Consider the following 50,447-nt stretch of genomic DNA (forward strand, 5'->3'; position numbering starts at 1 on the left):
CGGTTACATTCCGAACCCGGAAGCTAAGCCTTTCAGCGCCGATGGTACTGCAGGGGGGACCCTGTGGGAGAGTAGGACGCCGCCGAACAATCTTTGTGGGAGAGCCCCGCACCATTTTGGTGCGGGGCTTTTCTGCGTTCAGGGGGCGGTCCTACCCCCCCTGTGCATCGGCCGGCAGTGGCTGAGGGTAAGGTCAGGAGGCATCGTTGGCCCGTTCCACACAGGAGGCCCCCGGGTGGAGGTCCAGGAGACCCGCGTTCAGACGGACCGGGTACTCACCATCCCCAACATCCTCAGCATGGCGCGCCTCGCCGGTGTGCCGCTCTTCCTGTGGCTGATTCTTCGCCCCGAGTTCGGGGGCCCCAAGAGTGATGGCTGGGCATTGCTGGTGCTGATGCTGAGCGGCGTCAGCGACTATCTCGACGGCAAGCTTGCCCGGCGATGGAACCAGATCAGCCGCCTGGGGCGACTTCTCGACCCGGCCGCTGACCGTCTGTACATCCTGTCCACCCTGGTGGGGCTGACCTGGCGCGAGATTCTGCCCATCTGGCTCACCGCAGCGCTATTGGCGCGGGAACTGATGCTGCTGGTGATGGTGGGAATCCTCCGTCGGCACGGCTATCCGCCGCCCCAGGTGAACTTCCTGGGCAAGGCGGCCACGTTCAACCTCATGTATGCCTTCCCCCTGCTGCTTCTCAGTGACGGAAGCGGGTGGCTTGCGTCACTGGCTGCAATTTTCGGATGGGCGTTCGCGGGATGGGGTACAACTCTGTATTGGTGGGCAGGGATGCTCTATGTGGTCCAGGTCCGCCGTCTCGTCAAGGCGGACGCAGTGGCCGATTGACCTCGTCGATGCGGTGCCGTGCAGTGTTGCCGGCCGCGCATGATGCCAGAGCGCCTTTTGGACGGGTGAAGTCGGCCAGACCGTCGTCTCTTCAAGGAGGACGCTTCCGACATGAAGGCCGTCGTGATGGCCGGTGGCGAAGGAACCCGACTTCGCCCTATGACCTCGAGCATGCCCAAGCCGCTCCTGCCGGTGGCCAATCGGCCGATCATGGAGCATGTGCTGCGATTGCTCAAGCGGCATGGACTCAATGAGACCGTCGTAACCGTGCAGTTTCTCGCCTCACTCGTCAAGAACTACTTCGGTGACGGCGAAGAGCTCGGGATGGAGCTCACCTATGCCAATGAGGAGAAGCCACTCGGCACCGCGGGGAGCGTGAAGAACGCCGAGGAAGCACTCAAGGACGATACGTTCCTTGTCATCTCCGGTGATGCGCTCACAGACTTCGATCTCACTGATCTGATCTCCTTCCACAAGGAGAAGGGCGCACTGGTAACAGTGTGTCTGACGCGCGTGCCGAATCCGCTGGAATTCGGCATCACCATCGTGGACGAAGAGGGAAAGGTCGAGCGTTTCCTGGAGAAGCCGACCTGGGGACAGGTTTTCTCGGACACCGTGAACACGGGCATCTATGTCATGGAGCCCGAAGTATTCGACTACGTCGAGGCAGACGTTTCGGTCGACTGGTCCGGCGATGTGTTCCCGCAGCTCATGAAGGAAGGCAAGCCGATCTACGGCTATATCGCCGAGGGCTACTGGGAGGACGTGGGCACGCACGAGAGCTATGTGAAGGCCCAGGCCGACGTCCTCGAAGGCAAGGTGGACGTGGAGCTCGACGGGTTCGAGATCTCTCCCGGTGTGTGGGTGGCGGAAGGCGCGGAAGTGCATCCGGACGCCGTGCTGCGCGGTCCGCTGTATATCGGGGACTACGCCAAGGTCGAAGCCGGTGCGGAGATCCGCGAGCACACGGTCGTCGGGTCCAACGTGGTCGTCAAGAGCGGCGCCTTCCTCCATAGGGCCGTGATCCACGACAACGTGTACATCGGGGAGCATTGCAACCTTCGGGGCTGCGTGATTGGCAAGAACACCGACATCATGCGTGCCGCCCGTATCGAGGACGGCGCCGTGATCGGTGATGAGTGCCTCGTGGGCGAAGAATCGATCATCCAGGGCAATGTGCGGGTCTACCCGTTCAAGACGATCGAGGCGGGCGCGTTTGTCAACACCTCGGTCATCTGGGAGTCGCGGGGCCAGGCGCATCTCTTCGGAGCTCGTGGAGTCACCGGGATCCTCAATGTGGAAATCACGCCCGAGCTGGCGGTGCGGCTGGCGGGTGCGTACGCCACCACCCTCAAGAAGGGGGCGACGGTCACCACGGCGCGTGACCACTCCAGGGGCGCCCGCGCGCTGAAGCGGGCCGTGATCTCGGCGCTGCAGACCAGCGCCATCGATGTACGGGATCTCGAGAACGTACCGCTGCCGGTCGCGCGACAGCAGACGGCGCGCGGCAGCGCCGGCGGCATCATGATCCGTACGTCGCCGGGTGTGGCGGACTCCGTGGACATCATGTTCTTCGACGAGCGCGGGGCGGACCTCTCGCAGGCCGGGCAGCGGAAGCTGGACCGGGTGTACGCGCGTCAGGAGTATCGGCGTGCCTTCCCGGGCGAGATCGGGGATCTGCACTTCCCGTCCAGCGTCTTCGACTCGTACACCGGCTCGCTGCTGCGCAATGTCGACACGTCGGGCATCGCCGAATCGGGACTCAAGGTCGTCATCGACGCGTCCAACGGCAGCGCCGGGCTTGTGCTGCCCAACCTGCTCGGACGGCTCGGTGTGGACGCGCTGACGATTAACCCGGGGCTCGACGAGTCCCGGCCCACCGAATCGGCGGACACCCGCCGGTCCGGGCTGGTGCGGCTGGGCGAGATCGTGGCCTCCGCACGGGCGGCCTTCGGAGTCCGTTTCGACCCCGTCGGCGAGCGGCTGTCCTTCGTTGACGAACGCGGGCGGATCGTCGAGGACGATCGCGCACTGCTGGTGCTGCTCGACCTGATCGCGGCCGAACGGCGCAGCGGGCGGGTGGCACTGCCGGTGACGACCACCAGGATCGCCGAGCAGGTGGCGGCATACCACGGCACACAGGTGGAGTGGACGACCACATCGCCCGACGATCTGACGCGTGTGGGCCGGGAGGAAACCACCATCTTCGGCGGAGACGGCCGTGGTGGCTTCATCGTTCCGGAGTTCAGCAGTGTCTTCGACGGCTTCGCGGCCTTCGTACGGCTGGTCGGCCTGGTGGCTCGTACGCAGCTCACGCTGAGCCAGATCGATGCCCGGATTCCGCGGGCGCATGTGCTGCGGCGTGATCTGGCGACGCCGTGGGCGGTCAAGGGACTGGTGATGCGACGCGTCGTCGAGGCGGCCGGCGACCGGGACGTCGATACAACCGACGGGGTGCGGGTCGTCGAGCCCGACGGCCGCTGGGTCATGGTGCTTCCCGACCCCGCGGAGGCCGTCACCCATTTGTGGGCCGAGGGCCCGGACGACGCCTCGGCGCAGGCGCTGCTCGACGAGTGGTCGGCCGTCGTGGACAGCGCAGGTCACTGAGGTGGGACGGGTGTGCCGGAAGTTGTCTTCCGACGGCTTCCGGCACACCGGTGGGGCCATTCGGCGGTAGCGCCTGCGACGTGCGACGATGTGCGGCATGTCGCAGCAGCCCCCCGTTCGGAGCACCGGCTCTCCACCCGTACGTCCCGATGCGTCCATGTCGCTGCTGACGAACGTTATGGAGCACAGCCTCGACGACGGGTACGCGGAGGCGGCGGCCCGCAGGGAGGCCGAGGGCGGGGGACTGCCCCGTACGCTGCGTGCGAAGCTCGGACTCGCCGCCGGTCTTGTGCTGGCGGCTCTGGTGGTCACCGTCGGGGCCGCGCAGGCACGGATATCGGCACCGGTCGTGGCGAAGGAGCGCGAGGAGCTCATCGACCGGATCGGCGCCGAGACGTCCGACGCCGACGTGCTGGAGCAGAGCGTCGAAGAACTCCGGGACGAGGTGGGGGACCGGCAGCGCAAGGCCCTCAAGACACAGGGCGGGGGCCAGGGGGAACTCGTCGCACTGCTCTCCGGCGCCACTGAGGTGGAGGGGCCGGGTGTGAAGCTCGTCGTCGACGACGCGAAGGACACCGAGCAGGGCGGCGACGGGCCGCGGGAGAGCAGTGGCTTCAGCGACACAGGCCGGGTCCGCGACCGCGATATGCAGCGGATCGTCAACGGGCTCTGGGAGTCGGGTGCGGAAGCCGTCGCGATCAACGGGCAGCGGCTGACCGCCCTGTCCGCGATCCGCGCGGCGGGCGACGCCATACTGGTCGACAACAGGCCGCTGGTGCCGCCGTACACGGTGCTAGCGGTGGGGGACGGCAAGAAGTTGAGCACTGCCTTCCAGGACAGTGCCGACGGGCAGTATCTGCACGTGCTGCAGGAGAACTTCGGTATCCGCACCAGCATCTCCAGCGAGGAGAAGGTGCGTCTGCCGGCGGCGCCGAGCTTGATCGTACGTACAGCAGAGCCGAAGACCGCCGACGCCGGGAAGGGCAACGGGCAGGGCACGGCTGACACAGGGAAGGGCACATCGTGATCGCCGTACTGGGCCTCGTCGTGGGAGTAGTGGTCGGACTGTTGGTCCGACCCGAGGTACCGGTGGTGGTCGAGCCCTATCTGCCAATTGCTGTCGTCGCGGCTCTCGACGCGGTCTTCGGCGGTCTGCGGGCCATGCTCGACGGGATCTTCGTGGACAAGGTCTTCGTCGTCTCCTTCCTGTCGAACGTGGTGGTGGCAGCGCTGATCGTGTTCCTGGGCGACAAGTTGGGCGTCGGCGCCCAACTGTCCACGGGTGTGGTGGTCGTGCTCGGCATCCGGATCTTCTCCAACGCTGCCGCGATTCGCCGGCATGTGTTCCGGGCGTGAGGCCGATGAACAGCGGAGAGAACCCGAAGGGCGAGGAGCCGGAGGCGGTTGCGCCGTCGGCGGACCAGACCGACCGGCCTGAGCGGCCCAAGGCTGAGCGGCCCAAGGCTGAGCAGCCCAGGCCTGATCAGGCCGAGCCCGAGCGGCCCGGGCCGGACCAGGCTGAGCCGGACCAGCCCCTGGCCGAGCAGCAGACCGGCCGCCAGCGGCTCGTCGCGGTGTTGTGGCCGCCGCGGGTCAGCCGCGCTCAACTCATCGTCGCCGTGCTGCTGTTCGTCCTCGGTCTGGGGCTCGCCATCCAGGTCCGCTCGACCAGCGACAACAGCGCGCTGCGTGGCGCCCGCCAGGAGGACCTGGTGCGCATCCTCGACGAACTCGACAATCGCACCCAGCGTCTCGAGGACGAGAAGCAGCGTCTCGAGGACCAGCGCACCGAACTGGAGAACAGCTCGGACCAGGCGGAAGAGGCGCGCAAGCAGACGCGCCAGAAGGAGCAGCAACTCGGCATCCTGGCCGGCACGGTTGCGGCACAGGGCCCCGGCATCACGCTGACCGTCGAGGACCCGTCCGGCGCGGTGGAGTCGGACATGCTGCTCGACGTGATCCAGGAACTGCGCGCCGCCGGTGCGGAAGCGATCCAGGTCAACGACATCCGGGTCGTCGCTGACACGCATTTCACAGGTACGGGTGGTGAGATCGAGGTGGACGGCAAGAAGATCGCCGCGCCGTACCGCTTCAAGGTCATCGGCAAGCCGCAGGACCTGGAGCCCGCCCTCAACATCCCCGGTGGTGTGGTGCAGACGCTGGAGAAGGAGCAGGCCACCGCCACGGTGGAGCGCTCGCAGAAGATCATCGTGGATGCCTTGCGACCTGCGAAGCGGCCTGACTACGCTCGGTCGTCGGCGCCGTGAGGCTCGGGTGCATGGGGTCGGGCGGACCAGGGCATGACGTTGCGGGGGGTCGGTACTTCACAAGCGTGCCGTGTGGTGGAAACTGTCTGGTGGTCACGGACGTTGTGAAGATGTCCGGGTCGGCAGGTGTGATCATTGAGGGTTCGTCCTGCCCCACGGGCGGGTCTATTTCGGTCAAGGGGAATCGCCCGTGAAGTTGTTTCGGAAGTTGTTCGGCAAGAGCGCACGCGAGGACGGCGGCAACGCCAGGCATCGCGCACCGCGCCATGGTCAGGGTGAGGAGCAGGGCGCTGAGCGGCCGCTCTTCCGGGACGAGGTCGCTGGTCCGGGTGGTGACATTTCGGGCGGTCAGGGCGCGTCGTCTGTTGACCCTGCCGGTCCCGGCCGCATAGGTTTCGGGGAACCATCAACCTCAAGTACGGGTGGAGGGTTTTCCTCCGACCCGTATGCGACCAATCCCCACGCGGGGCATCCGCGGCAGGAGGGTCCGTCCATGTCGGCCTTGGTTTGTACGAGGTGCGGGCACCGCAATGCCGAGGCCAGCCGGTTCTGCTCCAACTGTGGCGCGCCGCTGCGCGCCGGGGCGCCGGCGGAGCGTCCTTCGGAGACGACATCGACGATCTCCATCTCCGGCCTCGAGGCGTACGACTCGGAAGTGACGGGCCAGACGCAGGTTCCGTCGCTCTCTCCCGAAGCCCAGGCGGCCGTCGACGCGCTGCCGCTCGGCTCGGCGCTCCTGGTGGTGCGCCGTGGGCCGAATTCCGGCAGCCGCTTCCTGCTGGACGGCGAGCTGACCACGGCCGGCCGTCACCCGCAGAGCGACATCTTCCTCGACGACGTCACCGTCTCGCGGCGCCATGTGGAGTTCCGCAGGGCCCCGGACGGCAGCTTCAGCGTCGCCGACGTCGGCAGTCTCAATGGCACCTACGTCAACCGGGAGCGGATCGACTCGGTCCTCCTGTCGAACGGTGACGAGGTCCAGATCGGCAAGTACCGGCTGGTCTTCTACGCGAGCCAGCGGGGCATGTGACCCTCCCCAGACTCCGTCCGGGCGGACCCCCAGGGAAGGTGTACGTGCTGCGAACAGCGACGGGCGGTGCCGGTCACGGCACCGCCACAGCGGGCGAGAGGCTGATGAGCATCGGCACGGTGCTCAGCCAGTTGCGCGACGAATTTCCCGAAGTGACCATCTCCAAGATCCGTTTTCTGGAGGCCGAGGGGCTGGTCGAGCCGCGGCGCACCCCGTCCGGGTACCGCAAATTCAGTCCCGAGGACGTGGAGCGGCTGGCCCAGGTGTTGCGGATGCAGCGGGATCACTATCTTCCGCTGAAGGTCATCCGCGAGCATCTCGACGCCCTCGGCCGCGGCGAGCAGGTGCAGCTGCCCGCGCAGGGGCCGCAGCGGGAGCTGCTCGAGGGCGCTTGGGAAGTCGACTCGGAGTGTGTGACCGCGGCCCGGGTGGGCCGTACGGAGCTCCTCGCCGCCGCCGAGGTGAGTGAGGCGGAGCTGGCCGAGTGGGAGTCGTACGGCCTGCTCGCGCAGGATGAGGACGGCGGTTACGAGGCCGAATCGGTGACCGTTGCACGGCTGGTCGCGGATCTTGGGAGATTCGGTCTCGAACCCCGGCATCTGCGGGCGATGAAAGCTGCCGCAGACCGTGAGGCGGGACTGGTCGAGCAGGTGGTCGCACCCTTGCGGCGGCACCGAAATCCGCAGACCAGGGCGCATGCCGAGGCCACCACGAAAGAGCTGGCGGCCCTGTCTGTGCGGCTTCACGCGGCCCTCGTGCAGACGGCACTCGGAGTACGGCTGCACTGATCTTGGGGGAGCCCGACTACCCAAACCGGTCGGGCAAGTCCTAGGGTTACTGTGTGAACGAGCTCGACGTTGTGGGTGTCCGGGTCGAAATGCCCTCGAACCAACCGATCGTGCTCCTGCGTGAAGTGGGAGGCGACCGGTACCTCCCCATTTGGATTGGTCCTGGGGAGGCTACCGCCATTGCCTTCGCCCAGCAGGGCATGGCACCGGCCAGGCCGCTGACGCATGACCTCTTCAAAGACGTGCTGGAGGCGGTGGGTCAGGAGCTCACCGAGGTCCGCATCACTGACCTGCGCGAAGGGGTTTTCTATGCGGAGCTGGTCTTTGCCAGCGGAGTCGAGGTGAGCGCCAGACCGTCCGACGCCATAGCGCTGGCCCTGCGCACCGGTACGCCGATCTACGGCAGTGACGGGGTGCTCGACGACGCGGGAATCGCCATTCCGGACGAGCAGGAGGACGAGGTGGAGAAGTTCCGCGAGTTCCTCGATCAGATCTCGCCCGAGGACTTCGGCACCAACAGCCAGTGACCGCCGCGACAGGCGGCGTCGGCACATTCGACCAGCATTTCCCCGAATAGGGGCACGAGAAACCACTCTCAGGGTGATTATCACTCGGCGTGCCGAGTGTGGCGATCGTTGACGCACCCCGGGTGACTGCCTACCGTCGAGATGGCAGGTCAAGGACGGAGGTCGGCGTGAGAAGCAGCGGCGACGGTGCGGCAGGGGGCGCCCCCGGACGGAGTCTGGGGGAGGGCGGGCCGTATCCGCTTCACGAGAGTGCGGCCGACCCATCGAGGGAGACGATCGGCTACCGGGGGCCGACCGCGTGTGCGGCGGCGGGCATCACCTATCGGCAACTTGACTACTGGGCGCGCACCGGGCTGGTCGAGCCCAGCGTGCGGCCGGCGTACGGATCGGGCACCCAGCGGCTCTACAGCTTCCGCGATGTGGTCGTCCTCAAGATCGTCAAGCGTTTTCTCGACACCGGTGTGGCGCTGCAGAACATCCGCACCGCGGTGCAGCATCTGCGGGCGCGCGGCTTCACGGACCTCGATCGCATGACGCTCATGAGCGACGGCGCCACGGTCTACGAGTGCTCGTCGCCCGACGAGGTGGTTGACCTGCTCCAGGGCGGCCAGGGAGTCTTCGGGATCGCCGTCGGCGTGGTGTGGCGGGATGTCGAGGCGGCGCTGTCTCAGCTGCACGGCGAGCGGATCGACACCGGCGAGACCCTCGTCGGGAGCAACCCTGCGGACGAGCTGGCCAGACGCAGGCGCGACCGGGCCGTCTGAGCGCCGACGCCGGTGGACGTTACCGTCGCCACTGGCAGACGGCGCTGTCTGTCGGCGCCATTGTCAGTGGCGTAGGGCAGCATCGAACATGTGAGAACCGCGCCGACGATTCTGCATCTGGACATGGATGCCTTCTTCGCCGCCGCCGAACAGGCGGCGAAGCCGAGTCTGCGCGGAAAGCCGGTGGTCGTCGGGGGGCTCGGGCCGCGCGGGGTCGTCGCCACCGCTTCGTACGAGGCAAGGCGCTTCGGCGTGCACTCGGCGATGCCGATGGCGCAGGCAAGGCGGCTGGCGCCGAACGCCGCGTATCTCGTGCCTCGCTTTTCGCTCTACCGCGCGGTCAGCGAGCAGGTGATGGAGCTGCTCGGCGGGCTCTCGCCGCTGGTGGAGCCGCTGAGCCTGGACGAGGCCTTCGTCGACTTGGAGGCGGGAGGCTCTGCCGATGACTCGGCTTCCGCGCGGGCGGCCGGTGAGCGGCTGCGCCGCGACATCCTCGCCGTCACCGGGCTGACGGGGTCCGTCGGGCTCGCGGGATCCAAGATGCTCGCCAAGATCGCCTCCGAGCAGGCGAAACCGGACGGTCTGCTGCTCATAGAGCCCGGTACGGAGCGTGAGCTGCTCGGGCCGATGTCCGTGCGGACGCTGCCGGGGGTGGGGCCGGCCACCGGGGAGCATCTGCGGCGGGCCGGGATGACGACCGTCGCCGAGCTCGCGGAGGCGGGTGAGGACGAGCTCGTACGGCTGCTGGGCAAGGCCCACGGGACCTCGCTGTTCCGCATGGCCATGGGGTACGACGACCGGCCGGTGGTGGCCGAGCGGGACGCGAAGTCGGTGTCGGTGGAGGACACGTTCGATGTTGATCTGCACGATCGGGTGCGCGTACGGATCGAGGTGGAGCGACTGGCCGACCGGTGTGTGCAGCGGCTGCGGGCGTCCGGGCACTCGGGGCGGACCATCGTGCTGAAGGTGCGGCGGTACGACTTCTCGACGCTGACGCGCTCGGAGACGCTGCGCGGACCGACGGACGACCCGGCGGTGGTGCGGGAGGCGGCCGGGCGGCTGCTGGAGGCGGTGGACACCACGGGCGGGGTACGGCTGCTGGGGGTGGGCGTGACGGGGCTCGCGGATTACACGCAGGAGGATCTCTTCGCCCAGGCCGCGGCCGATGAGCCGGACGAGCACGCAGCACACGAGGAGGCGGCCGAGGGTGAGCGGGAGACGCACGAGGCCGACGACGCGGCGGAGGCCGGGGCGGGGACGGGAGCCGCAGCCGGGGCAGGAGCCCGGGCGGGAGCAGGTGTCGGGGCGGGCGCGGCGGAGCACGAGGCGCTCGCGGCGCGGCGCTGGGCGGCCGGGCATGACGTGCGGCATGCCGAGTACGGGGCGGGGTGGGTGCAGGGCAGCGGGCTCGGCCGGGTCACGGTGCGGTTCGAGGAGCCGGGGTCGCCGCCGGGGCGCGTACGCACCTTCCGGGTCGACGACCCCGATCTGGAGCCCTCCGATCCGCTGCCGCTCGTCGAGCTGCCCCACGGCGGCGGAGAGTGCGGGTCAGTCCTCCTGGCCGGCGACGCGGCCGAAGGACCGGTCCCCTGAGGAGGGAGCGGGCCTCTCGGGGGCCTCGGAGAGTTCGAGGCCGTAGTGGTGATAAAGCTGAAGCTCCTGCTCCGGGGAGAGATGGCGGCCGACTCCGAAGTCCGGGGCATCCTTGATCAGCGAGCGCTCGTACGGGACATGCAGGGTGTCGTCGACGAGCTTGCTCGGCTCCAGCGGGACGAACGCGTCCCGGCTGAACAGGCCGGTCCGCACCGCTGCCCACTCGGGCACTCCCGTGGCATCGTCCAGGTACACCTCGTCCACAGTCCCGATCTTGTGGCCGTTGCGGTCGAACGCCTTGCGGCCGATCAGGCTGCGCGGATCGATATCGGTCTGCACGGTCCCTCCAATAGGTCGCAACTGCTGTGTAAATACTACAAAAGTGCACATCGGGGGTGTCGGCCACTTGAGCGATCGGCGAGGGGGCGCGCTGGTAGGCTGGCAAACGGCTGCTGACCCTGTGCGGGAGAGTCCACCGGTGAACGTGCCGGCGGCGCCGAAGGAGCAAATCCTCCCCGGAATCTCTCAGGCCCCTGTACCGCACGGACGAGGTCACTCTGGAAAGCAGGGCGGGCGTCGGACGGCATCCGCTCTCACCGACGGTGAAAGCCGGAGCGTGGCATGCGCGCGCCCTGGTGAAACTCTCAGGTTGAGATGACAGAGGGGGAGGCCGTCCGGGCATCCGCGCCGTGGTGCCCCTCGCAGGTCGTGTCAGACCAGGAGGCCTCCTAAATGACCGCCAACCGCATTCCGCTCTCCCACCTGGAGCGAGGCACCCCCTTCGAGCAGCGCCACATCGGGCCCGACGCCGAGGCCCAGGCGAAGATGCTGGCGCAGGTGGGCTACGGCTCGCTCGACGAGCTGACCGCCGCCGCGGTGCCTGATGTGATCAAGAGCGCGGAGGCGCTGGACCTCCCGGGCGCGCGTACCGAGGCGGATGTCCTCGCCGAACTGCGCACTCTTGCCGACCGCAATCAGGTACTCGCGCCCATGATCGGCCTTGGCTACTACGGCACCTTCACACCGCCGGTGATCCTGCGCAATGTCATGGAGAACCCGGCCTGGTACACCGCGTACACGCCGTACCAGCCGGAGATCTCCCAGGGCCGGCTCGAGGCGCTGCTCAACTTCCAGACGATGGTCGCCGACCTGACCGGTCTGCCCACCTCCGGAGCCTCGCTGCTCGACGAGAGCACGGCCGCCGCCGAGGCCATGTCGCTGGCCCGCCGGGTCGGCAAGGTCAAGAACGGCGTCTTCCTGGTCGACGCCGACACCCTGCCGCAGACCCTCGCAGTGATCGAGACCCGCGCCGAGCCCACTGGCGTCGAGGTCGTCACCGCCGACCTCAGCGAAGGCATCCCGGCCGAGATCGCGGAGCGCGGCGTCTTCGGCGTGCTGTTGCAGTACCCGGGCGCCTCCGGTGCCGTACGCGACCTCAAGCCCGTCATCGAGCAGGCGCACGAGCTCGGCGCGATCGTCACCGTCGCCGCCGATCTGCTGGCGCTCACCCTGCTCACCGCGCCCGGCGAGCTGGGCGCCGACATCGCGGTGGGCACCACGCAGCGCCTCGGCGTCCCGATGGGCTTCGGCGGCCCGCACGCCGGTTACATGGCCGTACGCGAGAAGTTCGCGCGCAGCCTGCCCGGCCGGCTCGTCGGCGTCTCCGTGGACGCGGACGGCAACAAGGCCTACCGGCTCGCGCTGCAGACCCGTGAGCAGCACATCCGCCGCGAGAAGGCCACCAGCAACATCTGTACCGCCCAGGTCCTCCTCGCTGTGATGGCGGGGATGTACGCCGTCTACCACGGCCCGGACGGGCTCAGGGGGATCGCGCGGCGCACTCACCGGTACGCCGCGATCCTCGCCGAGGGGCTACGGGCCGGTGGCGTCGAGGTCGTGTACGGGTCGTACTTCGACACGCTGACCGCACGGGTGCCGGGCAAGGCCGCCGCCGTCGTGGCCGCCGCACGTGAGGGCGGGGTCAACCTCCACCTCGTCGACGCCGACCACCTCTCCATCGCGTGTGACGAGACCACGACCCGTAACCAGCTGGCCGCGGTCTGGGCCGCCTTCGGTGTCGAGGCCGACGTCGAGGAGCTGGACGCCGCAACCGACGACGCCCTGCCTGCCACCCTGCTGCGCACGGACGACTACCTCACCCACCCCGTCTTCCACCAGCACCGTTCCGAGACGGCGATGCTGCGCTACCTGCGCAAGCTCGCCGACCGCGACTACGCGCTGGACCGCGGCATGATCCCGCTCGGCTCCTGCACCATGAAGCTGAACGCGACCACCGAGATGGAGCCGGTCACCTGGCCGGAGTTCGGGCAGATCCACCCCTTCGCGCCGGTCGAGCAGGCCGCCGGATACCTCACGCTCATCCGCGAGCTGGAGGAGCGCCTCGCCGAGGTCACCGGGTACGACGCGGTCTCCATCCAGCCCAACGCCGGTTCGCAGGGCGAGCTCGCGGGTCTGCTCGCCGTGCGCGCGTACCACCGTGCCAACGGTGACGACCAGCGCACCATCTGCCTCATCCCGTCCTCCGCGCACGGCACCAATGCCGCCAGCGCCGTGATGGCGGGCATGAAGGTCGTCGTGGTGAAGACCGCCGACGACGGTGAGGTGGACATCGAGGACCTGCGTGCCAAGATCGAGCAGTACCGCGACGAGCTCTCGGTCCTGATGATCACCTACCCGTCCACGCATGGCGTGTTCGAGGAGCATGTCGCCGACATCTGCGCGCAGGTACACGAGGCCGGTGGCCAGGTGTACGTCGACGGCGCCAACCTCAACGCGCTGGTGGGCCTCGCCAAGCCGGGCAAGTTCGGCGGCGACGTCTCGCACCTCAATCTGCACAAGACCTTCTGCATCCCGCACGGCGGCGGCGGTCCGGGCGTCGGCCCGGTGGGCGTACGGGCGCACCTCGCCCCGTACCTCCCGAACCACCCGCTCCAGCCCACCGCGGGTCCGCAGACGGGCGTGGGGCCGATCTCGGCCGCCCCGTGGGGTTCTGCGGGCATCCTGCCGATCTCCTGGGCGTACGTACGGCTCATGGGCGGCGAGGGCCTCAAGCGGGCCACGCAGGTCGCCGTGCTCGCGGCCAACTACATCGCCAAGCGCCTGGAGCCGCATTACCCGGTGCTCTACACCGGCCCGGCCGGTCTGGTCGCGCACGAGTGCATCGTGGACCTGCGGCCGCTGTCGAAGGCGACCGGCGTCAGCGTCGACGACATCGCCAAGCGCCTGATCGACTACGGCTTCCACGCGCCGACGATGTCTTTCCCGGTGGCCGGCACGCTGATGATCGAGCCCACCGAGAGCGAGGACCTGACCGAGATCGACCGCTTCTGCGACACGATGATCGCGATCCGCGGCGAGATCGAGAAGGTCGCTGCGGGCGAGTGGCCGGCGGAGGACAACCCGCTGCGCAACGCTCCGCACACCGCGGTGGCGCTGGGCGGGGAGTGGGAGCACCCGTACAGCCGCGAGGACGCGGTCTTCCCGGCCGGGGTGAGCGCCTCGGACAAGTACTGGCCGCCGGTGCGCCGGATCGACGGTGCGTTCGGCGACCGTAACCTCGTCTGCTCCTGCCCGCCGCTGGACGAGTACGACAACTGACGGGCGCGGCGGCGCACATGCGTCGGGGCCGGTGCGGAGATCAGTCTCCGGGCCGGCCCCTTGTCGTACGGACGGCCCTAGGCGGCCGTCATCACCTGCCCGCTCTCGCGCGGCCGGTGCGGCGCGATGATCTGGCCGTCCGGCAGCAGCTCACCGGTGTCCTCGAAGAGCAGGACGCCGTTGCACAGCAGGCTCCAGCCCTGCTCCGGGTGGTGCGCCATGAGACGGGCGGCTTCCCGGTCGGCTGAGTCGGATGTCGGGCAGGCTGGCTGGTGCTGGCACATGAGTGGGTTCTCTCGCTGCGTTGTAGTGACTGTGACTGTCCTGCGGCTCGATGTGGTGTTCATGGCCGCCCCCCCCGTATCTGTCGGTCCGATCCCAGTGTTGCCCCACGGGCGTGAATCCGCAGGGATTTCGCGGCAGCTCGTCTTACTGGTTAATGACGTATCACTCGGGCGGACGGTTCAGCTCAACTCCATTGTCCTTTCGGGTGGTTCGCGGGGGTCGGTATGGGCTAGTCCGGATGGAGCAGCAGTGCGCCCCGCGACCGGGTGGTCACGGGGCGCGAAGGGCGCGTGAGCTGGGCTCGAGCAGCGCGCGAGCGAGGGCTGACGGTCAGGCAGGGGAGCCGAGCAGCGGAGCCGGTGTGAGCCGCAGGGTCATCACCGGCAGCAGATCGGCGACCCGGTGCGGCCGGTGTGCCGCGATGCCGGGAGGCGCGGGGCGCAGTGGCACCAGGACGTCCGTCGGAAGGGGTGTGCCGGCCGAGGCGTCGGCGTCCGTGTCGCCGTGCAGCCAGAGAGTGAGCATGTAGAGCTCGGGGATGGAGAGCAGCCGTGGCTGGAAGTGAGTCTTCATCGACTCGGCCTGGCGCAGCGCCCGTTCGGTGGAGCTGAGGTAGGGGCCTTCGAAGAAGTGGGAGAAGGCCCAGCCGTCGGGGGTGAGCCTCGTCTCCGCCGCGGCCACGGCTCGTTCGCCGCTGCGGATCAGAAAACGCCAGCCCGTGAGGCGGGTGTAGGGGGCACTGTTGCTCGGCACGATCTGATCCAGTACATGGACGGGCAGCGGCAATTCGGGGCTCAGAGGTCCCTGGACGGACCTGAGGGCGGGTGTGCGGGCCTCGCGGACGGCTGTCGGGGAACCGAGTGCCGCGAGGACGCTGCGCAGGGCAGGCGCGGGAGCTGGAGGGACATGCAGCGGCATGATGGGTCGCCTCTCACTTCGGAGACACGTTGGTGCAAGGGTTGGATCGAAGGGCAGGTGCGGACGGCGCTGTCAGCGTGCGGGGCCAGAGGGGGCCGGAAAGGCCACCGGGCGCCAACTCTCTGCCTCGTTCACGGAGTTTATACGACACGTGTTCTCAGAGTGTTTCTGCTAGCGCTCGTGCGTATTTCCGGCAAGGCGGTATCAGGTCTTTCTGTTGCGGTCTTTCTGCCGATTTTTCGTGAGGGCAGGTCCGCGGCCTGGGATTTTATCGGCCGAGCGGTAGGCCGAAACCTGTCGGTGTTTTTCACCAGGTATCGGGCAGTGGTAACTGCCTAGTGCATCATGCCAATGGAATGTGCCGCTCGCTCACTCAGTACACACTACCGACAGCGGACCGTTCGCGACGCGTTATAGATCAGTCAGTCTGGGCATTATCGTCCGTGACGCGAGCGGCTGATGCTGCGTGGTGCCCACTCGAGGAGGGACGCTTCGATGGGGGAGAAGGTCGTGGCAGGAGGGATGGACCTGTCCGATCGGCAAAGGTTCCGGCGAAAGTTGCAGCAGTGCCTCGCGGGACTGGGGAGGCTCCTGGCGGAGAAGAGGTTCGACCGGCCCAGGAATCTCATGGGCCTCGAGATCGAGCTGAATCTCGCGGGTGCCGACGGGCTGCCGCGAATGATGAATGCGGAAGTGCTCGAGCGCATCGCGAGCCACGATTTCCAGACCGAGCTCGGAATGTTCAACCTGGAAGTAAATATCGTTCCGCACCGGCTGAGCGGGCGTGTTCTGGATCAGCTGGCAGAGGAGTTGCGTACAGGTCTCGGATATGCACACCGAAAAGCGGCCGAGGTCGGCTCGGGGATCGTGATGATCGGAATTCTCCCGACGCTCGACCAGCACGACCTGGTCTCCGCGAACCTCTCCGACGTCGACAGATACTTGCTGCTCAACGACCAGATCGTCGCGGCGCGCGGTGAGGACTTCACGCTCGACATCGAGGGTGTGGAGCGGCTGACCTGCACCTCGGCGTCGATAGCTCCCGAGGCCGCCTGCACCTCGGTGCAGTTGCACCTCCAGGTGACCCCTGCGCGCTTCGCCGATGTGTGGAACGCCGCGCAGGCGGTGGCCGCCGTGCAGGTCGCCGTGGGTGCCAACTCGCCCTTCCTGTTCGGCAGGGAGCTGTGGCGCGAGTCGCGGCCGCCGCTGTTCCAGCAGGCCACCGACACCCGACCGCCCGAGCTCCAGGCCCAGGGGGTCAGACCGCGTACCTGGTTCGGTGAGCGATGGGTTACCTCGGCGTACGACCTCTTCGAGGAGAACCTGCGCTACTTCCCCGCCCTGCTGCCGATCTGCGACGAGGAGGACCCGCTGCGGGTGCTCGACGACGGCGGCGTCCCGCGGCTGCAGGAACTCGTCCTGCACAACGGCACGGTCTACCGCTGGAACCGCCCGGTCTACGGAGTCGTCGACGGCGTGCCCCATCTGCGGGTGGAGAACCGTGTACTGCCGGCCGGGCCCACCGTCACCGATGTGATTGCCAACACCGCCTTCTACTACGGGCTGGTGCGCGCGCTCGCCGAAGAGACCCGGCCGGTGTGGAGCAGGCTGCCCTTCGCAGCCGCGGCCGACAACTTCGACACCGCCTGCCGCCACGGCATCGACGCCGAGCTCCAGTGGCCGCGCCCCGGCCGGGCCGGCGGCATCACGCAGGTGCCGGCCGTCAAACTCGTACGCGACGAACTGCTGCCGCTGGCCGCGGCGGGACTCGACGCGTGGAACGTCGAGCCCGCCGACCGGGACTTCTATCTCGGCGTGATCGAGGAGCGGTGCAAGCGGCGGGTGAACGGGGCGTCGTGGCAGGCCGACACGTACCACCGCGCGCTGGAGGCCGGTCTCGAACGGGACGCCGCCCTCGCGGCCACCACCCGCCGTTACTGCGAGCTGATGCACCAGGGCGAGCCGGTGCACACCTGGCCGGTCGGCTTCCCCGGCGCGCACTCCTGAGCGGGCCTTCACCGAGAGGCAGTCTGGCCCGCCGACCGACCGCCGTGATCGCCTCGAGGATCACGGGCTGGATCTCGGCGGTCGCTGACCTGGTAGCCCGCGCCGCCCGTCGCCCACGCGATCCCCGTCCCCGCCGCCACGGGGCGGGCATCGTGGCGATGGCGATCGTGCGACGGCGTCCACGCGGACGGGACTGCCTGTGTCCGTCGCCTCGTCGTCGGGCAAGCTGTGATGTCCCATGCGGTGGTGCCCCTCCTTGAACAACGATGAGCAAGGAAAAGGGGACCGCGTCATTGCGATGACGCTCGTCCCCCGGCCTGTCGCGCGCGATCTTCGTACCTGCATTCGAGACCCTGGCGGGGCGAGGATGGGGACGAGGCGGGATTACTCAACTGGAGGCAGGTGTGCAGGCGGAGGCGGGACGCGGGGCTGGTTCTCTCCCTCAAGAGGGCATGTCGCGAAGGATCTTGCGGTCCGAGACACTGCTCGTACTCGCGGTCTCGCTGGGTGCAAGCGGAGTGTCGGCGCTGATCAGCTTTGTCGGATCGCTGACAAAGCCGGGTGGCCTCAAGGAGCAGGCGGCGACGCTGAACGGGTCGTACGCCCCTGGGCGGCCGTGGCTCGATCTCGCCTGGCAGCTCTTCGACATCGCGACGGGCCTGGTGCCTGTCCTGCTCGTCGCGCATCTGCTGCTGCGGGAGGGCGCGGGGCTGCGGTCGATCGGTTTCGACCGGAGCAGACCATGGGCCGACCTGGGGCGCGGTGCCCTCGTCGCGGCGGGCATCGGCAGTGCCGGTCTCGCGTTCTACCTGGTGGCGCGGGCCTCCGGGTTCAACCTCACCGTTGTGCCCGAGGCGCTGCCGGAGGTGTGGTGGAAGTACCCCGTGCTGATCCTTTCGGCCATCCAGAACTCCGTACTGGAGGAAGTGATCGTCGTCGGGTATCTGCTGCGCAGGCTGGGGCAGTTGGGCTGGACGCCGATGGCGGCGCTGGTGGCGAGCTCGGTGCTGCGCGGTTCGTACCACCTCTACCAGGGCATCGGCGGCTTCGTCGGGAACATGGTGATGGGCGTGGTCTTCGTGCTGCTCTACCGGCGGTGGGGGCGGGTCGGGCCGCTGGTGGCCGCGCACGCGCTGCTCGATATCACGGCCTTCGTCGGGTACGCGCTGCTGGCCGGCAAGGTGGGATGGCTGCCCACGCTGTGACCGGGGTGAGATCAAGGGGCGTACGGCGGCTGCCGTACGCCCCTTGGCATGTGCGGTAGCCGTACAGGGCGTGGTCAGCTGCTCGGCGTGGTCAGCAGCTCGCCGTCGATGACGGTGACGGCGTCGCCGGTGAGCAGGGTGCGCTCGCCGCGCAGCGAGGTGCGGACCAGGCCGGAGCGGGCGGAGGCCTGCAGGCCGGTCAGTTCCGTACGGCCGAGACGGGCGGACCAGAACGGAGCGAGCGCCGTGTGCGCGCTGCCGGTCACCGGGTCCTCGTCGATGCCGACCCGGGGGAAGAAGCCGCGCGAGACGAAGTCGTAGGAGCCGGCCGGGTCTTCCGCGGCGGCGGTGGCGACGATACCGCGCTCGGAGTAGGCAGTCAGGGCGCGACAGTCCGGAGTCAGGGCTCTGACGGCCTGTTCGTCGGCCAGCTCGACGACCAGATCGCCGATGTGCGGGCCCGTGTCGTGGGCCGAGACGACCTTGGCGCCGAGCGCCTCGGCGAGGCCGTCCGGGATCTCGACAGGGGTGAGCGGGGAGGTCGGGAAGTCGAGGGTGATCATGCCGTCCTCACGGGCGGTGGCGGAGAGGATGCCGCAGAGTGCGGCGAAGCGCACCGTGCCGCTCGCGGTGCCGGTGGTGTGCAGTACATGGGCGGTGGCCAGCGTGGCATGGCCGCACATGCCGACCTCGGTGGCCGGGGTGAACCAGCGCAGCGCCCAGTCGGCCTCGCCGCCGGCGGGCAGGGCGTGGGCGAATGCGGTCTCCGAGAGGTTCACCTCGGTCGCCACCTGCTGGAGCCAGGAGTCGTCAGGGAATTGGTCGGAGTCCAGGAGCAGGACTGCGGCGGGGTTGCCGGTGAAGGGGCGGTCGGTGAAGGCGTCGACGATTCGAATCCGCATGAGCTGACCGTAGGGGCGGCGCAAAGCCGCAGGCCAAGGCCAATTCCGGGTTGCTGGACCGATGCAGAGCCGTTGAGCGTTGCCAGCCGACACATGTCGATATATCGTTGACGCATCGCGACAGATCAACGATGGACGGAGCGTAGCGATGCGTTCACATGGACAAGGACACGAACACGGTCAGGGTCATGGGCACTGCGGGCCCGGTCATCAGGGTCGGGGCGACTTCGAGGGACGGCGCGGGGCGTTCGGTCCGTTCGGGCCGCCGTTCGGTGGGCCCTTCGGTGGCGGACGCGGTCGTGGCGGCGGTCGGGGAAGGGCGCGGCGCGGTGATGTGCGTGCCTCGATCCTGGCGCTGCTGAAGGACCGGCCGATGCACGGTTACGAGATGATTCAGGAGATCGGCGAGCGCAGCGGCGGGGCCTGGCGGCCCAGCCCGGGCTCGGTCTACCCGACGCTCCAGTTGCTCGAGGACGAAGGTCTCATCACCAGTGCGAGCGAGGGCGGCAAGAGGCTGTTCACGCTCACCGACTCGGGGCGCGCCGAGGCCGAAACGGGGCCGGAGGCTCCGTGGGAAGAGGTCGGGCGCGGAGTCGACTGGGAGACCGTCAACGAGATCCGGCAGGCCGGGTTCGGCCTGATGGAGGCGTTCGGCCAGGTCTGGAAGACCGGCAGCACCGAGCAGCGGCAGAAGGCCGTCGCCGTGATCAACGAAGCCCGTAAGAAGCTCTATCTCATCCTCGCCGACGAACACTGAGCACGTGGGAGAGGTACGAGGGGCCCCGTGCAGTCGCTCGGGGCCCTTCCTCGTGTGCGGGTGCGGGGGTGCGAGTCTCAGGTGACGAGTCCGCCCAGCTTGCGCAGCGACTCGTTGAGAGCGGCGGCCGCGGAGTCCTGCAGCTTGCCCGCCATCAAGGGACACGGCGGCGCCGGTGAACTCCCCGTCGACGCGCACCTTCGTGCCGTCCCCGTCCGGGGTGAGCGTGTAGCGGTTGCCGACGCTGACGGCCCATCGGGCCCTTGCCCTTGATCCCCAGTACCCGGCCGGCCTCGAACTCGTCCACGGTCCAGGACGCTTCGGCGGGGAACCCCATGAGCTTCATGTTCTCCTCGTAGGTGGCGCCCAGCTGCAGAATTGCCGGACCGCCCTTGGGGAAGCTGGTGTGGGTGGCGTTCCACTGGCCGTAGCTGGAGAAGTCCGTCAGCTGGGCCCAGACCTTCTCGGCCGGCGCCTCGATATGGGCCTCGGCACTGACTCCGGCCATGCGACCACCCCTTCGTGTCGGCTTACGGTGTCGCGGAACGTAGTCGTACCTGCCGGAACATTCAATACTGATGAACAGTCAGATACTCGCGAGCCGTTGGACATGGTTGCGTTCGGAGCTCTTGGGCAAGGCGGCGCGCGCCCCCTCGGGTGGAACTGTCGTGATCTCATCCCTGAGGAGGAGAAACCGGTCGTGCGTGCCCAACCTCCGTGGGATGCGCGAATGGACCCCGACGGCGACGCTCGGGCCCCCGGAAGCTGATGAGGTGGGAGATGTGCAAAGCCCTGTCCCGCGGGTGCCTCAGCAGCCCGCCGCCACCCGTACGGAGATCGACGCCCGACTCACCGTGGAGCTGGCCTCGGTGGTCGCGGGTGCGCGCAGGAGGGCACTGCGGGACGGCGACCGGCAGATCGACACGGCCCATCTGCTGCACTCCCTGATCGAGTCGGACCCCGAGGTCCGTGCCGCTCTCGGCGCCGGGCCGCAGGTCGCGCGGGTGCTCGGGTATCTCGTGCAGCGCAGCATCGGATACGGGCTGCGCTGGCAGGGGTCGGTGGAGGACTCGGGCGCCGTTCCCGTCGTACACGAGACGAACGTGGAGGGGTCGGGATGGTCGCCTTCGGCGGCCGCCGCGATGGAGGGCGCGCTGGAGCGGGCGCACGTGCGCGGCGACGCGCGGGCCGGGGGTGTCGATCTGCTCGCCTGCCTGGCCGCGGACCCGGAATGCCGGGCCGTGGAGGTGTTGGAGCGGGCCGGGGTGGACGTGGAGCTGCTGGGCGGGCGGATAGCGCCGGACGGCGGCCGGATGACCCATGGGTGACCCGGCCGTCTCGACATGTGTTACGGGGGTGACGGTCCTGACAGGCGCTGACATGATGTGCCGATGCGCGCGTCTCAGGGAAGGAGCGCCGGCCTGGGACTCGCCCTGGGCTCGGCGTTCGCATTCGGTGGATCAGGTGTCGCGGCCAAGCCGCTGATCGAAGCAGGTCTCGACCCGCTGCATGTGGTGTGGCTACGAGTGGCCGGCTCCGCTTTCATCATGCTGCCGGTGGCCTGGCGCCAGCGTGACCTGGTGCTGCGCAAGCCCGCACTGCTCGTCGGCTTCGGGCTGCTCGCCGTCGCGGGCGTACAGGCCTGCTACTTCGCGTCGATCTCCCGGATCCCGGTCGGCGTCGCCCTGCTCATCGAATACCTCGCCCCCGCGCTGGTTCTCGGCTGGGTCCGCTTCGTGCAGCGCCGGCCCGTCACCCGGGCCGCCGCGGTCGGCGTCGTCCTCGCGGTCGCCGGACTCGCGTGCGTCGTCGAGGTGTGGGCGGGGGTCGGCTTCGACGCGATCGGGCTGCTGCTCGCGCTGGCCGCGGCCTGCTGCCAGGTCGGCTACTTCGTCCTGTCCGACCAGGGCGGCGACGGGGACGGCCCGGCGGATCCGGTGGGCGTGATCGCGTACGGACTGCTCATCGGCGCGGCCGTGTTGACGGTGGTGGCGCGGCCGTGGGGGATGGACTTCTCGCTGCTCGGCGGGAGCGCGGACATGGGCGGTACGCAAGTGCCGGCAGCGCTGCTGCTGGGCTGGATCGTGCTGATCGCCACGGTGCTGGCGTATGTCACCGGGGTCATCTCGGTGCGCAAGCTCTCGCCGCAGGTGGCGGGTGTGGTGGCGTGCCTGGAGGCGGTCATCGCTACGGTGCTGGCGTGGGTGCTGCTGCGGGAGCATCTGTCGGCGCCGCAGATCTTCGGCGGAGCGGTGGTGCTGGTGGGGGCGTTCATCGCGCAGTCACGGGCACCGAAGGCGGCGTCGGGGCCGGTGGCGGGGGGTGTGCCCGCACAGAGCGGTACTGCTGTCGCTGCCGCGGGGGAGTTGTCGGCGCCGCGTGCCACACCGTAGGGTGCCGATCATGCGTTTGACCGTACTTCCGCCGCCTGCCGCCTAGCGCGGGCGGCCGCTTTCTGACGAAGACCGGGCTCGGGGTGTCCCCGAGCGGTTCGTCGCTGCCCGCGTGACGCAGTCGAGCGATCACCCATCCCGTTCTTCAAACGGAGAAGTCACGTGTCGAATGTTTCCTACGCTCCTGCTGTCGGCGTGCCCGTCGGGCGGAGCCTCCTCTATCTGATCTTTGCCGGAGTCGCGTGGGGGACCGCGGGCGCGGCTGCCTCGCTGATCTTCCAGGTGAGTGATCTCGGTCCTCTCGCGCTGTCGTTCTGGCGCTGCGCGGGGGGTCTGGTGCTGCTGCTGGGCGCGCTTGCGCTGCGTGCACGGCGCGCTGCTGTGGCCGGGGGTGTTGTCGCGAGGCCGGCCGAGCCGCGGCGGCGCCGGCTGCTGCGCATTCTCGGTACGGGAATCGGGCTCACCGTCTTCCAGAGCGCCTACTTCGCGGCCGTCCAGGCGACGGGTCTCGCGGTGGGCACGGTCGTCACGCTGGGCGCGGGGCCTGTCCTCATCGCCGTGGGCGCGCGGCTGACGATGGGGGAGCGGCTCGGCCGGGGCGGCGTCGTCGCCGTCACCGGGGCGCTTGCCGGTCTGTTCGTCCTGGTCCTCGGCGGCGAGGGCGGGACGGTACGGCCTGCGGGGGTCGCGCTCGCGCTGCTCTCGGCGGCCGGGTACGCGGTGGTCACGCTGCTGACGCGGTGGCTGGGGCGTGACGGGGGAGGTGACTCGCTGGCCACGACGGCGTGGGCGTTCGCGATCGGGACGGTGGGGCTGTTTCCGATGGCGCTGGGCGAGGGGCTGCTGCCGCACACCGCGGAACTGGGGCGGGTGGTCTGGCTGTTGACGTACGTCGCGGCGGTGCCGACGGCGCTTGCGTACGCGCTCTACTTCGCGGGGGCGGCGGTTGTGCGGGCCGCGACGGTCTCGGTGATCATGCTGCTGGAGCCGGTGAGCGCGGCGGTGATCGCGGTGACGGCGCTGGATGAGCGGCTCACGGCGGCGACGTTGGTGGGGACGGCGCTGCTGCTGGCGGCGGTGGCGGGGTTGGCGGTGGCGGAGACGCGGGTGGGGTAGAGCGGGGGGCGGGTACGGGGCCGCCTGCCGCGGGCTTGTCCCCCACCCCGCCCCTTCCCGAAACCGGTACTCTGCCCCGGCGGCACCGCGGGCGACGGCTCCGCCGCACCGCACGAGGCCGGGGGGCCGGAACCGGGGTTGCGGCCGGGAGCCTGCGCGCCCGTACCTGTCGGCCGCGGGTCCCGCCGCACGGGGACCTGCGGCCCCGGACGCCGGCTGACCGGCCTGCTGCCACCTCATGCTCCCGTCAAGTACCCCGGGACCCCGATCGAGTCGTCCAGATCCGCCGCCGGGATCGGTGTGCCCTGCCGGGTGGTCAGCGGGACCACTCCCGTCCAGTACGGGAGTTCCGCGTCCTCCGGGTCGTCGTTCGGGCCGCCGGTGCGGAGCTTGGCCGAGACCTCCGTCAAGGTCAGGCGCAGCACCGCCGTCGCCGCCAGTTCCTTCGGGTTCGCCGGGCGGGAGTCGAGTGAGCGGCCCGGGACGACATGGTCGACCAGGGCGTCGAGAGCCGTGCGCTTTTCCGTCGGGTCCGTGACCTGGTGGGCGGTGCCGTGGACCACGACCGAGCGGTAGTTGATCGAGTGGTGGAACGCCGAGCGGGCAAGGACCAGGCCGTCGACGTGGGTGACCGTCAGGCACACGTCGCGGCCGGGGTCCGACTCGCCCGCCATGCGCAAGGGGCGTGAGCCCGTCGAGCCGTGGATGTAAAGGTGGTCGTCGACGCGGGCGAACAGCGTCGGCAGGACGACCGGCGCGCCGTCGCGGACGAAGCCGAGATGGCAGACGTACGCCTCGTCAAGTATGGAGTGGACCAGTTCGCGGTCGTACGCGGCGCGGTCCCGGGAGCGGGTGGGGACGGTGCGTTCGGTCGGCTCGTAAGCGTCCGGCATTGCGAACTCCATTGCACTAGTGCATAATCTCGTTTGTGCTAGGAGAGTATCGGATCGTCGGACGCCGCGCATCGGAGATTGCGGCCAGCGTTGAGCGCGCGGTCGGCGCCGGCGACCTGGAACCAGGGCAAGTGCTGCCGCCCATGCGGGAGTTGGCGACCGAGCTGGGCGTCAACCCGAACACCGTCGCGTCCGCGTACCGGACCCTGCGCGACCGCGGAGTCATCGAGACCGCCGGGCGCAAGGGCAGCCGGGTGCGCCCGCGGCCGGCCAGTACCGCCCGCGGGTCGATCCGGGTCGACGCGCCCCCCGGCGTACGGGACCTGGGCGAGGGGAACCCGGACCCCGCGCTGCTACCGCCGCTGGGCGACGCGCTCGCCGCCGCGGCCCGGCGCAACGCTGAGGAGCCGGGTCTGTACGGACAGGCCCCAGTCGACGCGGAGTTCGCCCGGCTGGCCCGCGCCGCGATGGACGCCGACGGGGTGCCGGCAGGGCCGGTCGCCGTCACCTCCGGATCGCTGGACGCCATCGAGCGCGTCCTCGCCGCGCACCTCAAGCCGGGTGACGCGGTCGCCGTCGAGGACCCTGGATGGGGCAGCACGCTGGACCTGGTCCCGGCGCTGGGGCTGAAGCCCGTGCCCGTGGCGCTCGACGACGACGGGCCGCTGCCGGGCGAGGTGGCCAGGGCGCTCGCCGCCGGGGCCAGAGCGCTGATCGTCACCGACCGGGCGCAGAACCCCACCGGCGCCGCGGTGAGCAAGGCACGCGCGCGTGAACTCCGCGCCGTACTGGCCACGTTCCCGCACACCCTGCTCATCGAGGACGACCACGGACACGCGATCGTCGATCTCCCGCTGCACCCGCTCGCCGGGGTCACGGACAGCTGGGCGTTCGTACGCTCCACAGCCAAGGCATATGGGCCGGATCTGCGGGTCGCCGTGCTGACCGGCGACACCGTCACCGTCGACCGGGTGATGGGCCGGCAGCGGCTGGGACCCGGCTGGGTCAGCCGGCTGCTGCAGCGTGCGGTAGTCCACCTCTGGACCTCGGGAGTGGTGGACCCGCTTGTCGTCGCGCACGCGTACGGGGAGCGGCGCGACGGGCTCCTGCGGGCGCTGGCGGAGCGTGGCGTCGAGGCTCATGGGCGTAGCGGGATGAACGTCTGGGTGCCCGTCCCCGACGAGACCGGGGCAGTGGCGCGGCTGCTCCATGCCGGGTGGGCGGTCGCGCCGGGGGCTCGCTTCCGGATGTCCGCGCCACCCGGAGTGCGACTTACCGTTTCGGGCCTTGCGATGGACGACATCGAGAAGGTCGCAGAGGCGGTCGCGACTGCTGCCGGGCCGGCGCCCGCGCGCAGCTACGGCTGAGCCGCAGGCTCCGCCCCCGCCTCGGCGCGAGGCCGCGGCCGAGCCGAGGTGCCCGTGGTGGCGGCCGGTGCCTTCGGCCGGCTCTGGGTCAGCGCCGCGCCCGCCAGGACGATCAGCGCGCCCACCGGAGTGTTCCAGCCCAGCTGCTCGTCCAGCACCGCGACGCCCGCGGCCGTCGCGATGACCGGGATGAAGTACGTGACCATCTGCGCCGTCGTCGGACCGACCTCGGCGACCAGACCGTACTGGAGGAGCAGCGCGAAGCCCGTCCCCAGGGCGCCGAGCGTGACCACCGCGAGCAGCGGCACGAGCGGGAAGGACGTCGGCAGCGTCGTGAACAGCGGCGTGACCACGGCGAGTTGAACCGTCGCGAGCAGCAGCTGCGCGCCGGTCAGCGAGAGATTGGAGTGGCTGCTGCCTGCCAGTGTGCGGCGTACGTAGATCCAGCCGATCGGATAGCTCAGCGAGGCGAGCAGCGCCATCGCCGTGCCGCCGAAGTCGAGCCCGGAGAATCCCTGCCACGCGCCGAGCACGGTCAGTACGCCCAGGAAGCCGATGCCGAGCCCGGCGACCCTGCGCCGGGTCGGCCGGTCCTCGGAGAGTGCGACCACGGACAGGACCATGCCCCATAGTGGCGAGGTGGCGTTGCAGATGCCGGCGAGCGTCGACGGGATCGTCAGCTCGGAGTAGGCGAAGAGCGAGAACGGCAGCGCGTTCAGCACAAACGCGGCGACAGTGAGGTGCATCCAGGTACGGATCCCGCGCGGCAGCCCCTCCCGGCGCACCGTCATCGCGACGGCCAGCACCGCCGTACCGAAGAGCAGCCTGCCGAAGGTGACTTGAAAGGGCGCGTACCCGCCGGTGCCGACCTTGATGAGGAGGAAGCTGAAGCCCCACACCGTGGAGAGCACCGCGAAGCGGATCCGCCAGTCGAGGGAGCTGCGGCGTGTGGAGTCGGCGGGCGCGGGGGTGGGGGCCGATGAGGTCCGGGAGGGGACGGCGCTGCTCATGCCGTCCACCTTGGCCGCTCCGATCTCGTAGGACAAGCGAGAATTCTTTGCCACTTCGGCTTAGCATTGCTTACATGTTGAATCTGGAGCGTCTGCGGACCCTGGACGCGCTGGCCCGCCATGGCTCGGTGAGCGGAGCGGCCGACGGGCTGCATGTGACGACTTCGGCCGTCTCCCAGCAGATGGCGAAGCTGGAGCGGGAGGTGGGCCAGCAGTTGCTGGCCAAGAACGGTCGCGGTGTGCGTCTCACCGATGCCGGTCGGTTGCTCGCGGACCACGCCGCGCGCATCCTGTCCCAGGTCGAGCTCGCGCAGGCCGATATCGAGGCGCAGCGCGGGCAGGTGGTGGGCGAGGTCAGGATCGGCGCGTTCCCGACGGCCGCCCGCGGGCTCTTCCCCGCGACCCTGACGTCGCTGCGCACGGGACACCCCGAACTACGTGTGCGCTCACGCGAGTTGGAGCCGGAGCGGGGGATCAGGGAAGTGGTCCGGGGTGACCTCGACCTCGCAGTCGTGCTCGACTGGAGCAACAAGCGGCTACCCGTGCCGGGCGGCCTCGCGCAGGTCCATCTGCTCGACGACGTCCCGGATGTCGCCATGCACGCCGACCATCCGCTGGCGGACCGGGCGGAGGTGGATCTCGAGGAGTTCGCCGAGGACGACTGGGTGTCCTGGCCGGAAGGCGAATTCTGTTACGAGTGGCTGATGTTCACGCTGCGCTCGAAGGGCTTCGAGCCGCGGATCGCGCACATGGCGGCGGAGCACCATACGCAGCTGGCGCTGATCGAGGCGGGGCTGGGGGTGTGCGTCACGCCCAGGCTGGGGCGCGGCTGGGTGCCTGAGGGGGTGCGGCTCGTGCCCGTACGGCAGCGGATGCGCAGGCACATCTATGTGGTGTGGCGGACGGACGCGGACCGCCGCCCGTCGATCAGGGCGGCGGTCGAGGCATTGCGCGAGGCCGCGGTCACGGTGGAGCGGTCAGAGGCCTGACGGCGCGGAGGCCTGATGACTCAGGGGCATGGCGGCTCGAAGGCCTGATGGCTCAGAGGCCAGACAGCTTCCTGAAGTCCCAGGACGCGATCGAGTCGGGGGTCAGCCGCAGCCACGCATGCCTGCCGTCGTGCGGCATCTCGTCCATCCCGAAGTTCTTCCACGCGAACAGCCTCTCCGGCACGTTCAGTTCGGGGCATGGCTCGCCGGTGCGCGGCGCCTCGCCCACGAAGACCGCGGTGCCGGACAGCTCCACGCCGCGCAACTCTCCGTACTCCTCGCCGTCGTCGACCACGACCGCGAGCCGCGGATCGTGCCGCAGCTGTGCCCAGCGGCGGCTGCGTGTAATGGAGTACAGCCACAGTGAGGTCCCGTCCCAGGCGAACCAGAGGGCGCTGATATGCGGGCGGCCGTCGGCGGACACGGTGGCCACCCGGCAGGTGCGCTGCTCAGCCAGGAATTCGTCCAGTTCGCCGGGCGTCATCATGATGCGACGGCCCCGGCGCTGTGTGACGGCCATGGGCGGCCCCCTCCTCGTAGCTGACGCCTTGGCTGACTGCGTGTCAGGAATCATGAAGGCTTCTCCTTCGTCGCGCAATGGCGGTTACTGTCCAGCTCGACCCGGTCACCACGGCGCTGCTCACCGTCGAATGCCAGCAAGGTGTGGTCGGTGAGGACAGCGCCCTGCCCGAACTCGCCGCGCAGGCACGCTCGTCCGGCGCGCTGTTCAGGATCGCCCGGCTGGTCGCGGGCGCTCACGAAGCCGGCGTACAGGTCCTGCACGCGGTGGCCGAGCGGCGTCCCGACGGGCGGGGCGCCAACCACAACGCGCTGCTGCGCAACCTCGGCTGCCGCACCCTCGTCGTCACCGGTGTCTCGGCGAACGTCGCCATCCCAACGCCGTCTTCGACGCGGTCAACCTCGGTTATACGGCGGTGGTTCCCAAGGACGCCATCGCGGGGGTGCCCGCCGACTACACCCCCGCGATGATCCGCAACACGCTCGCTCTGGTCGCCACGATCACCACGACGGACGATGTGCTCTCCTGCTGGAAGCGGCCGCGCCGTGCTAGGCGAGCTTGATCGTGTCTCCGTCCACGGTGATGGAAGCGGGCGGCAGCGGCGAGGTGGCGGGCCCCTGCTTGACGCTGCCGTCCGCGGCGTTGAACAGGCTGCCGTGACACGGGCAGTTGATGACGCCGTTGGCGACGTCCTTCACCGCGCAACCCTGGTGGGTGCACTTCGACGAGAACGCCTTGAACTCCCCGGCCTTCGGCTGCGTGACCACCACATCGCCGATGACCTTGCCGCCGCCCTCGGGGATGTCGGCGGTCTTTGCGAGCACTTTGCCCGCGTCGCCCGCTGCCTTCTGCCCGCCGTCGTCCGAGCCGCCGCACGCGGTCAGAGCGACGGTGAGACCGGCTCCGCCCACCGCGGCGACGACGGTACGGCGAGTCACGGTCCGTGACGGCCCCTGAGATCCGGTCATGCTGGCTCCCTTGCTTTCACGGTCCCTGGCCGGCCATTCAGCGGCCGGTTCTTGGTGTTGTACGCACTCGCACGCCGGAACGTTCACATCCTCAGGGATTTCTTGAGGAAGTCGATCTCGAGCAGCAGGAGGTTGCTCGCCTGGTCCTGCTGCGTGACCAGATGGGTAGCCCCGGAGAGCGGCAGCACACTGTGCGGGCGGCCCGCGGCCAGCAGCGCGGAGGAGAAGCGCAGCATGTGGGCGAGGACCACGTTGTCGTCGGCGACGCCGTGCACCAGCAGCAGCGGACGGGTCAGCTTGTGGGCGTACGGGATGAGCGAGCTGCGTTCGTAGTTCTCCGGCAGCACATCCGGGTGGCCGAGAAAGCGCTCCTCCCAGTGCGTGTCGTACAGCCTGCGGTCGGTCGGTGACGCGCCCGCGACGGCTGCGTGGAAGACGTCCGGGTGGTGCAGCACCGCGCCCGCCGCGAGATATCCGCCGTAGGACCAGCCGCGGATTGCCACCGCGTCCAGATCGAGACCGGGATCGCGGGCAGCCACCTCGTGCAGTGCGTCGATCTGGTCCTCGAGTACGGGTGTCAGCCGGTCGCCGTGGATGGCCTTCTCCCACGCCCGGCCCCGGCCGGGGGTGCCTCGTCCGTCCGTCACGAGCACGGCGAAGCCCTGCTCGGCGAACCACTGCGATACCGCCGTCCACCAGCCGCGCGCCCGCACCGCCAGCTGGACGCCGTGTCCGGAGTACGGGTTGAGGAGCACCGGCAGCTTCCCGGAGCCCGGCTCGTACCACGACGGGAGGTAGAGGTGGCTGCGCAGCTCGCGCTTGCCGAGGGTGAGAAACGCCGGTCGGGGCGTGACCAGAGGCTCCTCCGCCAGCACGGCGATCTGCCCGGCCGGCACACCGCCGCGCAGCACGGTCACCGTCCGGCCGTCGGGCGTCATGCTGTCCAGGACGACCGTGTCGCCGCCGACGGCGGCGGTGTGGACGCCGGGCCCTTCGCTGACCCGCACGAAGCCTTCGTCGGGCTCGTGGGACCAGACATGGATCTCGGTCGGCTCCTCGCTCGCCGTGAAGAAGACCCGTTCACCGACACTGCCGATGACCTCGCGCACCTCAAGTCCGGCCGGGGTGAAGACGTTCCTCATACGCAGACCCTGCGTGTCCTGACGGCACCACGGGACGACGGGCGTGCCCGACGGGAGGCGCAACGGTGTGCCCGGCATCAGGGCCACCCACGCGTCGTCGCGCGCGTGCCGCTGCATCTCGGTCGCCCCGGTATTCGGGTCCACGGCCAGGATGTACTCCGAGCGCTGGTCGCGGGTCTGCACCGAGATCAGCGGGCCATGGCTGTCCCAGCCCGCCGTCGTCACGTATTCGAATGCGGGGTCCGTCCAATCCGACACGAAGTGGTACTCGCTCGCCGCGGCCGGGATCCGGACCCTCACCCGGTCCCCCTCGAGCCGCACCACATGCACCGACAACTCGGCGTTCGCGGTACCCGCCGCCGGATACGGGATCGACCTCGGCGGCTTCGTCGGGTTCGCTGGATCGGCGATGTACCAGCGCTGCACCGGCGAGTTGTCGACGCGCGCGACCAGCAGGGCGTTCCCGTCCGGAGACCACCAGTGGCCGCGCTGCCGCCCGATCGACTCCGCCGAGACATGGTCGGTAAGCCCGTAGGTCACCTCGGGCGCCTCCGGCGCGGCCAGCAGCCGGTCATCGGACCCGTCGGTGCGTACGACACGCAGTTCGCCGCCGGTGACATACGCGACCGAGCCTCCGTCCGGAGACGGGCGCGGGTCGACCACTGGTCCTGCGGTCGCGATCCTGCGCGGCGCGCCGCCGTCCGTCCGTACGGTCCAGAGCTCGCCGCCCAGCGAGAAGGCCACGACCCGGACCTCGTCGTCGGTCGCGTACGACACCACACCCGATGACGTCTCCCTCGCGCGCTCCCTGCGGACCTTCTCCGCCTCGGGCACGTCCGCCCCGCCGCCCAGCGACAGCGGATCGGCGAGCAACCGCTCCTCGCCCTCCTCGTACAGCCACAGCCGGCTCACCGTGTCCGTGCCGCCGGTGCCGCGAACGAACAGCACGCGCGAGCCGTCCGGCGAGACGGTGAAGTGCTGGGGGACGCCGAGCGAGAAGCGCCTGGTGCGGGCGAACTGACTGGGAAATCCTTGGGTATCCATAGGGGATCCTTGTCATGGGTGAGGAGACCCTGACAAGCGGATATCCCGCGGTCACCCGACGCGCCCCGAAGTACTGTGGGGACGGAGGTCCTCGGGGCCGAAGGCCCGCTGCAACCCGCGGCCGCCACCGCCCCGGCCGAGTCCGGCGCAGAGGGCGGCCGCCACGACAACGACGGCCACGGCGATGATCACGGCAGTGAACATGGCTGCCCTGATCAGCAGAAGGAGAAGAATCCAGAGCAGCATGGCTGCGCCTCCACACGGCCACAGGGACATGTCCTGCGATCCGCGGGGGCTGGGCGAAGCGAAGGTGAAGGCTTTGCCCGGGGAATCCGGAGCACCACAGCCCTACGCCGTCGGTGTCAGTCAACGCCGGTCGGCGACCCCTGTCAACGTGCCGGAGTTGCTGGGGAGTTGTGCTAGGTGGTTGGGGCCGCTGGTGTCGACGGAGCCTCGGCAGGGGCTTCGGGCAGAACGCGCACGCCCCCGAGCGGCGCGGCCTCGCGAAGGGACCCAGGATGATCCAGGTGGGCGATATCCGCGACTGGCGCGGCCACGACGTCGTCGACCGCGACGGACACAAGACCGGCATGCTGGAAGCGATCTACGTGGACACCAGCACCGACGAGCCGGCTATGGCGACCGTCCAGATCCGTCTGCCCACCCGTCACCGCCTGGTCTTCGTACCGCTGGACGGCGCGACCGTAGGGCCGGGTCACGTCAGGGTCGCCCACGACAAGGCGTTGGTGAAGGAGTGCCCCTCGATCGGCACCGACGACGTCCTACCCGGTGAGGAGGAGGAACCGATCTTCCGCCACTACGGCCTCACCTACCAGCCGGGCACCGACGGTGAGCGGTAGCTCGCCCGGCGCTGAGCGCCCGCTCCTACGAAGGAGGCATCCGCCTCATGGTCCTGTTCCTTCTCGTGCTCGTTGTGGCCATCGTGCTGGGCATCATCTGAGTGGCCGTCGAGGGCATGCTCTATCTGCTCTCCACCGGCGTAGTGCTCCTCGTAGCCCGTGTGGCGTACCTCGCTGCTCGCTCCGTATTTTCACGCCGACACCCGGCCCGCTGACGCGCCGACTCACACCCTCTCCGCCGAGCACCGAACGTCGCCCGTGAGTACCGCCGGGTGGCCGCACGTCTGTTGCGCGTACCGACGCCCGCGGGAGAGTGCTCGTGCCGACGAGCGGCAGGGCGAAGACCGGTCCGGATGCCGGGTCGTGGTGCCAGGAACGGATTGGGATGATGCGCGGGGGCCTGCACCCTCTACCAGTAATGCCGTCGTCCGCGGACCGCGTGACCGAGCGATCCCAGGATCCACAGGACGGCTCCGATGACGAGCAGAATGACCCCGATGGTCCACAGGATGGCGATGTTGGCCAAGAAGCCGATGACGAGCAGGATGATTCCGAGGACGATCATGGTGTCCTCCCATCTCGCGGTGTAAATCTCCCTGCCTCGCTGGTCCCCGCCCGCTTTCGGGACAAACCTCTGCACGATGTTCGGATAATGGCCAGGCTGCTGCTGTACTGCGCCGCTTGGACGGCGACAGCGGTGCAGGCCGGCGAAACGGTCGCGGGGGAGGAACCGGAGCCTGGGATCAGCCCCACAGGCGGCGACGCACCACAGCGGGCATCCGCCGACAGCGGCGCACGCACCAGCAGCGCCTCGTCGCACGGCGCCTCCAGCGCGCGGCCCGTAATGCCGAGCGCGGTAGCGGGTCAAAGCCGCCGATGCGTGTGTCTGTCTTGCCGGTGAGCTGGTCGGCCACTGGCGGGTTCCACCGCCGTCACAAGAACGGCGACCGTCACCGGGCCGGGGCGTCAACTTCCGCCGCTGCGGTCCGCGCAGCATTTGCGGGCAGACGCTGCTCGCAGCAGCCGCCGAACGCCTCGGGCTGGTGAGCCGTTCGGGTCCTTTCCCGGCATTTCGCCCCGACGACTCCGTTCCCCCGCGGTTTGCTGTCGTGGTGCGGGGGAAATCCGACGCCGGGGCTCCCAGCCCGCCTGCGTACGCGGTCGCACCCTCGAGGAGATCGCCGAGGACAGTCGAGATAGGGGCCCAGGATGCATCGCGACAAGCTCGGGATCTACCTGAATGACCACCTGGCCGGTGCCACCTTCGGCATCGGGCTCGCCCGGCGCATCGCCCACCAGCACCGCCATTCGGCGCGCAGCGCCGACCTGGAGCGCATCTCCGACGAGATCGCCCAGGACCGGCAGACCCTGCTCGAACTCATGGACGCACTCGGGGTCCTCGCTCGCCGCTACAAGGTCTACGGTGGCTGGGCGGCCGAGAGGCTCGGGCGCCTGAAACCAAACGGCGTCCTGTACCGGCGCTCCGGGCTGAGCACGTTCATCGAGCTGGAGACCCTGCGGCTGGGAGTCGAGGGGAAGACCCTGATCTGGCGCACGCTGCTCGTCGTGGCCGCGGGTGAGCCCCGTCTGGATGAATCCCAGTTGCAAGATCTGCTGGACCGGGCGCGGGGCCAGATCGACACGCTCGAGAAGCTGCGCCTCACGGCAGCGGCGGCGGTCTTCTCCCCCGGAGTGCGCAGCGTGACCTCAGACAGCCCGTGAGACCGCGGCGACGTCGTCGACGGTGGTAGTCGACAGGCATACCGATGAAGCCTTCCGATGCCGCAGGCCGGTTCATCTCTCTTCAGACGGCTGCGCCATGTGATCCGTCATTCGCAGGTCGGGCGCGGAGGCGGTTCAACGAGGCTGGTCGCGTTCGCTGGGCTGCGCCGCCCTCGGTCACCAGTGGCCGACGCCGACGCCGGCCAACCCGACCAACACCACGCGGACTGGCCCGTCGACGACTCGCAAGCAGGGGCCGCCTCGACGTAGTCCGCGCCATCCGCGACGCCATCCGCCGCCGCGTCGAACGCGTCATGTCGGCCGTGCCAGATCCGTGCCGGACGGACCGGCAACCTACGGGCAACGAAGGCCGCTACGGCAGGGTGCCAAAGGACCGCCGGGAGCGAGGTGAATATCCAGGTCGGATTCCATCGCCTGAGCCAGCCGGGAAAGCAGCGGCAGCGTCGGAGTGGTGCCGCCCAGTTCTATACGCGAGATGCCCGGTGGGTGAGCCGGCCGGCGAGGCGGCACGGTCAGGCGACCCCGGTGCCCCGCAGCAGCAACAACGCCACGTCCACCACTGCCACGACGACCGCTGCCCCGAACGCTGCCCGCTCCCGGTGGCGGCCCAGCACCGTCCCCGCCACCGCGACCAGTCCGGCCACCCCGAGCGCCGCCACTCCCCACCTGCCGGGTGGTCCGGCGGGCCCCAGCGCCAGGACGGCGGACGCGGCCACCAGCGGCACCGGCAGCAGCAGCCGCGCGCCGTCCGGCCCCAGCCGGTGCGGCCATCCCCGTACGCCCGTCGCCAGATCCCCTCGGATATCCGGCAGCACATCACCCAGATGGGCGCCGACCCCCAGCAACGCCCCCGCGGCGACAACCCACCAGGCCGGCCACGGATGCCCTGGCAGACCCAGCGCCACGAACGCCGGAAGGCTCGCGAAACCCACCGCGTAGGGCGTCCAGGACCATGCTGTTGCTTTGAGCCGCAGGTCGTACCCCCATGCCGCCGCCACCCCGGCCAGGTGAACGGCGCCCGCCCACAGGCCACAGGCAAGCGACAGTGGCACGCACAGCACCAGCGCGACGTACGCGGCCACCCACACCTCCGTCACGCCGACCGCGCCGTCGACGACGGGTTTGCCCCGGCGGTCGGCGGCGATGTCCCGGCGCGCGTCGAACGCGTCGTTACACCAGCCGACGGACAACTGCCCAGTCATAACGGCGGCGCCGGTCAGGACACAACGCTCGACGCTCTGGCCGGCGGTCACGGCGAGCGCGGCCATCAGAGCAGTGACCACCACGACAGGCCCGGGGTGGCACGACCCGGCCAGGCCGCCCACCCTGCCGACCCACCGCGCGGTCGCGCCGCCGCCCGTTGACTGCTCGGGAGTGCTCACCCGGCCGATCGTAGGCGCCCCGGCCCCACCCGGCTGCAGCACTGCGCCCCGGAACGAAACGGCCGGACGGGCGACCGTTGGTGTCGAAGCCCCGGTCCGGGGAAGACGTGCGGAGCAAGCCACCCCCAGGAACAGGAACCGTATGACTCGGATCGCAGCCGTTCACGGTGCCCTCGCGCCGTACCGTCACGCCCAGTCCGAGATCACGGACATGGTGGCCCGCACCTGCCTCCCCGAGGGCACCGACCGCCGGGTCCTGGACCGGCTGCATCGCAGCGCGAAGGTCCGCTCGCGCCACATGACGCTGCCGCTCGAACGGTACGGGGAACTGGACGGATTCGGTGCCGCCAACGACGTCTTCATCGGCGCCGCCACCGAACTGGGCGCCAAGGCCGTCCGCGGCGCGCTGCACACCGCCGGTCTGTCCGCCGCCGACCTGGACCTGCTGTTATTCACCTCCGTCACCGGCATCGCCACCCCCTCGATCGACGCACGGCTGGCCGGCCGCCTCGGACTGCGGCCGGACGTCAAACGGCTGCCCCTGTTCGGCCTGGGCTGTGCCGGCGGCGCCGCCGGCCTGGCCCGTATGCACGACTACCTGCTGGGCCGGCCCGACCACGTGGCGGTGCTGCTGTCGGTCGAACTGTGCTCACTCACTTTCCAGCGCAACGACGCCTCCATGGCCAACTTGGTTGCCACCGGGCTGTTCGGCGACGGTGCCGCCGCGGTCGTCGCCTGCGGCGCGAACCACCCGGACCTGACCGTCGGCCCGACGATCGTGGACACCCGCAGCCACTTGTATCCGGACACCGAGCGCGTCATGGGCTGGGACATCAAGAACTCCGGATTCCAGGTCGTCCTCGACCCGAAGGTCCCCGATGTGGTGCGCCGTTACCTCGCCGACGATGTCGAGGGGTTCCTCGGCGACCACGGGCTTAAACCGAGGGACGTGACCGCCTGGGTGTGCCACCCCGGCGGCCCCAAGGTGCTGGAGGCCGTCACCGAGGCTCTCGACCTGCCCGAGGAGGCGCTGGACGTCACCTGGCGGCACCTGGCCGACGTAGGCAACCTGTCCTCGTCATCGGTGCTCCATGTACTGCGCGACACCCTGGCTGATCGCCGCCCGCCGCCGGGCACACCGGGTCTGCTGCTGGCGATGGGGCCCGGCTTCGCTTGCGAACTGGTCCTGCTGCGTTGGTAGTCACCGGACCGTCGAAGAACAATAAGACATAGGGCACAGGACATATGATCTGGTACGGAGTACTGGTGGCCGCCGTCGCCGCCGAGCGTGTCGCCGAACTCGTCGTCGCCCGCCGTAACGAGCGGTGGAGCACCGCCCGCGGCGCGACCATCGCCGGGCAGGGCCACTACCCGGCGATGGTCGCCCTCCACACCGGCCTGCTGGCCGGCTGCCTGGCCGAGGTGTGGCTGGCCGACCGGCCCTTCGTACCCGCCCTGGCCTGGCCGATGCTGGCCGTGCTGGTGGCCGCCCAGGCGTTGCGGTGGTGGTGCATCGGCACCCTGGGTCCTCGCTGGAACACCCGGGTGATCGTCGTACCCGGCCTGCCGCTCGTGACGGGCGGCCCCTACCGCTGGCTGCGGCATCCGAACTATGTGGCCGTCGTCGCGGAGGGCGTGGCCCTGCCGATGGTGCACACCGCCTGGGTCACTGCGGCCGCGTTCACGGTACTCAACGCCGCACTGCTCACCGTGCGCATCCGCTGCGAGAACCGGGCGCTGGCCGCCGCGGCCACCACCCCGACCGCGCCGGCGTGATCGACGTGCTGGTGGCCGGCGGTGGACCGGCCGGCCTGGCCGCCGCCATCCACGCCGCGCTCGCCGGTCTGGAGGCCGTCGTCGTCGAACCCCGGGCCGCACCCGTGGACAAGGCCTGTGGCGAAGGCGTCATGCCCGGCGGTGTCGCCGCACTGCGAGCGCTCGGTGTCGAGGTCACTGGCCGCGAACTGTGCGGCATCCGCTACCTGGACGGCGCCGTCCGCGCCGAGGCGGCCTTCCGCGACCGTAGGGGTCTGGGGATCCGCCGTACAGCACTGCACACCGCACTGCGCCAGCGTGCCCTGGGCCTCGGCGTGCGGATGCTGCTGGGCAAGGTCGGCGAGGTGCACCAGGACACGGACACCGTCACCGCCGCAGGCACCACGGCGCGTTGGCTGATCGCCGCCGACGGCCTGCACTCCCCACTGCGCCGCAGTCTGGGCCTGGAACTGCCGGGCCTTGCCCACGGCCGCTACGGACTGCGCCGGCACTACCGCGTCGAGCCGTGGACGGACTTCGTGGAGGTCCACTGGTCCGCGCACGGCGAGGCCTACGTGACACCGGTCGGCGACGACCTGGTCGGCGTCGCGGTCCTCAGCCGCAGCCGTCGCGGGTACGACGAGCACCTGGCCAACTTCCCGGCCCTCACAGCGTCGTTGCACGGCCCGGCCGCGACGGAGGTACGCGGCGCCGGACCGCTGCGGCAGCGGGTGCGGCGCAGAGTCGCCGGACGCGTCCTGCTCGTCGGCGACGCCGCGGGCTACGTGGATGCCCTCACGGGTGAGGGCATCGCCCTCGCGCTCGCGACGGCCGGGGCCGCCATCCGCTGCCTGGCCACCGGGCGGCCGGAGGACTACGAGCGGGCCTGGGCCCGGCTGACCCGGCGCCACCGGCTGCTGACCGGGGCCCTGCTGGCCGCGAGCCGCAGTCCCCGCACAGCCCGCCTCATCGTCCCTGCGGCGTCCCGCATGCCCCCGGTGTTCTCGACTGTGGTCCGCGCACTGCAGTAGTGGCCGCTCCGCCACCGCGGCCGGACGCCTCCCGACGGTCATGCCGGTCCCGGAGGCCGGGAACCCCGTTGCGGGGCCGATCAAAAAGGTAATGGGGGCGTCGAGCCATCAAGGGTCTGCTGGGGAGCCGGGGAGCGAGGTCCCCGGTCGCAACTCCCCAGATTCTCTCCAGGACTCATCAGGGGCCTGACGGAGGAAGCGGTGGTTCCGGCCACGCCGTGAATCCTGAAGTCCAGCTACCGGATAACCTGGGAAAATGCTTACAGAGGTCACAGCGACCCGCTATGTCACGCCCCTGCGTGAAGGCGGTTCCCTCCCCGGCATCGTCGAGGCCGACGATCTCGGTACGTACGTCATGAAGTTCACCGGCGCGGGACAGGGCCGCAAGACGCTGGTCGCCGAGGTCATCTGCGGGCAGCTCGGGCGGCGGCTGGGCCTGCGCGTGCCGGAGTTGGTCAGCATTCAGCTCGACCCGGTGATCGGTCTCGCCGAGCCCGACCAGGAGGTGCAGGAACTGCTGAAGGCGAGCGGCGGACTGAACCTCGGGATGGACTTCCTGCCAGGTTCGCTCGGCTTCGACCCGCTCGCCTACGAGGTGGAAGCGGCCGAGGCCGGCCGGGTCGTCTGGTTCGACGCTCTGATCAACAACGTCGACCGCTCCTGGCGCAACCCCAACATGCTGGTGTGGCACGGAGACCTGTGGCTGATCGACCACGGCGCGACCATGATCTGGCACCACAACTGGCCGGGCGCCGCTGCCTCCGCGGCCAAGCCGTACGACGCCTCCGACCATGCCCTCGCCCCCTTCGAGCCGGACGTCGAGGCGGCTGCCGCCGAGCTCGCGCCGCTGGTCACCGAGGAACTGCTGACCGACGTGGCCGCCGACGTTCCCGACGAGTGGCTGGTCGACGAGCCGGGCTTCGAGACCACCGACGCGCTGCGCCGCGCCTATGTCGAGGCGCTGCTGCCGCGCGCGGCGACGATCCACACCCGCATCACCCTGGGCGAGCCGACCAAGCACCGGCCGTCGCAGGCCCCCGGCTGGCTGACCGGGAAGGGCGGCGCGAAGTGAGCGAGCGCGATGTCTTCGAGTACGCACTGCTGCGCGTGGTTCCACGGGTCGAGCGCGGCGAGTGCTTCAACGCCGGTGTGGTGGTCTACTGCCGCGCCAAGTCCTTCGTTGCCGCCCGTACACATCTGGACGAGGGGAAACTCAGAGCGCTGGACCCGGGCGCCGATGTGACGGGTGTACGCGCCGCGCTGCACGCCGTCGAGGGCGTCTGCCGCGGCGGCGAGGACGCGGGCCAGGCGGCGCGCGACGACCCGGGCCGCCGCTTCCGATGGCTGATCGCGCCGCGCTCGACCGTCGTGCAGCCGGGCCCGGTGCACACCGGGCTGACCGCCGATCCGGAGGCAGAGTTGGAGCGGCTGCTGACGCTGCTGGTCCGCTAGGCACCCCGCTCAGTGACCCGGGGCACCCGGTGGGCCGTTGACACCGGGTGCCAGGGCTTCTAGCGTCACGTCTGCTGAAGGTACTAAGCGGTCGCTCATCCGGGGGCTCGTGGGACGTTACCGGGTGAACCGCATCCAAGGGCGAGGAGAACCAGCATGTCCACCACCGAGCAGCGCGTCGCCGTCGTGACCGGGGCGGCGCGCGGCATTGGCGCCGCCACCGCGGTACGGCTGGCGGCCGAGGGCCGCGCCGTAGCCGTACTCGACCTCGACGAGGCGGCCTGCAAGGACACCGTCGAGAAGATCACCGCGGCCGGCGGCAAGGCCCTCGCCGTCGGCTGCGACGTGTCCGACAGCGCCCAGGTGGAGGCAGCCGTCGCGCGCGTCGCCGCCGAACTCGGCGCGCCGACCATCCTCGTCAACAACGCGGGCGTGCTCCGCGACAACCTGCTCTTCAAGATGACCGAGTCCGACTGGGACACCGTGGTGAACGTGCACCTCAAGGGCGCGTTCCTGATGGCCAAGGCATGCCAGAAGTACATGGTGGACGCCGGATTCGGGCGTATCGTCTCGCTCTCCTCCAGCTCCGCGCTCGGCAACCGCGGCCAGGCCAACTACTCCGCCGTCAAGGCCGGTCTGCAGGGCTTCACCAAGACCCTCGCCAAGGAACTCGGCAAGTTCGGCATCACGGCCAACGCCGTCGCCCCCGGTTTCATCGTCACCGAGATGACGGCCCAGACAGCCGCCCGCGTCGGCATGGGCTTCGAGGAGTTCCAGGCCGCGGCCGCCACCCAGATCCCGGTCCAGCGCGTCGGCAGGCCCGACGACATTGCGGGGGCGATCGCCTTCTTCACGGGCGAGGACGCCGGCTTTGTCTCCGGCCAGGTCCTGTACGTGGCCGGCGGACCGCTCAACTGAACCGGGAGACGACGAACATGACCTCAGAGGTACAGGACAGCGGAAAAGTCGCCCTGATCACGGGCGGGAGCCGCGGCATCGGCTATGGCGTCGCCGAGGCGCTCGTCTCGCGTGGCGACCGGGTGTGCATCACCGGCCGTGGTGAGGACGCGCTCAAGGAGGCCGTGGAGCGGCTCGGCGCCGACCGCGTGATCAGTGTCGCCGGCAAGGCTCACGACGAGGCCCACCAGGCGGCCGCCGTCGAGCGCACCATGGAGGCCTTCGGCCGGGTCGACTTCCTGATCAACAACGCCGGTACGAATCCGGTCTTCGGGCCGATGGCGGATCTCGACCTGAATGTGGCGCGCAAGGTCTACGAGACCAACGTGATCTCGGCGCTCGGTTTCGCGCAGCAGACCTGGAAGGCCTGGCAGAAGGAGAACGGCGGTGCGATCGTGAACATCGCCTCTGTCGCGGGTATCTCCCCGTCGCCCTTCATCGGCGCGTACGGTATGAGCAAGGCGGCCATGGTCAATCTGACCCTGCAGCTGGCGCACGAGTTCGCGCCGGGAGTACGGGTCAACGCGATCGCCCCCGCGGTGATCAAGACGAAGTTCGCCGAAGCGTTGTACGAGGGCAGGGAGGCCGAGGCGGCCGCGGCCTACCCGCTGGCACGGCTCGGAATTCCGGAGGACATCGGGGGCGCGGCAGCGTTCCTCACGTCCGACCAGTCGGACTGGATCACCGGTCAGACGCTGGTGGTGGACGGCGGTATTTTCCTCAATGCCGGGGTCCACTGAGCACCCTGAGTCGTTTTGTAACTGAATGAGTCAAGTGCCCTGCCGGGCCAGAAGGTTGACCCGGCAGGGCGCTGCGGTATGGTCGGCCGACCCATGGCTGAACGAGGAGCGTGCACGTGTTCTACCGGACCTGTCTGCAGGCCGCTGCAGCCCTAGCGTCCATATCTCTGCTGGCCGGATGCAGTCTGTTCTCCAATGCGGACGCCGGGAGTGAGCAGAAGATTTCGGTCGGTACGACGAGTGAGCCCACCACGCTCGACCCCGCCGCCGCCTGGGACGGCTCATGGGAGTTGTACCGGAATGTTTTCCAGACGCTGCTGAGCTTCCCGGCCGGGAGCACCGTGCCGCAGTCCGACGCCGCGAAGACCTGCCGATTCATGGACGCGAGCAACAAGCTCTTTGAATGCGAACTGCGTGCCGGGCTGACCTTCTCCAACGGTGACAAGCTTGACGCGGCGGCCGTGAAGCACTCCATCGACCGGATCCAGAAGATCGATGTGCAGGGTGGCCCCAACGGTCTCCTCGGCTCCCTCAACAAGATCGAGACGGTCGGCGACCGCATCGTGAAATTCAGCCTCAAGACGCCGGACGCGACGTTCCCGTTCATCCTCGCCACGCCCGCGATGTCGATCGTCCCGCCCAAGGAGTACCCGGCGGACAGGCTCCGCGAGGACGGCAAGCTGACCGGCTCCGGGCCGTATGTCCTGAACTCGTACGAGAAGGGCAAAAAGTCTGAGCTGACCAAGAACTCCAACTACGATGGGTTCGCGAAGCGTAAGAACGATGCCGTCACCATCCGGTACTTCGGGGACTCCGACGCGATGGTCACAGCCCTGAAGAAGAAGGAGATCGACGCGATCTACCGCGGTCTGACCGCGCAGGAGGTCGTCGAGCTGCAGCAGGGGAAGCCCGAGACCGATCACCTCCAGCTCGTCGAGACGGTCGGCGCCGACATTCGCTACCTGGTCTTCAACTCCAAGGACCCGATGGCGGGCAAGCTCGCGGTGCGGCGTGCGATCGCCCAGGTCGTCGACCGCGGTGCGCTTGTCGGCGAGGTCTACAAGGGCACGGCGGAGCCGCTGTACTCCATGGTTCCCAAGGGCATCGTCGGCCACACCACGGAGTTCTTCGACCGCTACGGTGAGCCGGACGTGGACAAGGCGAGGAAGATCCTCAAGGACGCGGGTATCACCGAGCCGGTGCCGCTGACCTTCTGGTACACCACCGACCGCTACGGCTCCGGCACCGCGCTGGAGTTCGCCGAGCTCAAGCGGCAGCTGGATGCCTCCGGCCTGTTCAAGATCACGGTGCAGGGCAAGCCCGAGAAGGAGTTCCAGCAGGGCTACAAGGCGGGTCAGTACCCCGTCTTCGGCCGCGGCTGGTTCCCCGACTTCCCGGACCCGGACAACTTCATCGCGCCGTTCGTCGGCTCGAAGAACGTGCTCAACACTCCGTACGAGAACAGGGAGATCACCGACGAGCTGCTGCCCGCGTCCCGGCGCCAGAGCGACCGCAGTGCGGTCACCCAGCAGTTCGAGCGGGCGCAGGAGATCCTCGTCGACGAAGTCCGTCTGCTGCCGCTGTGGCAGGGCAAGCTGTACGTCGCCTCCAGCGACGAGATCGGCGGTGGCGAGCGCGCCCTCGACCCGCAGACGGTCATGCAGATGTGGGAGCTGTACCGCAAGGCCAGCTGGTAGCCGCGATTGTCAGTGGCCGCAGGTAGGTTCTGTGGTCGATAACTGATCGCATACCGGAGGTTGTTGACGTGACCGACACCGACATGCTGCCCGAGTCCTGGCGCGACGTCCTCGGCGAAGAGCTCCACAAGCCCTACTTCAAGGAGCTCACCGAATTCGTCGAGGAGGAGCGGGCGCGTGGGCCGGTCTACCCGCCGCGCGAAGAGGTGTTCGCCGCGCTCGACGCCACTCCGTACGACCGCGTCAAGGTCTTGATCCTCGGCCAGGACCCGTACCACGGAGAGGGGCAGGGGCACGGCCTCTGCTTCTCCGTGCGGCCGGGCGTCAAGACCCCGCCCTCCCTGCGGAACATCTACAAGGAGATGGAGGCGGAGCTCGGCCACCCCGTCCCGGACAACGGCTATCTGATGCCGTGGGCCGAGCAGGGCGTGCTGCTGCTCAACGCCGTGCTGACGGTGCGGGCAGGCGAGGCCAACTCCCACAAGGGCAAGGGGTGGGAGAAGGTGACGGACGCGGTGATCCGCGCCCTGGCCTCGCGGCCCGATCCCGCGGTGTTCGTCCTGTGGGGCAATTACGCACAGAAGAAGCTGCCCTTGATCGACGAGACGCGTCATGCGGTGGTCAAGGGCGCGCACCCCTCGCCGCTCTCGGCGAAGAAGTTCTTCGGCTCTCATCCCTTCACACAGATCAACGAGGCGGTGGCGGCCCAGGGGCACGAGCCCATCGACTGGCGGATTGGGAACCTCGGCTGAGCACCTCGGCCGAGGTTCGCGCACCCGGCTGACAGGCTCGGGCCCGCGCCCGAGCCTGTGCGGCATTGTCCGTGGCGGCGGCTAGCGTCGTGACCGGTGGATGGTCGCAATTGGCCGCACGGACGTGGGAGGCCGCAGTGATGGAGCAGCAGGAGGCGTCGGAGGACGCCGTCATGACCCGCATCGGGCAAGCGGTCATGTTGCTGCACGGCGGTGACCGCGAGGAGGCGCGCAATCGCTTCGGCGCGCTCTGGTCGGAGCTCGGCGAGGCCGGTGATCCCCTCCACCGCTGCACTCTGGCGCACTACATGGCCGACGCCCAGGACGACGCCGGCGACGAGCTCGCCTGGGATCTGCGGGCGCTGGCGGCGGCGGAAGGGCTGAGCGCCGAGCGGCTGGCCCGGCACGAGGCGACGCTCGCCGTGCGGGCCTTCTACCCCTCGCTCCATCTCAACCTCGCCGCCGACTATGTGAAGCTCGAGCGCCCGGAGCCCGCGCGCGCCCACCTCGACCGGGCGCGCGCGGCGACGGACGCTCTGGGAGACGACGGATACGGAAACGGCATCCGGGTGGCGATCGACCGGCTGGAGCGCCGACTGACCAGCGAGTGAGGCTGGAGCGCCGAGCGAGGCTCAACTCCCGTAGGCCTCCCGGCAGATCCGGGACTCGGGGCTTCCTGTCTGCCAGCGGCCGTAGCTCTCGCCCAGGTCGCAGACGTCCGGTCGGCCGGCCGGGGACGGCGGGGTAGGTGGCTCGGCGGTCCGGGGCTTGGGTGGCCGGGACGTCGGTGGCGGGGACTTTGGCCGCTCGCTCGGCACGTGACGGGCGGCGGGATCCGGCAGCGAAGGGGGAGCGGCGGTTTCGGCCGAGGGTGAGGTCAGAGGCGGGGGCGCCAGGACTTCGCGGGCCGGTCTCTGCACGATCTGCGGCTCCACGGCCTGCGCCGGGCGGCCGCTGTGGGACGGGGGTGCGGGCACGGGCTGCGGCTCCACGGCCATACAGCCGGACACGGCCCAGACGGCTACCCCTGCCAGGACCTTTGTGGTTTTTGGTCGGTGCACCCGCGCAACTCTGCTGTGCGGGGGGCACGTTCACAGTCGTACGGGCACACAATGGCCCGCACGGGTGACCCCGGTCAGCCTCCGGTCAGTCGCCCGTCGCGCCGTCGATCCGCTCACGGATCAGATCTGCGTGGCCGTTGTGACGCGCGTACTCCTCGAGTCGGTGCCCTCACGTTCGCACTCCTGTCCCTGGCGAGCAGCGCAGAGTTGGCGCCGGACTGGTTCCTGGGCCTGGCCTGCGGCGTCGGCGGGCTGATCGGCGGCTACCTCGGGGCCCGCCTCCAGCCCCACCTCCCCGAGACGGTTCTGCGGCTCCTTCTTGGCACGCTGGCCGCCGCACTCGGCACCCTCTACGTGCTGCAGACCGTCTGCTGTGTGACATCGACCGCGCGGCCCGGCGGCGACCTGGGCCCGGGCCTTGCCGGGTAAGCCGCGCAGCGCCTGCCGCGCACCACGGGCATCGTCCGCGAGGCCGCTGATGCCCCTGACCAGCCTCCCCCGTCGTGGGGCGCGACGCCCCGGTCTCCGCCGTCTCCCGGCTCGGACCGGTCTCGTTCTGCGGACCTTCGACGGCACCGCCGACTGGCGGCCGCCGCAGTGCACGTATGCTGCCGGAGCGCAGGACGTACACGACGTACACCAAGGACAACCGGAAGAGCGCCAAGGGAGGCACCTGTGAAGGTCGGCTGCATCGGGCTCGGCGATATCGCGCAGAAGGCCTATCTGCCCGTGCTCACCACCCTGCCCGGGGTCGAACTGCATCTGCAGACCCGAACTCCCGCCACCCTGGCGCGGATCGCCGAGACCCATCACATCCCCGCCGAACGGTGCCACACCAGCCTCGACTCACTGCTCGCGCAGGACCTGGACGCCGCCTTTGTGCACGCCCCGACGTCCGTGCACGCCGAGATCGTCACCCGGCTGCTCGAAGTGGGCGTCGCGACGTATGTCGACAAGCCGCTCGCGTACGAACTGGCCGACTCGGAGCGGCTGGTGAACCTCGCCGAGGAGCGCGGCACCAGCCTCGCCGTCGGCTTCAACCGCCGTCTCGCGCCCGGCTACGCCCAGTGCGTCGAGCATCCGCGGGATCTGATCCTGATGCAGAAGAACCGCGTGGGCCTCGCCGAGGATCCGCGCACCCTCGTCCTCGACGACTTCATCCACGTCGTCGACACCCTGCGCTTCCTCCTCCCTGGACCGGTCGACCACACCGACGTACGGGCCCGGATCGTCGACGGCCTGATGCACCACGTCGTGCTGCAACTGTCCGGCGACGGCTTCACTGCGATCGGCATGATGAACCGCATGAGCGGCTCCACCGAGGAGATCCTCGAAGTGTCGGGCCAGGACACCAAGCGCGAGGTCCGCAATCTCGCGGAGATCGTGGACCACAAGGGCCAGCCGAGCCTGCGGCGGCGCGGTGACTGGGTGCCGGTCGCCCGCCAGCGCGGCATCGAGCAGTCGGTGCTGACCTTCCTCGACGCCGTACGCGCCGGAAAGCTCCTCAGCGCGCAGGACGCGCTGCGGACCCATGAGCTGTGTGAACGGGTGGTTCGGCAAGCCCTGGAGCAGGCCGCCTGAGGGACCGGGCACCCTCGGTCGCGCAGAGCGCGGCGAGGACGGCGAGCGCGCCGTATACCGGCCAGTCGCCGAATCTGACGTACAGGGTTGTGCCGCGGGCGAGCGGGATGTCGTAGACCGCCGCGGTGCTGCTGTCCGTGCCCAGCAGGCCGCCGACCCGTCCGCCGTCCGGCCCGTACACCGCGCTGACGCCGGTGAGCGTGGCATGCACCATCGGCCGCCCGCTCTCGGCCGCCCGCAGCGCCGCCAGCGAGGCGTGCTGCTCCGGCGCCCAGCTCCCCTGGAACGACGAGGTCGCCGACTGGGCGATCAGCAGCTGCGCGCCGTCCCGGGTAAGCCGTCGGCTCATGTCGGGGAACGCCGACTCGAAGCAGACCAGCGGGCCCACCCGCAGTCCGCCGTCGCCGGGCAGCACCATGATCACCGGGCGGCTGCCGCGCAGCCGGTCCTCGCCCGCGGCCTTGCCCACCGAGGTCGCCCAGCCGAGCACCGCGCGGGCCGGGACATACTCACCGAAGGGGACCAGCCGCATCTTGTCGTAGCGGTCCCCGGTCGGGCCCTGTGGGCCCACGAGGACCGAGCTCTTGAAGATCCCGGCCGGGCCCGTGCGGCCCGCGCGCCGGGCGTCCACATTGACCAGCATTTCGGCCCCGACCTCGCGCGAGAGCACCGCCAGACGAGCGGCCAGCTCGGGGCGCTCGCGCAGATCCGCGCCGACACTGCTCTCGCCCCAGACCACCAGATCGAGGTCCTGCCCGGCCAGTTCGCGGGTCAGCTCCTCGCTGCGGTCGAAGCGGCGCTCGACACTCTCCATGCCGTTCACGACTCCCGGCTGGACGACCGCAATACGCGCCCGCCCCGACTGCCCTGGCTGCGGGACCCACATCCAGACCGCTGCGGTGGTGAGCGCGCATATGAGGCCGCCACCCACCGCGGCCGTACGGGCGTACGGCAGCGCTATCAGCACGGTGATCGCCGTGTTGACGGCCAGCACCAGCAGACTCACCAGCCACACACCACCCACCGAGGCGAGCCGCAGGGCGGGGGAGACCTCCCACTGGCTCGCCCCGAGCAGACCCCAAGGTCCGCCGAGCCCCTCCCAGGACCGGGCCAGTTCGATCATCAGCCAGCCGGAAGGGACGACCGCGAGGGCCGCGGCCGCACGCACCGGCGACGGCGTCCCGCCGAGGAGCGACCACACGAGCCACCCCCAGGGCCCCCACATCAGTCCAAGGAGCGCGGCAAGCACGACGATGAAGACATGCAGGCTCGGCATCAGCCAGTGGTGTACGGCGATCACGAAGCCGATGCCGCCCAGCCAGCCCTCGACCGCCGCACGGCGGCCCGTCGGCGCGGACCGCACAAGCAGCATCCACGGCACCAGCGCTGCATACGCGAACCACCACAGCGAGGGCTCGGGAAAGGCGAGCGCGGGCAGCGCACCGGCAGCCACCGCGGCCGCGCCGCGCCACCGAGGGGACGACAGAGCCCGCCGCGCGAACGGCTGCCTCTCGCGCCGCTCCCCACGCTCGTGCCCTTCGTGCCCCTCCAGCCCCTCCCGCCGCTTCGGCCGGCCGACCGGAATCCGCATGCCGCGCCTCCTCATGCTGCCTCGAAGGGCCCGCGAGCACTGTCCCCTCCAGTGTGCGGGAGCGGGACCTGCACCGACAGGCCACCCAGGGCGTCAGCCGCCGTCGAGAGCCCCCGCGGCCCGCCGCCACTTCTCGTGGATCACCACGGTCCGCAGCCGCCAGCCCGCGTCCGTACGCAGCAGACTGAACGCGTATCGGCCGCCGGAGAAGAAGTCGTCTCCCGACTCGAGACGCATCGGGTTCACATAGTCGGCCTGCACCTCCGCACGGTCGCCCGGATAGCCGCCCAGGTCCTGAATGTGCAGCCGCCGGTTGACGATGAGGTGCTGTCGCACCGGAAAGAGCCGCAGCGTCTGAGCCAGCCAGTCGGCGACTTCGGCGGCTGGGCCCTCGATCCCGCCCGAGCTGCGGTAGTCGGCGCGCCCCTCCCGCGCGAACAGCGCCCGGTAGGCGCTCCAGTCGGCATCGTCCACGGCCACCGCGTAACTGGTGACCAATTCGTCGATGGACAGCCGGTCCATCACGGTCGCTAGATCTACGCGCTGCGTCATCGGGTCAGTTTCGGGCAGCGAGCGCCTGACGCCAAGAGCTGTGCACGCCAGTCACCCGCTCTTCACCCGCTCTTGGTCAGCAAACGGTCGATCTCCGTCAGTTCGGCGTCCGAGAAGCCGGGCGCGTCGAGCGCCCCCAGGTTCTGTTCCAGCTGACGGACGCTGCTCGCGCCGACGAGTACGGAGGTGACGCGGCTGTCCCGCAGCAGCCACGCAAGCGCCATCTGGGCGAGCGTCTGGCCGCGCTCCCGGGCCAGCGCATCCAGGGCCCGCAGCAGTTCTCGCCGCTCGTCGGTCAGGACGTCGCGCGTCAGATAGCGTCCGGCCGCCATCCGCGAGTCCGCAGGGACCCCGGTGAGGTAGCGGTCCGTCAACTGCCCCTGCGCGAGCGGCGAGAACGCGACGAGACCGGCTCCGGCGGTCTCGGAGGCCGCCAGCAGTCCGTCCTCGATCCGGCGTTCGAGCAGCGAGTACGGATGCTGATTGACCAGCAGGGGAGTGCCGAGCTCCGCCAGGATCGCGGCGGCCTGCCCCGTCCGGGCCGGGCTGTAGTTCGAGAGACCGGCGTACAGAGCCTTTCCCTGGCGTACGGCGGTCTCCAGCGCGCCCATCGTCTCCTCGAGGGGAGTGTCCGGGTCCGGCCGGTGCGAGTAGAAGACATCGACGTACTCCACGCCGAGCCGGCGCAGCGACTGGTCGAGGCTCGCCAGCAGATGCTTGCGCGAACCCCACTCGCCGTACGGTCCCGCCCACATCTCATTGCCGGCTTTTGTGGCGATGAACAGCTCGTCGCGGTACGGCCGGAAGTCGGCCCGGAAGTGCTCGCCGAAGTTCGCCTCGGCCGAGCCGAAGGGCCTGCCGTAATTGTTCGCCAGGTCGATGTGCGTCACACCGAGGTCGAACGCCCTGCGCAGCACGGCCCGTTGGGTCTCCAGTGGACTGGTGTCGCCGAAGTTGTGCCACAGCCCCAGGGAGATCTCCGGCAGCCGGACCCCGCTGTTACCGCAGCGGCGGTACCGCATGCCCGCGTACCGGTCCTCGTCGGCGACGTACGTCATCTGCCCAGCTCTCCTCCGCCGTGGGACGGGCCCGCCGGAGCGCGGACCCGCTGACCTTGCGTTTCACCCGCCATACTGCCCGCATGCGCATCGACTACGATCCCGCCCAGCCGTCAGCCAGGTGGTGGGCAATCCAGTGGCGGGCTGGAGCGCCGGTTCTGCGATGACGGGCGGCTACCGCGAATCGTCCGAGGCATGGGCCGGGTTGCTGCAGGACTGGGCTCGTCGGGGCATGCGGTCTTCGGGTCCTGGCCGTGGGGGACGGGGCGCTCGGTTTCTGGAACGCGCTGAACGAGGTCTTCCCCGACACCGCCACGCGGAGCGTCCGCGCGTCGATTACAGGGGAGGTAATGAGGAGACGCGCATCCACCATCCGGTGGTGGTGAGATGACCCTGTCGTACACGACTCTGAAGCCGCCGGACGATCACGAGCGGTCGATCGTCACCCACCACGCGGAGCCCCGCTCGCCGTCGGCGCAAGCGCTGCGGCTGGAGCGCGGACGAGCACCCCGAATCCCCTGTCGCGAAGTGACGAGAGGTGAGGCCGGGTCCTCGCCTGGAGGCGCCTCCCCGAAAAGTGAGCGCCCATTTCAGCGACCGGTCCGCAGCGCCGGGCGCTGCCTGCCCCGGACGCCGTGCGAAGCCCGGCACCACCGGAATGCGCTCCCCGCACGTCGCCCC

General features: G+C 69.7%; 47 protein-coding genes, 1 rRNA gene, 5 pseudogenes and 1 riboswitch. Of the genes and pseudogenes, 36 read left to right on the forward strand and 17 right to left on the reverse strand.

All coding sequences use genetic code 11. The features are described from left to right. From rrf to ACWDO5_RS17085, 11 genes are all read left to right on the forward strand, one after another. Window positions 1-88: ribosomal RNA gene (gene rrf, locus ACWDO5_RS17035) — 5S ribosomal RNA — on the forward strand; the annotation flags it as partial. A 147-nt stretch (window positions 89-235) separates the two neighbouring features. Next, on the forward strand, window positions 236-844 hold the full coding sequence (locus ACWDO5_RS17040; protein ID WP_450531079.1) for a CDP-alcohol phosphatidyltransferase family protein: 609 nt from the start codon (window positions 236-238) through the stop codon (window positions 842-844). Between the two features lie 111 nt (window positions 845-955). Next, window positions 956-3,451, forward strand: a complete 2,496-nt coding sequence (locus tag ACWDO5_RS17045; RefSeq protein ID WP_450531080.1) for a sugar phosphate nucleotidyltransferase — start codon at window positions 956-958, stop codon at window positions 3,449-3,451. Between the two features lie 97 nt (window positions 3,452-3,548). Beyond that, window positions 3,549-4,478, forward strand: a complete 930-nt coding sequence (locus ACWDO5_RS17050; RefSeq protein ID WP_450531081.1) for a DUF881 domain-containing protein — start codon at window positions 3,549-3,551, stop codon at window positions 4,476-4,478. Beyond that, window positions 4,475-4,807, forward strand: a complete 333-nt coding sequence (locus tag ACWDO5_RS17055) for a small basic family protein (RefSeq protein WP_406448239.1) — start codon at window positions 4,475-4,477, stop codon at window positions 4,805-4,807. Before ACWDO5_RS17050 ends, ACWDO5_RS17055 begins: the two co-directional genes overlap by 4 nt. Window positions 4,808-4,812: 5 nt before the next feature. Further along, complete coding sequence (locus ACWDO5_RS17060; protein ID WP_450531082.1) at window positions 4,813-5,718, forward strand: DUF881 domain-containing protein; 906 nt, start codon at window positions 4,813-4,815, stop codon at window positions 5,716-5,718. A gap of 148 nt (window positions 5,719-5,866) precedes the next feature. After that, window positions 5,867-6,748 carry an FHA domain-containing protein gene (locus tag ACWDO5_RS17065; RefSeq protein WP_450531123.1) on the forward strand — a complete coding sequence of 294 codons (882 nt, stop codon included), beginning with the start codon at window positions 5,867-5,869 and terminating at the stop codon, window positions 6,746-6,748. Window positions 6,749-6,792: 44 nt separating this feature from the next. Beyond that, window positions 6,793-7,536 (forward strand): transcriptional regulator FtsR, encoded by a 744-nt coding sequence (ftsR, locus tag ACWDO5_RS17070; protein ID WP_450531083.1) that lies wholly within the window; start codon window positions 6,793-6,795, stop codon window positions 7,534-7,536. A gap of 53 nt (window positions 7,537-7,589) precedes the next feature. After that, the gene (locus ACWDO5_RS17075) at window positions 7,590-8,063 is read left to right on the forward strand and encodes a bifunctional nuclease family protein (RefSeq protein ID WP_006123076.1); all 474 of its coding nucleotides are present in this window, start codon (window positions 7,590-7,592) and stop codon (window positions 8,061-8,063) included. Window positions 8,064-8,230: 167 nt separating this feature from the next. Next, window positions 8,231-8,827 (forward strand): MerR family transcriptional regulator, encoded by a 597-nt coding sequence (locus tag ACWDO5_RS17080; protein ID WP_450531084.1) that lies wholly within the window; start codon window positions 8,231-8,233, stop codon window positions 8,825-8,827. Window positions 8,828-8,917: 90 nt separating this feature from the next. Beyond that, window positions 8,918-10,420: a DNA polymerase IV gene (locus ACWDO5_RS17085; protein ID WP_450531085.1), complete on the forward strand. Its 1,503-nt coding sequence runs from the start codon at window positions 8,918-8,920 to the stop codon at window positions 10,418-10,420. Here ACWDO5_RS17085 and ACWDO5_RS17090 read toward each other — a convergent pair. Continuing rightward, window positions 10,376-10,771, reverse strand: a complete 396-nt coding sequence (locus tag ACWDO5_RS17090; protein ID WP_450531124.1) for a PRC-barrel domain-containing protein — start codon at window positions 10,769-10,771, stop codon at window positions 10,376-10,378. The two genes, ACWDO5_RS17085 and ACWDO5_RS17090, sit on opposite strands and share 45 nt — an antisense overlap. 102 nt (window positions 10,772-10,873) lie before the next feature. After that, a riboswitch (glycine riboswitch) is annotated at window positions 10,874-10,971 on the forward strand. Window positions 10,972-11,152: 181 nt separating this feature from the next. On the opposite strand from ACWDO5_RS17090, the gene gcvP reads away from it, so the two are divergent. Continuing rightward, window positions 11,153-14,038 (forward strand): aminomethyl-transferring glycine dehydrogenase, encoded by a 2,886-nt coding sequence (gene gcvP / locus ACWDO5_RS17095; RefSeq protein WP_450531086.1) that lies wholly within the window; start codon window positions 11,153-11,155, stop codon window positions 14,036-14,038. A gap of 77 nt (window positions 14,039-14,115) precedes the next feature. On the opposite strand, the gene ACWDO5_RS17100 is transcribed toward gcvP, so the two are convergent. Together ACWDO5_RS17100 and ACWDO5_RS17105 are read right to left on the reverse strand one after the other, a co-directional pair. Next, on the reverse strand, window positions 14,116-14,322 hold the full coding sequence (locus tag ACWDO5_RS17100) for a DUF5999 family protein (RefSeq protein ID WP_450531087.1): 207 nt from the start codon (window positions 14,320-14,322) through the stop codon (window positions 14,116-14,118). Between the two features lie 331 nt (window positions 14,323-14,653). Continuing rightward, complete coding sequence (locus ACWDO5_RS17105; protein WP_450531088.1) at window positions 14,654-15,241, reverse strand: hypothetical protein; 588 nt, start codon at window positions 15,239-15,241, stop codon at window positions 14,654-14,656. 495 nt (window positions 15,242-15,736) lie between these two features. Between ACWDO5_RS17105 and ACWDO5_RS17110 the strand changes: the two genes are divergently transcribed. Together ACWDO5_RS17110 and ACWDO5_RS17115 are read left to right on the forward strand one after the other, a co-directional pair. Beyond that, window positions 15,737-17,248, forward strand: coding sequence for a glutamate-cysteine ligase family protein (locus tag ACWDO5_RS17110; RefSeq protein ID WP_450531089.1), 1,512 nt, complete (start codon window positions 15,737-15,739; stop codon window positions 17,246-17,248). Between the two features lie 452 nt (window positions 17,249-17,700). Continuing rightward, window positions 17,701-18,453: a CPBP family intramembrane glutamic endopeptidase gene (locus ACWDO5_RS17115; protein WP_450531090.1), complete on the forward strand. Its 753-nt coding sequence runs from the start codon at window positions 17,701-17,703 to the stop codon at window positions 18,451-18,453. Between the two features lie 74 nt (window positions 18,454-18,527). Here ACWDO5_RS17115 and ACWDO5_RS17120 read toward each other — a convergent pair whose 3' ends face one another. Then, the gene (locus tag ACWDO5_RS17120) at window positions 18,528-19,355 is read right to left on the reverse strand and encodes a PhzF family phenazine biosynthesis protein (protein ID WP_450531091.1); all 828 of its coding nucleotides are present in this window, start codon (window positions 19,353-19,355) and stop codon (window positions 18,528-18,530) included. 148 nt (window positions 19,356-19,503) lie between these two features. Here ACWDO5_RS17120 and ACWDO5_RS17125 point away from each other — a divergent pair, with 148 nt between their 5' ends. Then, a complete protein-coding gene (locus tag ACWDO5_RS17125) occupies window positions 19,504-20,112 on the forward strand; it encodes a PadR family transcriptional regulator (protein WP_450531092.1) in 609 nt (202 codons plus the stop codon). 77 nt (window positions 20,113-20,189) lie between these two features. Here ACWDO5_RS17125 and ACWDO5_RS17130 read toward each other — a convergent pair. Then, window positions 20,190-20,620 (reverse strand): annotated as a pseudogene (locus ACWDO5_RS17130) (type II toxin-antitoxin system Rv0910 family toxin). Between the two features lie 274 nt (window positions 20,621-20,894). Here ACWDO5_RS17130 and ACWDO5_RS17135 point away from each other — a divergent pair. From ACWDO5_RS17135 to ACWDO5_RS17145, 3 genes are all read left to right on the forward strand, one after another. Further along, a complete protein-coding gene (locus ACWDO5_RS17135) occupies window positions 20,895-21,440 on the forward strand; it encodes a Clp protease N-terminal domain-containing protein (RefSeq protein WP_450531093.1) in 546 nt (181 codons plus the stop codon). A 63-nt stretch (window positions 21,441-21,503) separates the two neighbouring features. Next, a complete protein-coding gene (locus tag ACWDO5_RS17140) occupies window positions 21,504-22,505 on the forward strand; it encodes an EamA family transporter (RefSeq protein WP_450531094.1) in 1,002 nt (333 codons plus the stop codon). 162 nt (window positions 22,506-22,667) lie between these two features. Continuing rightward, window positions 22,668-23,621, forward strand: a complete 954-nt coding sequence (locus tag ACWDO5_RS17145; RefSeq protein ID WP_450531095.1) for a DMT family transporter — start codon at window positions 22,668-22,670, stop codon at window positions 23,619-23,621. A gap of 236 nt (window positions 23,622-23,857) precedes the next feature. Here ACWDO5_RS17145 and ACWDO5_RS17150 read toward each other — a convergent pair whose 3' ends face one another. Continuing rightward, window positions 23,858-24,514 (reverse strand): pyridoxamine 5'-phosphate oxidase family protein, encoded by a 657-nt coding sequence (locus ACWDO5_RS17150; RefSeq protein WP_450531096.1) that lies wholly within the window; start codon window positions 24,512-24,514, stop codon window positions 23,858-23,860. Window positions 24,515-24,549: 35 nt separating this feature from the next. On the opposite strand from ACWDO5_RS17150, the gene ACWDO5_RS17155 reads away from it, so the two are divergent. Further along, window positions 24,550-25,881, forward strand: coding sequence for an aminotransferase class I/II-fold pyridoxal phosphate-dependent enzyme (locus ACWDO5_RS17155; RefSeq protein ID WP_450531097.1), 1,332 nt, complete (start codon window positions 24,550-24,552; stop codon window positions 25,879-25,881). On the opposite strand, the gene ACWDO5_RS17160 is transcribed toward ACWDO5_RS17155, so the two are convergent. Beyond that, the gene (locus tag ACWDO5_RS17160) at window positions 25,872-26,891 is read right to left on the reverse strand and encodes a DMT family transporter (protein ID WP_450531125.1); all 1,020 of its coding nucleotides are present in this window, start codon (window positions 26,889-26,891) and stop codon (window positions 25,872-25,874) included. The genes ACWDO5_RS17155 and ACWDO5_RS17160 overlap by 10 nt on opposite strands. A 74-nt stretch (window positions 26,892-26,965) precedes the next feature. Here ACWDO5_RS17160 and ACWDO5_RS17165 point away from each other — a divergent pair, with 74 nt between their 5' ends. Further along, window positions 26,966-27,880 (forward strand): LysR family transcriptional regulator, encoded by a 915-nt coding sequence (locus tag ACWDO5_RS17165; protein ID WP_450531098.1) that lies wholly within the window; start codon window positions 26,966-26,968, stop codon window positions 27,878-27,880. Between the two features lie 52 nt (window positions 27,881-27,932). Here ACWDO5_RS17165 and ACWDO5_RS17170 read toward each other — a convergent pair whose 3' ends face one another. Further along, window positions 27,933-28,400, reverse strand: coding sequence for a pyridoxamine 5'-phosphate oxidase family protein (locus ACWDO5_RS17170; RefSeq protein ID WP_450531099.1), 468 nt, complete (start codon window positions 28,398-28,400; stop codon window positions 27,933-27,935). 77 nt (window positions 28,401-28,477) lie between these two features. Here ACWDO5_RS17170 and ACWDO5_RS17175 point away from each other — a divergent pair. Next, window positions 28,478-28,962, forward strand: a pseudogene (locus ACWDO5_RS17175) (isochorismatase family protein). On the opposite strand, the gene ACWDO5_RS17180 reads toward ACWDO5_RS17175, so the two are convergent. The 3 genes from ACWDO5_RS17180 to ACWDO5_RS17190 all read right to left on the reverse strand — a co-directional run bounded on the left by ACWDO5_RS17180 (window position 28,949) and on the right by ACWDO5_RS17190 (window position 31,800). Then, window positions 28,949-29,368, reverse strand: a complete 420-nt coding sequence (locus tag ACWDO5_RS17180; protein WP_450531100.1) for a Rieske (2Fe-2S) protein — start codon at window positions 29,366-29,368, stop codon at window positions 28,949-28,951. The pseudogene ACWDO5_RS17175 and the gene ACWDO5_RS17180 overlap by 14 nt on opposite strands. Window positions 29,369-29,451: 83 nt before the next feature. Next, window positions 29,452-31,554: a prolyl oligopeptidase family serine peptidase gene (locus ACWDO5_RS17185; RefSeq protein ID WP_450531101.1), complete on the reverse strand. Its 2,103-nt coding sequence runs from the start codon at window positions 31,552-31,554 to the stop codon at window positions 29,452-29,454. A gap of 51 nt (window positions 31,555-31,605) precedes the next feature. Then, a complete protein-coding gene (locus ACWDO5_RS17190) occupies window positions 31,606-31,800 on the reverse strand; it encodes a hypothetical protein (RefSeq protein WP_450531102.1) in 195 nt (64 codons plus the stop codon). Window positions 31,801-32,072: 272 nt separating this feature from the next. Here ACWDO5_RS17190 and ACWDO5_RS17195 point away from each other — a divergent pair, with 272 nt between their 5' ends. Then, window positions 32,073-32,414 carry a PRC-barrel domain-containing protein gene (locus tag ACWDO5_RS17195; protein ID WP_450531103.1) on the forward strand — a complete coding sequence of 114 codons (342 nt, stop codon included), beginning with the start codon at window positions 32,073-32,075 and terminating at the stop codon, window positions 32,412-32,414. A 409-nt stretch (window positions 32,415-32,823) separates the two neighbouring features. Here the strand turns inward: ACWDO5_RS17195 and ACWDO5_RS17200 are convergent, their stop codons facing one another. Next, the gene (locus tag ACWDO5_RS17200) at window positions 32,824-32,979 is read right to left on the reverse strand and encodes a DUF6131 family protein (RefSeq protein ID WP_450531104.1); all 156 of its coding nucleotides are present in this window, start codon (window positions 32,977-32,979) and stop codon (window positions 32,824-32,826) included. 644 nt (window positions 32,980-33,623) lie between these two features. Between ACWDO5_RS17200 and ACWDO5_RS17205 the strand changes: the two genes are divergently transcribed. Further along, window positions 33,624-34,136, forward strand: a complete 513-nt coding sequence (locus ACWDO5_RS17205; protein WP_450531105.1) for a hypothetical protein — start codon at window positions 33,624-33,626, stop codon at window positions 34,134-34,136. Between the two features lie 533 nt (window positions 34,137-34,669). Here ACWDO5_RS17205 and ACWDO5_RS17210 read toward each other — a convergent pair. Next, complete coding sequence (locus ACWDO5_RS17210) at window positions 34,670-35,539, reverse strand: UbiA family prenyltransferase (protein ID WP_450531107.1); 870 nt, start codon at window positions 35,537-35,539, stop codon at window positions 34,670-34,672. Window positions 35,540-35,681: 142 nt separating this feature from the next. On the opposite strand from ACWDO5_RS17210, the gene ACWDO5_RS17215 reads away from it, so the two are divergent. From ACWDO5_RS17215 to ACWDO5_RS17260, 10 genes are all read left to right on the forward strand, one after another. Next, window positions 35,682-36,740, forward strand: coding sequence for a type III polyketide synthase (locus ACWDO5_RS17215; protein ID WP_450531108.1), 1,059 nt, complete (start codon window positions 35,682-35,684; stop codon window positions 36,738-36,740). 44 nt (window positions 36,741-36,784) lie between these two features. After that, window positions 36,785-37,315, forward strand: a complete 531-nt coding sequence (locus ACWDO5_RS17220; RefSeq protein WP_450531110.1) for an isoprenylcysteine carboxyl methyltransferase family protein — start codon at window positions 36,785-36,787, stop codon at window positions 37,313-37,315. Next, complete coding sequence (locus tag ACWDO5_RS17225) at window positions 37,312-38,325, forward strand: NAD(P)/FAD-dependent oxidoreductase (RefSeq protein ID WP_450531111.1); 1,014 nt, start codon at window positions 37,312-37,314, stop codon at window positions 38,323-38,325. The genes ACWDO5_RS17220 and ACWDO5_RS17225 overlap by 4 nt, the downstream gene beginning before the upstream one ends. Window positions 38,326-38,581: 256 nt before the next feature. Then, window positions 38,582-39,397, forward strand: coding sequence for a HipA family kinase (locus ACWDO5_RS17230; protein ID WP_450531112.1), 816 nt, complete (start codon window positions 38,582-38,584; stop codon window positions 39,395-39,397). Next, window positions 39,394-39,777, forward strand: a complete 384-nt coding sequence (locus ACWDO5_RS17235) for a DUF3037 domain-containing protein (protein ID WP_450531113.1) — start codon at window positions 39,394-39,396, stop codon at window positions 39,775-39,777. The genes ACWDO5_RS17230 and ACWDO5_RS17235 overlap by 4 nt, the downstream gene beginning before the upstream one ends. A gap of 156 nt (window positions 39,778-39,933) precedes the next feature. After that, complete coding sequence (gene fabG, locus ACWDO5_RS17240) at window positions 39,934-40,695, forward strand: 3-oxoacyl-ACP reductase FabG (protein ID WP_450531114.1); 762 nt, start codon at window positions 39,934-39,936, stop codon at window positions 40,693-40,695. Window positions 40,696-40,712: 17 nt separating this feature from the next. Continuing rightward, a complete protein-coding gene (locus ACWDO5_RS17245) occupies window positions 40,713-41,474 on the forward strand; it encodes an SDR family oxidoreductase (protein ID WP_450531115.1) in 762 nt (253 codons plus the stop codon). Between the two features lie 116 nt (window positions 41,475-41,590). Continuing rightward, entirely contained in the window at window positions 41,591-43,171 is a 1,581-nt protein-coding gene (locus ACWDO5_RS17250) for an ABC transporter substrate-binding protein (RefSeq protein WP_450531116.1), read from the forward strand. A gap of 68 nt (window positions 43,172-43,239) precedes the next feature. After that, on the forward strand, window positions 43,240-43,923 hold the full coding sequence (locus ACWDO5_RS17255) for a uracil-DNA glycosylase (protein ID WP_450531117.1): 684 nt from the start codon (window positions 43,240-43,242) through the stop codon (window positions 43,921-43,923). Window positions 43,924-44,060: 137 nt separating this feature from the next. Next, complete coding sequence (locus ACWDO5_RS17260; RefSeq protein ID WP_450531126.1) at window positions 44,061-44,534, forward strand: hypothetical protein; 474 nt, start codon at window positions 44,061-44,063, stop codon at window positions 44,532-44,534. A gap of 535 nt (window positions 44,535-45,069) precedes the next feature. Here ACWDO5_RS17260 and ACWDO5_RS17265 read toward each other — a convergent pair. Further along, window positions 45,070-45,150 (reverse strand): annotated as a pseudogene (locus ACWDO5_RS17265) (mycothiol transferase); the annotation flags it as partial. On the opposite strand from ACWDO5_RS17265, the pseudogene ACWDO5_RS17270 reads away from it, so the two are divergent. Continuing rightward, a pseudogene (locus tag ACWDO5_RS17270) lies at window positions 45,135-45,413 on the forward strand (hypothetical protein); the annotation flags it as partial. The pseudogenes ACWDO5_RS17265 and ACWDO5_RS17270 overlap by 16 nt on opposite strands. A 246-nt stretch (window positions 45,414-45,659) precedes the next feature. Continuing rightward, window positions 45,660-46,565, forward strand: coding sequence for a Gfo/Idh/MocA family protein (locus tag ACWDO5_RS17275; protein WP_450531119.1), 906 nt, complete (start codon window positions 45,660-45,662; stop codon window positions 46,563-46,565). Here ACWDO5_RS17275 and lnt read toward each other — a convergent pair. From lnt to ACWDO5_RS17290, 3 genes are all read right to left on the reverse strand, one after another. Then, a complete protein-coding gene (lnt, locus tag ACWDO5_RS17280; RefSeq protein ID WP_450531120.1) occupies window positions 46,489-48,156 on the reverse strand; it encodes an apolipoprotein N-acyltransferase in 1,668 nt (555 codons plus the stop codon). The two genes, ACWDO5_RS17275 and lnt, sit on opposite strands and share 77 nt — an antisense overlap. Before the next feature lie 93 nt (window positions 48,157-48,249). Then, window positions 48,250-48,708, reverse strand: a complete 459-nt coding sequence (locus ACWDO5_RS17285; protein ID WP_450531121.1) for a nuclear transport factor 2 family protein — start codon at window positions 48,706-48,708, stop codon at window positions 48,250-48,252. A 62-nt stretch (window positions 48,709-48,770) separates the two neighbouring features. Next, window positions 48,771-49,766 carry an aldo/keto reductase gene (locus tag ACWDO5_RS17290; RefSeq protein ID WP_450531122.1) on the reverse strand — a complete coding sequence of 332 codons (996 nt, stop codon included), beginning with the start codon at window positions 49,764-49,766 and terminating at the stop codon, window positions 48,771-48,773. Window positions 49,767-49,926: 160 nt separating this feature from the next. Between ACWDO5_RS17290 and ACWDO5_RS17295 the strand changes: the two are divergent. Further along, window positions 49,927-50,077: pseudogene (locus ACWDO5_RS17295) on the forward strand (transposase); the annotation flags it as partial. Window positions 50,078-50,447: the final 370 nt, after the last annotated feature.

This window comes from Streptomyces sp. NPDC000880, from assembly GCF_053599675.1.

Excerpts from the sequence above, each read along its gene's own strand:
- ACWDO5_RS17045 (WP_450531080.1), top strand. The coding sequence starts at position 956 with ATGAAGGCCGTCGTGATGGCCGGTGGCGAAGGAACCCGACTTCGCCCT.
- ACWDO5_RS17050 (WP_450531081.1), top strand. The coding sequence starts at position 3,549 with ATGTCGCAGCAGCCCCCCGTTCGGAGCACCGGCTCTCCACCCGTACGT.
- ACWDO5_RS17060 (WP_450531082.1), top strand. The coding sequence starts at position 4,813 with ATGAACAGCGGAGAGAACCCGAAGGGCGAGGAGCCGGAGGCGGTTGCG.
- gcvP (WP_450531086.1), top strand. The coding sequence starts at position 11,153 with ATGACCGCCAACCGCATTCCGCTCTCCCACCTGGAGCGAGGCACCCCC.
- ACWDO5_RS17100 (WP_450531087.1), bottom strand. The coding sequence starts at position 14,322 with ATGTGCCAGCACCAGCCAGCCTGCCCGACATCCGACTCAGCCGACCGG.
- ACWDO5_RS17105 (WP_450531088.1), bottom strand. The coding sequence starts at position 15,241 with ATGCCGCTGCATGTCCCTCCAGCTCCCGCGCCTGCCCTGCGCAGCGTC.
- ACWDO5_RS17110 (WP_450531089.1), top strand. The coding sequence starts at position 15,737 with ATGGGGGAGAAGGTCGTGGCAGGAGGGATGGACCTGTCCGATCGGCAA.
- ACWDO5_RS17115 (WP_450531090.1), top strand. The coding sequence starts at position 17,701 with ATGTCGCGAAGGATCTTGCGGTCCGAGACACTGCTCGTACTCGCGGTC.
- ACWDO5_RS17120 (WP_450531091.1), bottom strand. The coding sequence starts at position 19,355 with ATGCGGATTCGAATCGTCGACGCCTTCACCGACCGCCCCTTCACCGGC.
- ACWDO5_RS17125 (WP_450531092.1), top strand. The coding sequence starts at position 19,504 with ATGCGTTCACATGGACAAGGACACGAACACGGTCAGGGTCATGGGCAC.
- ACWDO5_RS17140 (WP_450531094.1), top strand. The coding sequence starts at position 21,504 with ATGCGCGCGTCTCAGGGAAGGAGCGCCGGCCTGGGACTCGCCCTGGGC.
- ACWDO5_RS17150 (WP_450531096.1), bottom strand. The coding sequence starts at position 24,514 with ATGCCGGACGCTTACGAGCCGACCGAACGCACCGTCCCCACCCGCTCC.
- ACWDO5_RS17160 (WP_450531125.1), bottom strand. The coding sequence starts at position 26,891 with ATGAGCAGCGCCGTCCCCTCCCGGACCTCATCGGCCCCCACCCCCGCG.
- ACWDO5_RS17165 (WP_450531098.1), top strand. The coding sequence starts at position 26,966 with ATGTTGAATCTGGAGCGTCTGCGGACCCTGGACGCGCTGGCCCGCCAT.
- ACWDO5_RS17170 (WP_450531099.1), bottom strand. The coding sequence starts at position 28,400 with ATGGCCGTCACACAGCGCCGGGGCCGTCGCATCATGATGACGCCCGGC.
- ACWDO5_RS17180 (WP_450531100.1), bottom strand. The coding sequence starts at position 29,368 with ATGACCGGATCTCAGGGGCCGTCACGGACCGTGACTCGCCGTACCGTC.
- ACWDO5_RS17185 (WP_450531101.1), bottom strand. The coding sequence starts at position 31,554 with ATGGATACCCAAGGATTTCCCAGTCAGTTCGCCCGCACCAGGCGCTTC.
- ACWDO5_RS17190 (WP_450531102.1), bottom strand. The coding sequence starts at position 31,800 with ATGCTGCTCTGGATTCTTCTCCTTCTGCTGATCAGGGCAGCCATGTTC.
- ACWDO5_RS17195 (WP_450531103.1), top strand. The coding sequence starts at position 32,073 with ATGATCCAGGTGGGCGATATCCGCGACTGGCGCGGCCACGACGTCGTC.
- ACWDO5_RS17200 (WP_450531104.1), bottom strand. The coding sequence starts at position 32,979 with ATGATCGTCCTCGGAATCATCCTGCTCGTCATCGGCTTCTTGGCCAAC.
- ACWDO5_RS17205 (WP_450531105.1), top strand. The coding sequence starts at position 33,624 with ATGCATCGCGACAAGCTCGGGATCTACCTGAATGACCACCTGGCCGGT.
- ACWDO5_RS17215 (WP_450531108.1), top strand. The coding sequence starts at position 35,682 with ATGACTCGGATCGCAGCCGTTCACGGTGCCCTCGCGCCGTACCGTCAC.
- ACWDO5_RS17220 (WP_450531110.1), top strand. The coding sequence starts at position 36,785 with ATGATCTGGTACGGAGTACTGGTGGCCGCCGTCGCCGCCGAGCGTGTC.
- ACWDO5_RS17230 (WP_450531112.1), top strand. The coding sequence starts at position 38,582 with ATGCTTACAGAGGTCACAGCGACCCGCTATGTCACGCCCCTGCGTGAA.
- fabG (WP_450531114.1), top strand. The coding sequence starts at position 39,934 with ATGTCCACCACCGAGCAGCGCGTCGCCGTCGTGACCGGGGCGGCGCGC.
- ACWDO5_RS17245 (WP_450531115.1), top strand. The coding sequence starts at position 40,713 with ATGACCTCAGAGGTACAGGACAGCGGAAAAGTCGCCCTGATCACGGGC.
- lnt (WP_450531120.1), bottom strand. The coding sequence starts at position 48,156 with ATGCGGATTCCGGTCGGCCGGCCGAAGCGGCGGGAGGGGCTGGAGGGG.
- ACWDO5_RS17285 (WP_450531121.1), bottom strand. The coding sequence starts at position 48,708 with ATGACGCAGCGCGTAGATCTAGCGACCGTGATGGACCGGCTGTCCATC.
- ACWDO5_RS17290 (WP_450531122.1), bottom strand. The coding sequence starts at position 49,766 with ATGACGTACGTCGCCGACGAGGACCGGTACGCGGGCATGCGGTACCGC.